We start from the raw sequence: 55,286 nt of genomic DNA on the forward strand, positions 1-55,286 counted from the left end.
ATATCGTTCTACAACCATGATCGTCTCCAGAAACGACTAAACGGCTTGAGCCCTGTCGAATACAGGGCTCAAGCCGCCTAGGCTGGTTTTCATTATTTACCCTGTCTACTTGACGGGGAGCAGTTCAGTTCAGCCAGGTCTCTATTTGTATTGCGTCACATCGCAACGCCAGATTTTATGAGGGGCACCGAGTCCCCAGTAATGGTCGATCGTGAGTAAAGGTGGACCCATCCGTTTTTCCCAGTACGTTTGCGCGGTCGGAAACCCCGCATCGAGATAAAAAATCGGCTGTCCCCTGATCAACAGCTCGTCCATCACGTTTTTAAGCAAGAAATGACCGACCCCTTGCCGCTGCTCGCTCGGCGTCACATAGATGCATCCGACTTCCGGTACGTCCGGCTCGACATCGAGATGTGCCGTGATAATCTCGTTCGGAGGAAGGATAGCCGCTGTTCCAACAATGACGTCGTCTTTTAGCACGACAAACAATTGGACAGTCTCATCATCCAAACTATCTTGAACGGTCGTATTCAAGCGCGCCACTTCCTCGTCCAACAAATCAGCGTCTTCAAACTGTTCCCGGCGGATCAAATCGCTCAGACTCTCCATAAACAAACGCTGGAGCGGTTTGACATCATCTCGTTCAAGCGGACGAAAGTTCAATATTTCCACTTCCCTCTATCCATAATCATACGTTTCTTTCTTTACCCGTGTCTCTGCCTACCGTAACGTTCTGTTGATGCGACCCTTCCACCGCCTCGAGCTGTTCGAGATGGTCATACCCGAGATGCCCGTGCGTCTTCCAGACGAGCACGATTGCCGTCGTGAACAACAAAAGCGTCAAATAAAGAAAACCGATTGAGACCTGCCCCGGCTCGATCAAGGGGACGAGGGCATACGAGACGTTAAACGTCGTATGCAGTAAAAAGGCCGCCCATAAGTTCATCGTCGTGACGTTGTATAACCACGAGATGATCAACGTAAACGATAGAATGGCGACGGCGTAAGTCCAAAACGGGAGGGATGCCTGTCCGGTGCCCGTCATCAAGAAGAGCGGAATATGCCAAACCGCCCACGCCACGCCGACGAACAGGCTCGCTTGGAGCGGCGTCTTGTTGAGTTGCAGCGCGTCGAGCAAATACCCGCGCCAACCATACTCTTGTTGAACCGTTCCCCCGAGAAATAACATGTAGAGGAAGTACGGGATGACGAGCCAAGGTTCGTTCAGCAGTAACGCACCGCTCGCATCGGTCAGCCAGTACGCGAGGACAAATAAGGACGGGATGAGCAACAGCCCGAACGCATAGTACTTACCGGCCATCCGCCACTCGAAGCCTCGCTTCAACAGTGTCTGCACCCCGCTCCACCCGTTTTCTCGAAACGCCATATAACTGCCGGCCACGCTCGGTCCGAACGAACCAATCAAGACGGTCGCTAGAATCGGCAAACTTGTCCACGTATAGAGCCCCCACCAGCTTAACCATGAGAACGCGAACGCGATGACGATAAACGTTATGACTTCTTTTCGTGTCGGAATCATGCGCTCCGCCTCCTTTTATATGTAGTTTACCCACTCTAGAAGCGACTTGCCTACTTCACCGGCAAAATATTTTTAACATATGAAGCAAAATGATAGGTCGGCTACTATTTGCCGAGGTATAATCAGAGTTACAATAAAATCACATTTACTAGCGAGGTACACATGGAACCAGTAGTCGAACACTCGATGAGTCACAATTACTTTCTCGTGATTCTTTCTTATATTATCGCCGCTGTTTCCGCTTATGCTGCCATCGAACTGGCACGCCGCGTGAACGCGACGAATCGCTCCACTCAAAATATGTGGATTTTGGCGGGCGGCGCCACCCTCGGACTCGGGATTTGGTCGATGCATTTCATCGCTATGCTCGCTCACGAGGCGTTGCGCCCCGTCACGTATTCGATCCCGCTCGTTTTACTGTCTGTCATCATTGCGATGGCCGGCTGTATCTTCGGCTTCTTGATCGTCTCGCGCCGGACGACTCATCCCGTATTGATCGGTGCAGGACTGTTGATGGGAACCAGTATCGCCAGCATGCATTACGTCGGCATGGCCGCGATTCAAGGCGTCGCGATTTCGTATGATCCATGGTTGGCCATGTTGTCGATCATTATCGCCATCGCGGCCTCACTTATCGCCTTATGGATCGGCTTCTACTCAAAGTATGCCAAACAAAAAATCGACCTCGAGCTGAAAGTGTTCTTTTCACTGCTCATGGGCGTCGCCATCTTCGGGATGCATTTCGTCGGCATGGCCGCGTCATCGTTCGCGTTCATCGAAGCGAACAGCCCGTTCGCTAATGCCGTCGAACCGTCGCTTCTCGCCTGGCTCGTCACGGCGATCACGGTCATCTTGTTTGCCATCTTCTTCTTGTCGCTCACGCTCGACCGTCACCTCAAAAAACGAGAACTCATCCAAGCGACGATTCTCGATTCGACGACAGATGCGGTCGTCACGACGACGAAAGATGGTATGATCCAGTACGCCAACACCGCGTTTTATCGTTTGTTCGACAAAACGGACGATACTTTTTTCCAAGACTACCACTCGTCCTTGACGATCAATCAACAGTTCTATGACCCAAGACGGGTCGAAATCGACGATAAGACGATTGAAGTGACGAGTTACCCGCTCAAAGGTGAAGCGATGGACCAAGTGCTCTGGTTTTTACGGGACGTCTCGGAGGCGATCGCCTCACAACGTCTCGTCGAACATATGGCGTATCACGATACGCTCACCGATTTGCCGAACCGCCACAAGCTCGAACGCATCCTTGCGGAACATATTCAAATCGAGGACCCGGTCGCTTGTCTTTACATCGACATCGACCGCTGGCGTTTCTTGAGTGATATGCTCGGACATCACGGTACGGACGAATTGACGATGCAAATCGCCGAACGTCTTCGCGTCACGATTCATCCAGATGACATTTTGACACGAGTCGGTGCTTCGGAATTCATTATCTTACTGTTCGATAAGCGCAGCACACTCGCCAAACAAAAAGCGGAGAAGTGTATTAAAGCGATCTCACAACCGTTCAATATCGACGGGACGACCGTCGAACTCACGATGAGCGCCGGCGTTAGCCATTATCCGAAAGACACGACGTCCGCGGACGAACTCGTCCAATACGCGCGACTCACCGTCCACGAATCGAAACGGATCGGGAAAAACCAAATCAAAGAGTTCGAAGACGAATCGAAGCATCAAATTTTACGCACGGTTGAGATCGAGAAAGCGCTCATCCACGCACTGGATCGTCACGAGTTCACGCTCGTCTATCAACCGAAAGTATCGCTCACGAAAAATCGACTCGAAGGCGTCGAGGCGCTCTTGCGTTGGAATCATTTCGAACTCGGCGATGTCACACCGACCGAATTCATCCCAATCGTAGAAAACACCGGACTGATCCACCAGATCGGCAACTGGGTCATGCGCGAGTCGTGTCTCGCTTGGGTACGGTGGAACAAGTCCGGCGTCAAGCCGTTCACGCTCTCAGTCAACGTGTCACCGCTCCAGTTCGCGCGTGAAGACTTCGTCGAGACGCTGCAAACCATCTTACAAGAGACCGGCATGGACCCGATGTTCCTCGAACTCGAAGTGACGGAATCATCGATGCTGTCGTACGAGGCATCGACACGCGATAAGCTCACCCAACTTCATCAGTACGGGATTTTGATCTCGCTCGATGATTTCGGGACTGGTTACTCGTCGTTCCGCCAACTGCGCGAACTTCCGGTCCAAGTGCTCAAGATTGATCGCTCGTTCATCGTCAACTTGTTCACAGACCGCAACCAAGAAGCAATCGTCCGCTCGATGATCCAACTCGGTCATAACCTCAACATGAAAGTGTTGATGGAAGGCGTCGAAACGTCTGACCAACTCGAATGGTTGCTCAATGAGCAGTGCGACTACGTCCAAGGCTTTTACTTCAGCCGTCCGCTTCGCGAGAAAGACGTCGTGAAGCACGTCAAATCGGTCACGACCTATATCGAGTTCGGAAAGACCCGGGCTTAAAAAGACTGCAGTTCGCTGCAGTCTTTTTGTATGCAAAAATCTCCTATGCCAAGGAGACATAGGAGATCAACTTTACGATACGCGTGCTTTTTCTTGCTCGCGGATCAAATGGTACTGCTCGAGAATGAGTTTCGTCAACGTGTCATCTTCATGCAACTGAAGGTACTTTTCCACTGTCGACAAGATACCGTCTTCTGCGATCGATAAATAAAGTTCAGAAGATTCCGAATCCTCAGGGTTGTAATAATTCAAGGCGGCGGCGATCCCGTAGGCAAGTTCGTTCGGCTCGATACCGTTGGCGATGAGTTCTCGTGCCGGTTTGACGAGACGATCACTCGGCCCAAGCTTACGAATTGGCGAACGGGCGACACGCGAGATTTCATCTTTCAGCTTCGGATTCTCGAAACGTTTGATGATTTTTTGAATGTATTGGCTGTGCTCTTTCGCTTCGAAACCGTATTTCTCTAAGAGCAGCCAGCCTGTCTCGTAAAGGGCGCCTTGGACGACTTGACGGACGCGGCGATCTTTTAACGCCTCGTCGATTGTACCTTTCTCAAACAAAGAGCCGATGTATGACGCGACGGCGTGACCAGTGTTGACCGTGAACAGCTTCCGCTCGATATAAGGTCCAATCTCGTCGACCCACGTCACACCATGAAGCGGGGGCCGCTCGGCCAATCCGTGCGTCTCAATGACCCATTCATAGAACGTCTCGACTTCGACGTAGAGCGAATCTTCGTGCTGTTGGAGCGGGACAATCCGGTCGACAGCCGCATTCGGGAACGAGACGTTCGCCGTACCGACACCGCCTGATACTTCAATCGCTTGTTGCAGCGACGCACTGCCCCCGATCATGTTCTCACAAGCAATCACATAGACCGGTGATTCCGTGTCCCGGTCACGCAACCCTTCACTGATAAGTGGAGCGACTTTTGGTAACAGTGTCGGTCCGATCGCTGTCGTGACTAAATCCGCATCGGCGATGAGTGATTTGACGCGTTCCGGATCGGTCAAGCTGTTGACGCCGCGTACCCGGTCGACGAAGACGTTATCGACGCCGTCTTCAGCAAAACCGACCTCGTAATACCGTTTGTCTTCAAGCGCTTGGATGACGGTATCGTTAATATCGACGAACGTGACCTCGTATCCGCTCTGATTTAATAGTAATCCGATAAATCCACGACCGATGTTCCCGGCCCCGAAATGTACAGCTTTCATGACGCCACCTCTTCCATAAATAGCGACAAGATCTCTTCTTTCGTTTTCGCTTGTACTAAACGCTCAACGTTATCCTCATCCGAACAGATGACCGCGATTTGAGATAGGAGTTCTAAATGTTCATCATCCACCCCAGCGATCCCGATGACGAGCTTCGCAGTTTGTCCGCCAAAGTCGACTCCTTCCGGTACTTGTAAAAAAGAGATTCCCGTCTTCTGAACGGCGGATTTCGCTGATTCCGTCCCGTGTGGAATCGCGACTTGATTCCCGATATAGACGTTTGAGAGCGCTTGGCGTTCATGCATCGCTTCTACGTAGGCCGGTGACACACAGCCGGCTGCTTGTAATACCGAGCCTGCCGCATTTATCGCGTCGGCCGTCGTGTTAAACGATTGATTAAGTCGAATCATCTCTGTCTGAATGAATGGCATTTTAGTTCCTCCTATAGCTCAAATCTGTTCTCTATCTACTGTTTTATGAGATTTTGCTGCGTTCTGCTTTGATTTCTTCAATCAATTGATCGTAGTATTCTGCGTTCAAGAAGTTCGTGACCGAACGGTGAATCGCATTCGGCACTTGCGCTTCGGCCCGGTCCGTCAAATCCTGATGGGTGATGACGAATTGAGCATCTTTTGGCAATTGGCTGATTGACGTGTTCGTCACTTTGATTGGCAAGTTCGACTTGTTCACTTTATTGCGAAGAACCGACGCTCCCATCGCACTCGAGCCCATACCGGCGTCACATGCGAAGATGATGTGGTCGATTTTGTCGAGGCTCTCCGTGTTCACGAGAGCAGATGCATAAGTCTGCTTCCCTTTCATCGCGCTGACATTTTGTGTCGCTTCTTCGAGTGACACTTCTTCGGTCGCACTTGATTTCAAGATGACACTTGCCACGGCAAACGTGACGGCTGCTGACAAGAGAATCCCAGCGACAAGTCCGACGTACGAACCGCGTGACGCCATCGCGAGAATCGCGAAGATACTACCTGGCGACGCTGGTGCGACAAGACCGACATCGAACAGGACGAACGTGAACACGCCTGTTGCGCCCCCTGCGATCATCGCAAGGATCAAAATTGGCTTCATCAAGACGTAAGGGAAGTAGATTTCGTGGATCCCACCAAGGAAGTGAATGATGGCCGCCCCTGGCGCTGTCCGTTTGGCTGCACCTTTCGCGAATACCATATAGGCAAGCAACAGACCGAGACCTGGTCCTGGGTTCGCTTCTAGTAAGAAAAGCACCGATTTCCCGGCGTCAGCGACTTGATCGACACCGAGCGGGCTTAAGATCCCGTGATTGATTGCGTTGTTCAAGAACAAAATTTTCGCAGGTTCGATGAACAAGCTAGCGATTGGCAGCAATTTTGCGCCGACGATCCAGTCAACACCTGCAGCCATGACTTTATCGAGCCCGCTCATAATTGGACCGAACACTTCGAAGCCACCGATCATAAGGAGACCACCGATGATCCCGACCGAGAAGTTGTTGACGAGCATTTCAAATCCAGCTTTGACTTTGCCTTCGATGAGGCGATCAAACTGTTTGATAACATAGCCACCGAGTGGGCCCATGATCATCGCCCCGAGGAACATCGGAATGTCCGTCCCGACGATGACTCCCATCGTGGCGAGCACCCCAACGACTCCACCTCGGACGTCGTGAATCAACTTCCCGCCTGTGAACCCGATTAAGAGCGGTAACAGATACGTGATCGTCGGACCGACGAGCTCAGCTAATTTTTCGTTCGGCCACCAGCCCGTTGGAATGAACAGGGCTGTGATAATCCCCCAAGCGATGAAGGCGCCAATGTTCGGCATGACCATCCCGCTCAGGAAACTCCCGAACCGTTGTACTTTGACTCGGACTCCGCCCGAGCCAGCTTGCGTATTCGCCATGGATAAAACCTCCAGTCGTAAATTGTGAATGCGTAATCGTGTTGTGTAGCTAACCGGTTTGTGCTCTACACCTGTATTGTAGACTCGAGGTAAGCGCTTACTCAATTCAATCCAGTTCGTTCTTTGGCAACGTTTCATGCCAAACAAAAAAATGACCGCGAGTGGGTCATTTTTCATATAGCGTGTCTTGAATCAGTTTCTTCATACATTCATGAAGCAAGAGACGCAGTTGTTTCTGTGAACCGGTACTATATAAGTTCATATGGTCTTCGCTCTCAATCAGCGACCCGCTAACGGCACTGAGAAACTGCAGTTCGACGTCGCTCGCTTCTTCCGGCGCCAGCAGGACGAGTAGACGGGACACCGGTTCGGTCGACTGGTCCATCATGAGGAGCGGGATCGACTGCTTCAAATCGAAGGCGAATACGCTCGCACGCTCGATTGACGAATGGCGACCATGGAACAAGGCGAGCTTCGTCCCCGGGATACCAAGCCCCGCGACTTCGTGACGTCGCAGCAATTGCGCGGACAGTTGGATGCCGCTTTGGACGAGATCACGTTCTTCTAACCGCGTGCCGATGTCGAGCAAGATGTCCTCGAGCCGTTCGCTATTGTCGAGCGTGACGAGATCGAATTGTTCATCCATCCGTTCGAACGTCTCGACGAGTTCTCCGAGCTCCGTGAAGTCGAGCATCGTTGAATGATGTTTTTCTTTCGTTTGAAACGACTGTGGGAGTGACAAAAGCAAGTGACGGACGCGCTGGACTTCCTCGTTCGTCAAGAGCGGGTTAACAATAAGTGTGGGCACCGCGAGCGGTGGGAGTGGAATCGTCGACAAGATGACGTCATAATCGTCGAGCCGGTGCTGCTCGAGCCCGAACAACGACGAGTTGACGACGTCTTGCATCTCAGGAAACTCCTGCTTGACCCGATTGACGAGCATCTTCGATGAGCCGAGTCCGGCCGAACAGACGACGAGCGCCCGGTATTCGCGGCGCCGCACCGGTTTGACAAGAGCGGCCGCGAAGTGCATCGCCCAAAACACCGTTTCGTCTTCTGTGAACGTATTCGTCCCAAAGACGATGTCGGCCGCTTGTTGGATAGCAGACCGTAAGTTCGGATAATCGCGGTCGATGTGCGGACGGACCGTATCCGTATCCGGGAGTGCTTGCGTATTCATGCTCGACAAGATGTGGGCAATTAGCCCTTTCTCGAGGGCGGCATCGTCTGCGAACGCGAAACCGTGGATGAGTGAGACGTGATGAATCAGCTTGTGGACTCGAATTTGCATGACCCAGCGCTCTTCCTCATCTTCTTTCATCTGTTCCTTCAACGAGCGCAACCGGTTGGCCTCTTCGGCGAACCAGACCCGTTCCGCCATCGAGAACGGCGTCCCGAGTGCCGTCTCCATGGCGTGGGCGACTTTCAAGTAGTCGTCCGAGCGTCCTTTCGTATACATCTCTAAGAAGAAACCGGCATCCAGCCGGGCTTGCTGTACCCCGTAGGCGAACGTGACACGCATGATGGTGCGGTCGTCCATCCGCTCATACGGATGTTCCTTCAAATAATCATAGCCGTCGCGGAGTGCTTCGAGCATCGCTTCACACGGGACCGTCTTCAAAAATGCCGGAATATAGTCGTCCTCACCACGGACGAACCGATAGAACGCGAGCGTGTCCCAATGAGCGAGGAGCGCATTGATCATCAGCTTCCGCTTTTCCGCTTCAAGCCCGAGCACTTTCGCACCGACGCCTTTCTTGCGTTCGACTTCGAGATGGTACTCGTCAAACCAACGATCGAGTTTTTCTAAGTCTTGCGTCAGCGTGCTTGGTGACACGTGCATCTGTTTCGCGACCGCCTGCAGTTTGAGCATGTCTTTCTCAAACAACAGTCGCCACGCCAGTTCAAAGATTCGGTCCTCGGCTGTTGGGATTGCCTCGGCCGAGAGAATCAAATCTTCCCGTAGTTGTTGTTTTGCATCCGAGCGGCCGATTAGACTGAGTCCGTGACCTCGTTGCCACGCCAGCTCCAACTCGAATTCTTTTAAGACGCCTTCGAGTAATTGACGCTCACGCTGAATCGTCCGCTCAGACAAATGAACCGCTTGCGCGATCTCCGCGAGCGGTGTCGATGTTTCAGTTGCTAATAGATGTAGTAAAATCGAGCGCTCCCGGGCGCTCCACTCATGCTTCATATTCATTCACCCATTCCTCGACGACTTGTCGGTATTCCTCGAGCGACAGCATATGGTTGACCGAACGAACGTATGCCGTCGGATGTGTCATCACTTCTGTACCTTGTTGATAGATGATTAAATCAACCGCCGCAGGCACATCTTCATAAGTTCCATGTGTGACGTGACACGTCATACGCCCCGAAGACGCCTGAGCAAACAACTTTGCTGCCATCGCACTCGTCACGAACCCACATGGACAGGCAATGTATACGTTCATGTCCAACCTTCTTTCGTCGCTTATCTTTATCTAACCATACGATGGAACCGCTTACTTCACCTACTATTTTGCTCTTTGTCAAAATTATCGGCAAGCAGTAAAAAGCATCTCTCCTCAATCGGAAAGATGCTTTATCTAAAGTTAAGCGGTCTTCAGGCGTTTTCGTGTATGAATCGACTTCATGACGGCACGTGCAATCGGTTGGGCGAACAACAGCTCGATCCAAAACGCGATGCCGAAATTACGGAACCACGTCGGGAAAAAGTGTTCGAGCGTACCGAAGTTGATCTCGCCCATACCGATCCATGGTCCGATGATGGTCATGACGAACGAGATCATCGAGACGTTTAGGACGATGTTCAACAAGATGCGTGCGTTGAAGCCGTCCGTCTGACCGGCAAACCGGTTAAACAGTATGCCGGCTAGCGGCTTCACGATGAAACGGATCAACACGATGAGCGCAATCCAAGCGAACGGGATGATTTTGAGCGTATCGACGTAATGAGCGACACTAAAGCCACGCTCCATGCCGACGATGATCGGGGCAATCGTGTTCACAGATAAAATCGAGATAATCAACATGAACAAAACGCCTTCTTTTGGGTTTTGAGGTAACCGGTCTTCCAAGTGCATAATAAAGCCTCCGTACACATATGATTTCAGATGGTAGACGTATCTTGCGACATATATTTTCGGTACGAAACCGATATCTCTACAAACTGATTTTCATAGTGTAGCAAATCGGAGACTAGCTTCGTAAGCATTATTTTTTATTTTTATTCTACCGTCACCGATTTTGCCAAGTTACGCGGTTTGTCGACGTCACAACCTCGGGCGAGCGCGGTGTAATACGCCATCAGTTGGACAGGGAGCACGGTGATGAGTGGCGCGAGAATCGGTTCCACGTGCGGTAAGATGAACTCATCATTCTCGTGCTCGACGCCTTGCATCGAGATGATACACGCATTGGCACCACGGGCGACGACTTCTTTGACGTTGCCGCGGATGTTCAAGTTCGTCTTCGGTTGCGAGATGAGCGCGATGACTGGCGTCCCGTCTTCAATCAAGGCAATCGACCCGTGCTTGAGTTCTCCACCCGGGTAGCCTTCCGCTTGAATGTACGAGATCTCTTTTACTTTGAGTGCACCTTCGATACAGACCGAGGCGTCGAGTCCGCGACCGATAAAGAACGTATTCGGTGTTGTCTTTAAGTAACGTTCCGCCAAGTCTTCGAACAGCTCTTTTTGTGACATGACCGAGTCCATGATCGTCGCGACACGTGCGAGTTCCGGCATCAAGTCGAACGGCAGCTCTTTCCCGTTCGCACGAGCGATGTCATAAGCGAGGATCGCGAGCACCGCGATTTGCGCCGTGTACGCTTTCGTCGACGCGACCGCAATCTCGGGGCCGGCGTGGAGGAGCATCGTCTCGTTTGCTTCACGGGAGAGCGTTGATCCTGGCACGTTCGTCATCGTGAGTGCTTTGTAGCCGCGCTTTTTCACTTCGACGAGGACGGCACGGCTGTCGGCTGTCTCTCCAGACTGTGACAAGAAGACGAACAGCGGACGGTTGCTTAAGAGCGGCATATTGTAGCCAAATTCAGACGAGACGTGCACCTCGGTCGGGATACCGGCAATCCGTTCTAAAATGTCTTTCCCGACGAGTCCGGCGTTGTAGCTCGTGCCACAGGCGACGATGTAGATGCGGTCCGCTTCCGAGACGAGCGAACGGACGCCTTCTGTCAGCTCGATGTCGCCGTTCTCGTTCTGGTAGTGTCGGATGATGTTGCGGATGACGGCCGGTTGCTCGTCCATCTCCTTCAACATGTAGTGCGCGTACGTTCCCTTCTCGATGTCTGACGCATCGATCTCGGCCGTGTACGGCGCACGTTCAAGGATTTCGCCATCGAGCGTCTTGATCGTCGCCGACTCACGCGTCAAGATGACGATCTCGCCGTCATGGAGCTCGAGGTACTGGTCCGTCACTTGGAGCATCGCCATCGCGTCCGACGCGACGACGTTGAACGTGCCATCACCAAGTCCGACGAGGAGCGGCGACTTGTTCTTCCCGATATAGAGGCGCTCACTGTCCTCTGAGTCGATCATCGCGATCGCGTACGAGCCGTGGAGCTCTGAGAGCGTCTTACGGAACGCCGCCTCGACGTCATTTAGCACGACGAAGTTCTTCTCCATCAACTGGACGATGACTTCCGTATCCGTCTCTGACAGGAACGGTGCGTCGATCGTAGCCTTGATCTGCTCGTCGTTCTCGATGACGCCGTTGTGGACGAGCGTAAAGCGGCCCGTCGTGCTTTGGTGTGGGTGGGCGTTCGGTACGCTCGGTACCCCGTGTGTCGCCCAACGCGTGTGACCGATGCCAATGAAGCCTTCCGCTTCGACCGGTACGATGTCACGTAACGCGGCAATCCGTCCGACTTCCTTGAACACATGGACATCGTCACCGACAAGCGCGATTCCCGCTGAATCGTAGCCACGATACTCAAGCTTCTCGAGTCCCTTCAATAAAATCTCTTTCGTTCCGACTCGACCGATCATCCCTACAATTCCACACATACAAAAATCTCATCTGTATTCGATTTCTCGAAAAAGGAAACGGACTTTTTCGAGTGCTGTCAACGCGCTCCCCTTTGGCCGTCCGGTCACCCGAACGTTTTAAAAGAACACTTTTAGTCGTGACAGGCGACTAGAGGGTATCCGCCGAAACCTCGATCACCCTCGTCCTCGTCAACTCCGTAGAGTTCTGGCGCTTTTCCTTCATAGCTGGCCGTTTCTCCAGATACCCTTTCATGCTAGTCGTTCAACATAATCCACGGATAGTATTTTCATCACATCATCGTTCAGTACTTTTTTACCGTTCACGTAAAAGTCACCACTTTCACTAAAAAGCCATTTTTTTGGAGGCTTGTCCGCCTGACACGGTTCGTGCATGATAATAGTATATAGAGATGAAACGGAGGAACGGATATGAGCGGACTCTTTCTCGTCATCGGCATCACCTTATCGATTCTCTCGAAGTGGCTGCAGTTTAACGGACAGGATGCGCGCGGAGATGCGCTTGTATTTCCGGCTGCATTCTTTCTCGGCTTGGCGCTGTTGTTCAGCTTGCCGTTCTTTAAAGAGTGGTGGGAGGAACCATCAAAGCGACCGAAAGCGCTCCGCTTCGCTGGGCTCGCGGCCGGTGGCATTCTATCGTTCCAGTTGTTCGCCTGGCTCGTCTTCGGACAAGCTCAGTGGCTCGGTGCACTGTTCTTAATCCCCTTCCTCGGCTGCCTTTACTTCATCATCCGTACGTTCAAATGAAAACGGGGGAAGCGCTCATCATGCGCCTCACCGTTTTTAGGGAATGTCGAGGTCGAATAGAACCCCATAATGATCACTCGGCAGAATATTAGTTTTGCTAACGGGTGCATTTCCGAACACGTCAACGTTCGTAATAAGCAGTGAGTTCACTTCAGCGTGACGCAATAAAATCCAATCATAGCGCGAGGATTGTTTCGATAAGGAATCCTGTTGCAAATATGGATTATGTGTATAGTCCAATGTCGGTTGCGCTCCTCCTTCATCGTACTTGGCGACATCGACCCACCGGTGTTCGGTCAAATAGTGATGGTTCTCTGACTGCGGGTCATCATTGAAGTCCCCGCATAAAATTTCGTACCGCTCCTCCTCGCCGATCCATTCGTGAACCGCCTTCATTTGTGCTTCCCGTATGTCCGACGACCTCCAATTTAAATGGACGTTCGTCAATCCGAACACGTGGCCTCCTACTTGGAACGTTACCCTCATCGCACAGTAGTTTGCTTCTTCTACCTCGTAGTGCCAAATCGCATCATTCGTATCGAGCGGAACTTTACTTAAAACGGCGAGTCCTTCATCCGGTGAATCGGGATAAGGATGAAACACACAAAACGGATATCCCGTCTGATTCGCGATATATGTTGCGACATCGATTCCTGTTTCGCCGTCTATGTATGTTTTAACTTCCTGAAGCGCGAGCATGTCAGGGGCAACACGTTTTACTTCCTCACAGATGGCCCCGATTCGCTCGTGCCATAACGTTGGATTGTTCCAAATGTTAAAGCTTGCAATCCTCATTCTATGCCTCCATTTCGATGGTTCTGTTTCAACAAAAATTGTGCGCTATCTTGAATCAGTTCAATCGTCCGAGTCAACTCTTCTGTCGTGTTATCAAGATAATAGGGACCAGGTGCGCCCGAGTTCAGAAACTCGTTCCGTAAAATGAGGACACGTTCCCCCATCTGTGAACCCGCCGGCCTGTGCTGATCGCGTTGGAAATGAACGTCTTGCTCTGCCCATAAGATGACGTATCGCACTTCAATCCCTTGTTCAATCCAATGTGACGTATATGTCTGTACATCGTTCCAAAATGCGATCCAATCCACGACGACGTCATAATCCGCCGCAAGAAAGTTATCGCTCAAGGAAACGATGTTTTTCCAAACAAGTTCATTCGCACGCTCAGACTCCCAAGGTTTTTCACGACCCGAGACTGCCATATGACTAATTTCATCGCCTGAAATGTATGCACTTTTCTTCATCTGTCGAGCGAGCTGTTTTGCGGTTGTCGATTTCCCGACGCCGGCAGGTCCCGAGATAATCCATACTTTCTGCTTCATCAAACTGTTCCCCCTAAACATTTAAGAGGAAGCGCTCAAGCGCTCCCCCACTTTCGTTCTTCTCGTAATTCGGCTTCCGTGACGTAGTTGTTGTCGAGAGTGACCATGTGACGTTCGTATAAACGATGTCCCCCCCACGACAAGATTCCACCAACTAAGCAGATTATGAGAAACATCCTATAGGTCACCATTTCCATTGTGAAACCGTATAGGAGAACGATAATCAATGGATAGGACATAATCCCGATATACGTATGGGCGTGCACGAGTCGTTTTGCGTCATCTGACGTCAAATAACGCTTTTTCACATTTTCACGTTCCCAGTCTTTTTTGAGTGCTGGAATACTTGTCAGCACTGCAACAACAACAAGTAGAATCGACGGAATCCACTCATTTTCCGAAGCAAGTTGTAACATGAACGTCAATGTCGCCGTCATAAAGGCGACTCGCCATTTTCCTGAATCGTCAATCGCCATCAGTTCCCGCATTTGAGTGCGCTTATCCATATCGTTCTTCCTTTTCAATTTCCCGCGCTTCTTTAATTGCTTTGATATCTTGATCCGTCAAATAGTTCCCATCATGTTTTTGAATGATACGGTCGAGCCATTTTCCAAAGAACGTCGCTCCCCAGAAAAAGGCTTGTGATAAGAGAAACGCTTGGAACGATTGTGGTTGCTGTGTTTGATTGAACGCGACGATGCCATAAAAACCAAGAGCGACAAGTCCAAATAACGAAGCTGTATACCGTAGCGTCAACAGCTTTCGCGCCTTCTCATTTTTCACGAAGCGGCGCCACATTCGGAAACGCATCACCTCTGTCGTGACGACGAGACTAAATATTGAAAATATGAATATCAGGAAAAACGAATCCGGCATCTCCCAATACGACGCATAAGTCAGCATGCCGATGATTGCTGCGACCACAAAGATCCCAACGCCCCAGCTTGTCCACTTATCCATTCGCAACACCGTATCAATCTGTTGTTTTGTTTGCGGTGAAAGTTCCATTATGATTTCATCCTTTCAATCACTTCATCATAAGTCGGTATCGTCGAATCACAAACCGTGATTTTTTGCTAAATGACGCATTCGAACCATTTTGCCAAATCCTCGACCGCCGGAAAAGTAAGTTGGGAAGCGAAGAACATATAGAACAATTGTGAGCTCGTCGATTCACTCGGCAAAAGTATGGCGAGCACCGGATACAAACCTACCGTCACAATGCTATCAGAGAGCGTCCAATACGAACCATAAAATCAAGAAGCTAACGACAGGACCGAATCTAATAGTCTCAACATCGCATCCGGTCCAATGCTCTACTTTTAAAATCGTATTGATTTGTAATTTTATTTTTGGTGATAGTTCCATGCGTCTTCCTCTTTTTCCAATATATCTAAATATGTTGGCAACTGCGGTTGATGCAGATCGATTCGTTGTTTCCATTTTTTCTCCCGATAAGATCCTGTTAAACTCCAAAGGGCGACTACGCCGCCAGTTAAAATAAAGGCACCCTCGTTTACATACAGCGGAATGAACAGCACAAATAATGAAGCGGCTCTAATCCAGCAGTCAACGAGTCGGTAACGTAACACCTGCACGACAGCTGCATGCTCTGCAAAGGCACGTACTACTTGATATTCCACGTATCCTTTATAGGCCATTCCCATAGATACGACCAACATGACTGGGATGACCCACATCGCCTTTGTCCATAACATAACGATGAACGAGATTAAGAAAATGAATAGGATCGGCCAGCCAAAAAGCCGTTCGAATTGTTTGGCACGTTCTAACGAGATATCAAATTGACGATCCATTTGGAACCCTCCCTTCAATCACTTCCTCATACGTCGGTAGCTCTGGCTCAACTTGTTTGAGTTTTTTGACAAACCACTTCTGCCGAAGCGGACTCAACACTCCCCATATCCCAAAAAAGAGACCGATTAAGAGACCGAGTTCTTCCGCTGTCAGCAGCGTCACCATGAGTACCGTCAACAAAATCGCGTCCACCCATTCAAAAACGTATTGGATCATGAGGATCCGATGAGCCTTAGGCTGCTCCGTCATCCTCCACATGATGCGCATTTCTTTATAGCCTGTCACGATGATTATGAAAGAGAGCGAACCTATGATGGGAATGAGCCACATTTTTTCTAGCAAGAGGGCGACGATGAAAGCTGTGACATACAGAATGAGAACGGGTGCACCATAACGTCGCATCCGTTGAACCCATCTCACGTCACGCTCCATCTTAGATCGCCTCCTTGTTTAAATGTTTATACTCTATATCATGGTGTTTCGTTTGCGTTTCAACGTTCCACGTCCATAGTAAGGCACCTCCGATGAATATCATCACGCATACGTACGCTACGTTTGATGTGAACAAAATTCCATAATTGAATACAAGAAAAAATGCGACACTGTTTATGCCGTCTCGAGCAAGTTGGCGACGATACAATCCCTTCAATTCTGGGTGGAATGTTAGGCGCATGCGATAGCGTTTCATATATAAAATATTGAGTGGAATGAGTGTACACGCGATGTACAGGGCGCCCCACTTGAGTTCATCCGTCCATAAACTGATCGGTAGCATCAGTACAAGAAATGTTCCAAAAAGACCAAAAACCCATTGGTCGAAAAGTCGGGCCCACGCTTTCTCTTGCGTCATTCGTTCACTCATCGTATTTGTCGTCCCTCCTCTGATTGCTCTACCAATGGGACACGTTCATTTAACTGCTTCTGGAATGAGCGGCCGAACACTACCCATAGGAGCAGTACAATGAATACCGTCAAACTGTCATATTTCAAGAGGAGGAGCGCTACAGTTATTGACATGAGAATCGTCGAGTTCACCAAATCATATGTGAGATTCCACTTAAGTGATCGCACTATATCTCGTTCACTTATATGTGCACGACGCATCCGATATTTTTTCACGTCCAACACAAACATGCCGATTCCGATCACGACAAACGGAATGGTCAACCATAAGTAACTTCCGAAGTAGGATATAGCAAGCGCCATTAATGCGAACGCAAGGGAGGTATAGCTTATACGAAGAGGTAAATTCCCCCACGTATCCTCCTCCATATACCAACGTGTCTTATTCACTTAAAGCACACCCTTTCTTTACAATGCTCACCTTACTCATACGTGCTCTTTCACTCAATCGTTTCATATTTTCCAAATATTCTCGCAATGAATCGTTCGACGTTTTTCAACAATTGGCGAATGATTTACGACCGCTGCAAATAATTTCTGCTATACTGATAGCGTATTCATTCCTATAAATTAATGTGAAAGGTGCAAACAGTCATGGCCCCAAAGTATAAACAAGTCGCTGAACAGATTGAGACGGATATCGTCAATCACGTCTATCAACATACGAACAAGCTCCTCACGGAAGACGAGTATGCGACGAAATACGGTGTCAGCCGCAACACGGTCCGGAAAGCGATCGAGATTCTCGTCAATAAAGGCTACGCCTATCAAGTCCAAGGGAGCGGCGTCTTCGTACGTGACCATTACAACAGCGATTATGTGAACCTCGAAAAACTCCAAGGTCTCACGAGCGACTTCAGTGGACGAAAAGTCGAGACACGTGTCCTCGCCTTTGAGGAGACGACGGCGAACGAAGAAGTGGCGGAACGGATGAAGTGTCCGATCGGGACGCCTGTCTATTACGTCAAGCGGCTACGTCTCGTCGACGACCACCCGTTCTCGGTCGAAGATTCGTACTTCCGGAAAAATCTCGTCGTCTATCTCGACCGAAACATCACCGAGAAGTCGATCTATAACTACTTCCGTAACGACCAAAAGCTCGCCATCGGTTTTGCCGACCGCGTCATTTACGCCGATTTCTTGAACGCCGATGATGCCGTTTTACTCGGGTTGAATGAGAACGATCCGGCCCTTCTCGTCGACAACACCGTCTATTTAACGAACGGTCAAATCTTTGACGTATCACGCTCGACACATCATTTCCGCCATGTTAAGATGCTGAAAGTCTCTAACATCAAGTCTTAAACGCACTCGAGAGGTTGATCTCGCGTGCGTTTTTTTCGTTCACATTTTATCCAAAAAGAAAGGGTTTACATGTAAGCGGTGTCGTGCTAGTATCAAACTATAGAATTTGTACCTATGAATCTTAGTTATCCATACAAAAAGGAGAGATAATATGGTTTCTGAAACAATCGAAATTACACCCGAAGACATCTTCGGTCTAATCGCCCTCTCGGGTGACGCGAAAGCAAGTTACCACCACGCAATGCTCCTCATGCAAGAAGGCAAGCCAGAGGAAGCGGCTGAAGCGGTTAAAGCCGGCGACGCGACATTGAAAGAAGCACACGCTATCCAAACAAAATTCGTCACGCTCGAAGCACAAGGGAAAACGGCGACAGTCGGCGTCCTCATGGTGCACGCGCAAGACCACTTGATGAACACGATCCTCGTAAAAGAGATGCTCGGCTACATGATGAACATGCAAAACGAAATCAACCAATTGAAAGGAATGGATCAAAAATGATGAAAATCGGACTCTTCTGCGCAGCAGGTATGTCAACAAGTATGTTAGTAGAAAAAATGAAAGCGGTTGCCGCTGAACGTGGCCTCGAGGCAGAAATCGCAGCCTACCCAGAATCAGAAATGGAAACGTACGTGAACGACCTCGACGTCGCTCTTCTCGGACCACAAGTGAAGTACTTGCTTTCAAAAGGCAAACAGATCTGTGAGCCAAAAGGCGTTCCAATCGACGTCATCAACACAGTCGACTACGGCATGATGAACGGAACGAAAGTATTAGACCACGCACTTAAGCTTGTAAATAAATAAACTGAGGTGACCACTTTGAAAATGCCAAAAGATTTCTTGTTCGGCGCTGCTTCGGCTTCTTACCAAGTCGAAGGCGCATGGAACGAGGACGGGAAAGGACTCTCAAACTGGGACGTCTTCTCGAAAATTCCTGGAAAAACATTTGAAGATACGAACGGCGACGTCGCAGTCGACCATTACCATCGTTATAAAGAAGACATCGCGCTCATGGCCGAAATGGGACTCGAATCATATCGCTTCTCAATCTCATGGCCGCGTATCTTCCCGAACGGCACAGGGGAAGTAAACGAAAAAGGACTTGAGTTTTACAACAACTTGATCGACGAGTGCTTGAAGCACAACATCGTCCCGTTCGTGACACTCTACCACTGGGACCTCCCGCAAGCGCTTGAAGAAACAGGCGGCTGGAAAAATCCAGCTACGGTTGACGCGTTCGTACGTTTCGCCGATACTTGTTTCCAATCGTTCGGTGACCGCGTCCGTCACTGGATCACGTTCAATGAAGCGGTCATCTTCTGCTCGCTCGGCTACTTGACTGGGGCACACCCACCAGGTATCGAAGGCGATGTCAAAGGTTACTTCCAAACGACACACCACGTTTTCGTCGCACACGCCCGTGCCGTCGAGTTGTTCAAACAAAACGGTTACGAAGGTGAAATCGGCATCACGCACGTATTCAACCCGGCCTTCAGCATCGATGAAGCCGAGGAGAACAAATTTGCGGAAATGCACGCGAACGCTTATGCGACGCACTGGTTCTATGACCCGATCTTGAAAGGCGAATATCCAGAATACGTCGTGAAAGGACTTGAAGAGCAAGGTCTTCTCCCTGAAATGACAGCTGAAGAGCTCGAGCTTCTCAAGCGTACAGCTCCGATGAACGACTTCATCGGTCTCAACTACTACAGCCCGCAACGCGTCATGAAAAATGACTCAGCGCTCGTTATGGCCGGTGGTCGTGAGAACTCGACAGGCCGCCCAGGTAACCCATCGTTCGACGGCGTCTACAAGACAGTCATGATGGATGACAAGGTATATACGAAATGGGCATGGGAAATCTCACCGGAAGCGTTCCTTGACGGCATGCACATGTTGAAGGAGCGTTACGGCAACGTGAAAATCTATATCACCGAGAACGGTCTCGGCGACGTCGATCTAATCGTTGACGGCGAAATCCTCGACGACCCACGTATCGAATACATCGAAGGCCACTTGCGCGCTGTGAAACACGCCGTTGAACAAGGCATCAACGTCGCAGGTTACTATGCTTGGTCGGCAATCGACCTTCTCAGCTGGCTCAACGGATATAAGAAGCAGTATGGCTTCATTTACGTTGACCACGCGAACGGACTCGCACGCAAGAAGAAAAAATCGTTCCACTGGTACAAAGACATCATCGCCACGCGCGCTGAAAACCTATAAGGAGGTTCCCCATGAGCCGCTTAGAAAGAGTATTTGAAAAGTTCACACCAGGTTTCGTTCGATTTGCGAACGCAAAGCCCGTCCTTGCAATTAAGGACGGGTTCATCCTGACAATGCCGATGACGATCATCGGTTCACTGTTCCTACTGATCTTGGCGTTACCGATTCCAGGTTGGGCCGAGTTCATGTCAGGATTGTTCGGAGCCGATTGGACGCTCCCACTCACGCAAGTCGTCGGTGCGACGTTTGACATCCTCGCTTTGATCGGGGTATTCGGAATCGCTTACTCGTACGTCAAAAACGAAAAAATCGAAGGCGTACCAGCTGGTATCCTCGGAATCATCTCGTTCTTGATCATCACACAAGCATCTGTCCTCTCTGAATCAGGAGAAGCAGTCAACGGAGTCATCCCGAAAGTATGGACAGGTGGACAAGGTGTCCTCGCTGCCATCGTCGTCGGTTTAGTCGTCGGATTCATTTATTCGCAATTCATCAAACGCGGGATCAGCATTAAAATGCCTGACGGTGTCCCACCTGGTGTTTCGAACTCATTCTCGGCACTCGTTCCTGGTCTTGCTATCATCGCACTTGCTGCTGCGACGTTCGCTGTCTTCCAAGCGGTTGCAGAGCGTACATTCACAGAAGTCGTCTATGATGTGCTTCAAGCTCCACTTCAAAACCTGACAGACACGCTCGCAGGGGCAGTCATCATCATGGTTCTCATGTCAGTCATGTGGTGGTGTGGAATTCACGGTGCCGCAATCATCATGGGTATCATGGGGCCACTCCTTACAGCAAACGCGCTTCAAAACCAAGCACTCATCGATGCGGGTGAAACACTCGTTGCCGGTGAGAACGCTAAAATCGTTACAATCCAGTTCCTCGACGTCTTCACGAAGCTCGGTGGTTCAGGAATCACGATCGGATTCATCATCGCCACACTTATCGTCGCCCGTTCGGCTCACTTGAAACAGCTCGGTAAGCTCTCGCTTGCACCAAGTTTGTTCAACATTAACGAGCCGGTCATCTTCGGGATGCCGATCGTGTTCAACCCGATCATGTTCGTACCGTTCGTCATCGTACCTGCAATCGCATCGTTCATGGTGTACTTCTCAATTCTTTGGGGCTGGGTCGATCCGTTCAACGCACTTCAAGTGCCGTGGACAACACCACCGATCATCTCTGGTTTCTTAATCGGCGGATGGCGTGCAGCGCTCTTGCAGATCGTCACGATCGCAATGGCCGTAGCTGTCTACCTCCCGTTCGTCCGCATGCAAGATCGCGTCTCGTACGGGGAAGAAGTGAAAGCACAAGAAGAAGCAGACAAAGCATCAGCCTAAGCAAAAAACGACAGCCCTTCTCAGCGGTGAGAAGGGCTGTTATATTTAGGAAAATGTCTATGAACGTTGAGCGTCCTTGCAACGTCTCGAACTCAAAATCAAGCTCCTCCGTTTCGTCAATGGTCATCTACGAATCGAATACCAATTTAGTAATTTCATTCTACACCAGGCTATCGCTATTAGCGTTTTGTATTCACTTCGGAGTGTTCTACTTAATTTATAGTTCATTAAAACAAAATCAGAATAGGTTATAAATCTCAATATAAGCCCATATTCTATTCTTATTGAAAGTCATTCGCAGTAAATATTCTTTTAACAAATTTGATTAATCCCATTTTTGGTGTTCAGATTGAGATTTTTTATAAGTATATAGCAACTGAGCCAAAAACATAATTAATAATAAAAGCGGTACTAATATTTTTTCAAGAGGCGAGGTTACTGTCAAAAAAATGAACAAAGTAAGAAAGATAAGAATAGGTAACCCTGCATACAATGTTCTCTTAAATTTTTGTGTATAAGTGAGTTTGTGGTACATTTTCACTTAAATCCCTCCTTTATTCCATTTAATATTTATTATATACTTAATTTAACACTAAAAGGGGGTAACGTAAACTTATGAAAAAGTTTTATAAGCAATTTACACTTGTAATGAGTACTCTATTACTTTTGTTTGGTTCTTTTTCACTTTCAGTTAATGCCGCTGAACATTCTGGGGCTACAAAACAGCATTTAAACTTGAATGACATCAAGAATCATGAACAAATTTTTGAGTTGATTCATCAAGATCCCAATGACATTATCTCTTCTTATTGGTTAGATGAAAGTGTCAAATCTGGTGTAATTAACATATTCAATTCATCAGAAAATAAATATTATAACTTGTACGTTGAAAAAGATCACATCACTTACTACAGTATTCAATATTATGTGAGTCATGATTCAAAAGATGCGAAATTCGAACTATATTCTATCGACTCATTTAATAATTCTCACCATGAATTCACTTCGCAAGTTGCAAACGAGACTGGCAAGGTCTCACATCAAATAAATGCAAAAAGTAATAGTAATACAGCTTACAAATGGGCCTGTATTTTCTCTAGCTATGTTGCTTGTGCAGCAGCGGCCGGTACAATAGGATTCGGAGTGGCTGGTCCATTTGGAGCAGGCGCAGCTGCTCTTGCCTGCAGATACGTTTTCCAAACGCTTGTCGAAAAATATGGTAGTAAAAAAGCAGCTTGTAAAATTTTTAGCTAACTTCCGTTGTAGGGAGGTAATCTTACTTTCCTACATCTTTTTTCCTTATTCTCCTTCTTTTTAACTCATGAGTATAAATTAAATACTTAATTTCTTTTCTACATAATACGTAAATTGAGAAACATAATTTCTTGCTTTAATAAGTCCGCTTTATATACTTAAACCAAGTATCGACCTGTAACAAAAACGACAGCCCTTCTCATCACAGAGAAGGGCTGTTATATTTAGGGAAAAAAGTAAAGGGGTTGAAAAAGTGGAAGTGTACTATCCTGCCCTATTTGCTGTTCTCGCTGGCGTGTCCGGATTAGTCGGGTTAGCACTACAGTCTGTCTATCCCATCTTGTTAGTACCTGTCTGTTTACTCGTCGCGGGATACTTTACAGTCTCTAAAAAGAAGCAAGCGGAAACACGCAATTATACGCCGAGCTTCATGATCTTATCGAGCGCCGCACTCGCATTCGGTCTCGGCTTTAAATCCATCGTCCCATACGCCATGCTCATCGGAATTGCGTTGCATATGGTCTGTATCGTATGCGCGTTCATTGCACTTGGCCGATATCAGTCGCAATCATGAAATCATTCTTACAGTCAGGAGGGATCGTCGGAGGACTTCTTGTCCTCCTCGTCCTTCCTTTGCTTTTACTTGATATCGGACTCATCTGGCTGCTCGAAAGGAGCTTGTCCGCACCGCTCTCCCTTTTGATCGCATTATGTTGCTTTTATAGCATATCTTTTGGCTTCGGACTCCTCATCGACGGTTTCGGCGCTGTCCTCGCGTCACTTCGTTACACTCGAGCATTGCCGTTCCTACGCGCCGTCGGTCATCTTGCGACAAGTGCCGGTAGTTTATATAGCGTGACCTGGTTATTCCCGAATGTCGCGTTGTCACCACTGACGATGAGCGTGATTGTTTTCGTGCATTGGCTTGGGGCACATCTTTGGCTTCGGAACGATTCACCGGGCAAAGCGGGAACTGCACCGAACGATTCCCTCGATCATCAAATTGTTCAGATGTTACGGACCGCGACCGTACCCGACTGTGTCGAGACCATCCAACAACAGTATCCAAACGTATCGAAACTCGAGATTTTGCGTCGGGTTCGTCGTATTAGCCGCTAAATCGAGCCATTTGTTGTTTACAAACTTTTTTAATCGTTTAAATTTTATTTTAACGATTAAAAAACGAACGCATAAAAATATCCATCTGTCGTCTAGACAGATGGATTTTACTTGATTGGCCCCCGTACTGGAAAATCAGTTGCGATGTCCCGTAATCCTTTTAAGAAGTTGTCCACATTCGTTATGGACGTCTCAAATTCAAAATCAATCTCCTCTGCCTCGTCCTCGAGCGGATGTTCCAAGATACCTCGTACGCTCACTTCATCCCCATCCGCGTCAAGTCTCGTCAACGTCACGCTGATGAACGGTTCTGTCGGCGCGAACACGACTTCCTGCACGTCGCCCGCTACAAACGACTCGAACACAGATATGTAGTGCGCCACGAGCAAACTGTCGAGCATAATGTCGTCGAATGTGATGCGATGGTCAGGCGTATGGAGCCCGACCCAATTCCGATGCCACGACGCGTCATGCATGTTGTCGGCGTCTGAATAGGCGTACGCGTAACTCTCGATTGTCACATCCATCGTCTCGTCACGCGACATCAATTTCGCAATCGGCATCGTTATCCGTCCTTTCGCAGTGAATAGCCGTCAATCTCCTGTAGACGCATCCGTTTCTGATCGACGGCCGCATGCACGATGACCGTCACCCCCGGATTGAGCTCCATCATCTTCTTGATTTTCGTCAAGTCGTCGCCTTTAATCTCGACCGGTAAGACGAACTCGCCTTCCTTCAAGTGAATGAACTTGATTTTCCCTTTATCGTCGTAACCTGTCACTTCGTATGTCGCATACTCGCGTTTCATCTGAACCGCCCCTTTCATTCGTTGTCCTCTTCTATACGTTCCCCGCTTGAATCGGTTCCACACAAAAAATCCATCCCTGTAGCGGCAGGGATGGATTCGTCTTACGCCTCGATGCTATCTGCGTGTTTGGCTTTATGGTCCGCGATGACGCCTGCGTACCATTTCGCGCTGTCTTTCCAGACGCGCTCTTGTGTGTCGAAGTCGATGTAGAGAATGCCGAAGCGTTTCTCGTAACCGAAGCTCCATTCGAAGTTGTCCATGAGCGACCAGAGGTAATATCCGGCGATGTTCATGCCTTCGTCGTTCAAGTCAGATACGGCTGTGAGGTGCTTTTTGACGTAGTCGATGCGTTTATCGTCATGGACTTCGCCGTTCTCAAGCACGTCGTCATACGCTGCGCCGTTTTCTGTGATGATGATTGGAAGATCTGTGTACTCGTTACGTAAGCGACGGATCAGGTCTTTGAATTCGTTCGGGGCGATATCCCAGCCCATGCCCGTCTTGTCGTAATCGGAGTAAGCGGCGACTGTCATGAAGTCGTTCGCTGCGCTGAACTCGACGAGTCCGCGGCTGTAGAAGTTGATGCCAAAGAAATCGCACTCTGTCGAGATTGTCTCCATGTCACCTGGTTTGATGAAGTCGTATGTGTGCACGTATTTCGAGAACAAGTTCATCATGTCGACCGGATACTGGCCTTTGAAGACCGGATCGAGGAACCAACGATTCGAGTACCCGTCCGAGTTGTTCTGAGCGAGTTTGTCGTTCGCCGAGTCCGTCTTCGCGTAGACCGGTGATAAGTTGAGCGTGATTCCGATCGGTGTCGTCGACTTCATGTCGTTCTTGAGCAATTCAACTGCTTTACCGTGTGACAGCAACATGTGGTGCACGGCACGGACCGCTTCGTTCATGTCACGATGTCCCGGTGCGTGAACACCGACATGGTAGCCGAGGAAGCCGGCACACCATGGTTCGTTGTGCGTGATCCATGAGTCGACGATACCGTCGAGCTCATCGAAACACACTTTCGCGTACTCGAGGAACCAGTCGACCGAGTCGCGGTTCACCCAGCCCCCTGCTTCATGGGCCCACATCGGGAGGTCCCAATGGTAGAGCGTGACGGCCGGCTTGATGCCTTCTTCACGGAGACGCGTCGCGAGCGTCTTGTAGAATTCCATACCGGCCGAATTGAACTCACCTTTGGCCGGGAAGATGCGTGGCCAGGCGATCGAGAAGCGATATGTGTCAACGCCGAGCTTTTTAATGTGCTGAATGTCTTCTTCATAACGGTGGTAATGGTCGCAAGCGACGTCACCGTTATGCTTTTCGAACACACGTCCGTCGATGTCACAGAACATGTCCCAGATCGACGGCGTACGCCCGCCTTCGTTGTGGGCGCCTTCGATTTGATAAGACGAAGTTGCCGTTCCGAAGACGAAGTCTTTGTTAAACTGCATAGTCAATTCCTCTTTTCTGTCTAGTTATTCTTTGACCGCACCAGCCGAGATACTGCTGACGATGTATTTCGACAAGAACAAGAAGGCGATCATGATCGGCACGACTGAAATCGCGATACCGAGGTAAAGGGCACCGAGGTTTTCGGCGACTTGCGAACCTTTCAAGAAGCCCATGAGTACCGGCAACGTGTACTTCTCTGGTGAGAACAAGAGCACGAGCGGCATCAAGTAGTTGTTCCACGAGCCGATGAACGTGAAGATCGACATCGTCGCAACAGCTGGCATCATCATCGGAAGCGCGATCGTATGGAAGATGCGAAGCTCGCTCGCTCCATCGATCCGCGCTGCTTCGATCATACTGACGTGCAGCGTCGCTTGCGTGTACTGGCGGATGAAGAAGACGACGAACGGACTCGCGATCGACGGGATGATGAGCGGGATGAACGAATCGAGAATCCCGAGCGTCTTAGAGATCTCGTAGAAACCGATAAGTCCGAGTTGTCCCGGGACCATCATCATGACGAGCATGAAGATGAACATCACGTTTTTCCCTTTGAAGTCGTAGAACGAAAATCCGAACGCAGTCATGGCCGAGAAGTAACCCGAGAGCAACGTCACGAGCACCGCAACGATCAAACTGTTTTTAAATCCGGTCCAAATGTTGATGTAGTCACTCAAAATTGCATAGTTATCGAGCAGTGATGTCCCTGGGATAAGAGAGAAACCGGTCATGATTTCTCCGTTCGTCCGTGTCGCGTTGACGAGCATCATCAGGAACGGGATGAAACAGATAATCGTCAAGATGATCAAGCCCGTATAAATCAATCCGCGGCTAAATATTTTCTTCTTTTGTTTATTCTTTGGCGGTTCCACGCGGAGCGGTTTCTCCTCGCGTTGTGGCTGTACTTCGCTGTCGGCGAGCATACGCCGTGATTCTGCATTCTGTTCCATTGCTTATGCTCCCTTCTGCGCAGCGCGCTCTTTACGGAACATGCCTTTGAAGACGATCGCCGAGAAGACGAGCGTGATCAAGAACAAGCCGTAAGCAACCGCTGATGCATAGCCGTAGTTGTTATACTTGAATGCTTGATTGTACAAGTAAAGAACCATCGTGTTCAGTGCTCCGTCTGGCGCACCAACTCCATCCGTTATCAAGAGCGGAAGGTCGAACAGTTGAAGACCACCGATGAGCGATGTGATCATGATATACAAGAGAATCGGCTTAAGTAATGGCACCGTGACGTTCGTGAACATCTGCCAACGGTTCGCGCCATCGATATGGGCAGCTTCGAAGAAATCTTGCGAGATCCCCGATACACCGGCCATGACGATGATGAACGAGTGACCGAACCACATCCATGTCAAAATGAGTGAGACGGACAGTTGTGCCGTCACCGGTTGCGATAACCAATTGATCGGGTCTGAAATAATGCCGAGTTTCAAGAGCATCATGTTGAGTGATCCGTGCTGCCAGTCGAGCAAAATTCCAAACAAGAGTGCGACCGAACTGATCGTGATCAAGTTAGGAAGATAGAAGAATGAACGGAAGAACGCGAGGCCCTTCAATTTCAAACGAAGATCTGAGAACAAGAGCGCGAGAGCCAGTGCGAGACCGATTTGCAAGACAAAGTTTATTCCCCAAATCTTAATCGTATTGACGAACGCCTCGATGAAGTATGTGTCTGTCAACAAACGCGCGTAGTTCGCGAAACCGACGACCTCTTCACCCGGGCTGCCGGTATAGTTGGTGAAACTGTAGTACAGGGTCAAGAAGACCGGGTAGATACTGAATGTCAAAAAGACGACCCAAAATGGGGCAATAAACGCATAGCCGTAACGGTCAAGTTTTTTCACGTCGTGTTACTCCTTCCATAGCAACCCTTCAGGGGGGAATCCCCCCCGCGGGTTAGCTTGCTTCAGTCAACTGTAATGTCTGGGTAAGCGTTCTTCGCTTGTTTTTTGAACTCTGCGATTGCTTCGTCTTTCGACTTTTTGCCTTCAACGTATTGGAGGACAGACGCGCCGTAGAGTGTGTCGAGCTGTTGGTCGTATTTCGTTACGATTCCTGGTGTGATTTCATCAGCTTGGTCGAGGAAGAACTCATAGTTGTTCTGTCCGCCGAGGAAGTCGTCGCTGAAATCATCTTTGATCTTATCTGTGACCGGTTTGTAAGCGAGTACGTCACCAGTCTCTTCAGCCCAACCTGTCAAGAACTCTTCGTCTTGCGTCATGAGTTTAACGAAGTCGTATGCTGCTTCTTTGTTTTTCGACCCTTCGTAAACTCCGAGCCATGTGCCGCCCCAGAAGTACGGGCTTGGACCGTTTGTGACTCCCCAGTCACCGGCTGAATCTTTCGCGCTGTCTTTCAAGACACTGTGGAGACCCCATGTCGGGAGGACGTATGAGAAGACTTGTGTTTCGACTTCTTTGCCGCCTTCTTTAACTTTGATTGGTTTAGACATACCTTCGAACCAAGATGGTGACCATTCTGGAGCGAGTGCCGTGTATTGTTTCTCACGAAGCTCTTTCGCGTAGTCCATGTAGTCGATCTTATCTTGTGTCAAGACAAGTTCGTTCTTGTCGTTTACCCATGCTTCAGGGTTTGCGCCTTGTGAGAACCAACGGATCGCGCCTTCATCTGGGAACATACGATAGCCTTTTTGCTTCATCTTCTCAGCAACTTCGAAGACGCCGTCCATCGAGCTCATCATGTTTCCGATTTCAGTCGGATCATCCGTGCCGAGCACTTCTTTCGCTAGGCTACGTTTGTAGTAGACACCACCTGGAGTCGTTTGCCATGAAAGGGCGCGCACGTTGCCTTCTTTATCTTTCCCAAGGTCAAAGACGTATGGGATGTAGTCGTCCGCGATTTCATTTACATTGTATGGCTCGTCTGAAAGGTTTTCCCAGTATCCTGCGTCAACCCATTGCTTAAGGAACGCGATTTCCCCAGTGAATACGTCTGGTGCCCCAACGCCACTTTCAAGTGCTGGCTTGAGTTTTGTCGGATAGTCCGCGATTGGAACAATTGTCAATTCGACTTTGACGCCGTTGCGCTCTTCGTACGTTTTGATCGGTTCTTTGAGCTCATCCGTGAACGACCAAACTTTTAAGACATCGTCTTTAGAACCTGACCCAGAACCTGAAGTTTCTTCGTCGTTTGAGCATGCGCCCAAGACGCCGACTGATAGTGCTCCGATTGAAAGTAAGCTGACTAATTTTTTACGCATGTGTGAACCCATCCTTTTAATGTTTTTTAGAAAGCGTTTGCAAGAAGAGGGAATAAATTGTCGAAAGCGCTTTCGAAAATGTCGAAATAAAATATCGAAAGCGATTTCGATTTTTTAGGAATGACTTTCGAAATCGCGCTCTTCCCTCTATCCGATTAAAGGGGAGAGAGCGACTTCGAAATATCATCGGGACTACTTTAGTTTTTGACCGGTGCGCATGACAAGCGTTCGATCAATTTGACCGGAATAACTCGACGTTCTGTGAGTCGTTCTTTAGCGGTCATTTGTTCAATCAACAACTCGGCTGCTGCTTCGCCGATCTCGTCCGTATCTTGACGAATCGTCGTCAGCTTCGGCGTGATGTACTTGATCATGTCGATGTCATCGTAACCGATGATCGAGATGTCTTCCGGCACCCGGAGACCGTGCTCATGGACGGCTTCAATCGCACCAATCGCCATCTGGTCACCCGCGACGAATACTGCGGTCGGAGGGGTTTCGAGCTTTAGAAGCTTCTCCATCGCTTGTTTACCTTCTTCGACTGAAAAGAATCCGGCGTTGATCAGATAACCTGGCTCAATTGGAAGATCGAGTGCCTGCATGGCGAGCTCGTACCCTTTGATTCGGGCCGCACCGGCGTCAATCGTTCTGTCACCGGCGATATGTGCGATCTTGCGATGACCGAGTTCGTACAAGTGGTTCACGGCTAAACGTGCACCCTCGATATTGTCCGAATAGACGACGCTACAATCCGCGCTGTCCATATCGACGACGACGATCGGGATGTCGCTTTGCATGAGTTCTTGGACTTGCTCATCCATCCGGTCCGAACAGATGACGACGATGCCGTCAACGGCGCGGTGTTTGAAGTGTTCGAGATAACTCATGTCACGGTTGCGGAGGTTTCTTGAGGCAAAGATCAAATCATAGCCTTGTTCCTCTGTCGCGTGACGAAAACTTTCAATGATTCCGTTAAAGAATGGATGTTTCATCCCGACTTCGTTCGCTTCCGAGAACATGACTCCGATCGCCCACGATTTCTTCGTCGATAACGACTGGGCGTGTGCGTTCGGCAGATAATCCATCTCGGCGGCTGCTTTTAAAATCTTGGCTCTCGTCTTGTCGCTCACGTCCTTGTAGTTGTTCAACGCTTTAGAGACGGTCGTGATCGAAAAGCCGGTTTTCTTTGCTAAATCATAGATCGTACCCATGTCAGTCTCCTCTTCCCGAAAGCGCTTTCGGTAATTTGATTGTAGCGCATGAATTTGTAGGAATCAATTCTTTTTCGTGGAATATTTTGAGATTTATTATTGTGACGTCTTTCTTCTATATAACAGTAACAGGAAAGTTTTTGTCGTCAATGTGTCCGTGTGTACAACCATACAAGATTCGTAAATTTTTGAACCTCGGTCTCGCCAGTGACACCTTTGAACAAGCGTTGAAACGGCTTGAGCAATTGCTCGATGACAATTTTCCGAAGCCGCTCTTGATGCAATTCATACGTGATCGCCTCAAATAAATCCCTTTGTTCTTCCGTCATTACCACATGCTTTTGGATCCGCTCTGCCATCTCGACCAACTCTTCTTTCGTGACCAAGTTTTTATCCGTCGTCCCCCGCATTTGATCGACCGTGACCGGGTTCAAGATATGTTCGCCCGTCTCGACCATCCGTGCCGCCATCAGCTCGACGTACGCATACAGGTTGCGGACGAGCCGTTGGATCGAGTAGGCCGTGTTGGTGATGCGAAGTGTGAACAACACGTGTTGCAACATCCCGTTGAATAGAATCGTCAATTCGATCGAATACGGACGAATCGGTTCGCCGATAATTTCCGTCAGGCGCATGGCGAGCCACTCGATCTCATAGACGCGATGCTGCAAGACGAGTTTCTTCAGTTCGGGTTCGTTCGCCGACATGATCGACTCAAACAAGGCGTACAGATTACGTTCCTCATTTAACTGAATGAGAATCGAGATCTGCTCGATAAAGACATCTTTATCGCGCTTGTCCCGTCCCATCTGCATCTCGATGCGACGCTGGCCGGCATCATAGCGCAAATTCTCAAGGATGTTGGCGACACAGTCCGTCTTCGAGGCGAAGTAGTTGTAGAAAGTCCCTTTCGAGATGTTAGCCCGCTCGCTGATTTCTTGGACCGACGTCTGCTGTACCCCATTCTCGATGAACAACGTCATAGCAACATCGGCGACTTTTCGTTTTTTATCTTTCATATACCGATTACTCCGTTCTGTTTGGTTTGTATCCTAAGTATAGCATTTTGAACTCACGGTACAAAATTGTTGATTTTTTTACACGATGGGTATAAAATCATTTCATCGACACTTACTAGTATATAACTATTTAGAAAATAAAGGAGCAGTCCAGATGAAACCAGAATTCCAAAAGAAACCGCCGTATCTCATGCTCGCGGTCTTGTTCGTCGGGGCATTCATCGCCTTCTTGAACAACTCATTACTTAACGTCGCTCTCCCATCGATCATGGTCGATTTGAACATCGCTGACTATTCGACCGTCCAATGGCTCGCGACTGGCTTTATGCTCGTGACAGGTGTCCTCGTCCCAGCATCGGCCTACTTGATTACCCGCTTCTCAAACCGGGCGCTCTTCATTACGTCGATGGCGATTTTCGCCCTCGGGACGGCGATTGCCGCCTTCTCTCCAACGTTCGGCTGGTTGCTCTCAGGGCGGATGATCCAAGCGGTCGGTGCCTCAACGATGGGACCGCTCTTGATGAACGTCATGCTCGTCAGCTTCCCGCGTGAGAAACGCGGAACGGCAATGGGTATCTTCGGTCTCGTCATGATCACGGCACCAGCGATCGGACCGACATTGTCGGGCTATATCGTCGAGTACTACGACTGGCGCGTCTTGTTTGAGATGATTCTCCCGCTGGCGATCATTGGACTCGCACTTGCCGTTTGGAAAGCCGAGAACGTCATGGTCCAAAACAAAGACCAATCGCTCGACTACTTGTCGCTCGTCTTATCGACGCTCGGCTTCGGCGGAATTTTATACGGCGTCAGTTCGGCCAGCTCGGACGGTTGGGACAACCCAATCGTCTTGACGACGATGATCGTCGGTCTCGTCGCACTTATCGCGTTCGTCGTCCGCCAGCTCAACATGGAAAAACCGCTCCTCGACTTACGGGCGTATAAATATCCGATGTTCGCACTCGCGTCGATCATCGCGATGGTCAACGCGGTCGCCATGTTTTCCGGGATGATCTTGACGCCGGCTTACGTTCAAAGCGTCCGCGGCATCTCGCCGCTCGATTCAGGACTGATGCTGTTGCCAGGTGCCATCATCATGGGGATCATGTCACCGATCACGGGGAAACTGTTCGATAAGTTCGGACCGAAGTTACTCTCCATCACGGGTCTCACCATCACGGCGATCTCGACGTATATGCTCGCGAACGTTCAACTCGACTCGACGTATACGTACATCGTGACGACGTACACGCTCCGTATGTTCGGGATGTCGATGGTCATGATGCCCATCATGACTAACGGTCTCAACCAGTTGCCGACACACCTTAACCCGCACGGCACGGCCATCAACAACACGGCACAACAAGTATCCGGTGCGATCGGGACGGCAGTGCTTGTCACCATCATGAACTCGGTGACACGGACTGAAGCCGAGTCACTTATGACCGGCGTCGATCCGTCGACACTCACTGAAAGCGCAATGGGTGCGATGACGCAGCAAGCGCTACTGTCAGGGATTCAAGTATCGTTTTATGTTGCGCTCGCGATGAACTTACTTGCGCTTGTATTAGCATTTTTCGTGAAACGGGTCGATGTTCGAAAACTCGATTTCAAGGAAGAAGAGCAAGAGCTCAAAAAAGCGAATTAAGTTATACGAAAAGCCGCCCTGTTCTCACAGGACGGCTTTCTTTGCGTGCTATTTCACTCGCTTCACCGTCACATACTCTTTCAACAAAAAGTTGATGCGATCGACTTCATACGGCTCAACTTCTTTTCCTAACTCAATCATTTCTTCATGTTGCGGATGGTTCGGATCATTTAAAATCTCTTGCAGGTGTATGTTTCCAGCCATGCCACCGATATCCTCGAACGGCGTCTCGCCCTCCCACTCCGTCACCATCGGATGCGGGTGCGGATAATCGGCGATGACTTTCTCCAGAATCAGTTCATGTTGCCAATCGTCCCCATAGTCGTACGTGTAGTAGAGTGTTTGATCGGACTCGATGATACTCGGGAGCTTCACGTTTTTCATGTCCCGGACCGTTACTTGCTTGAACCGTTCCAATAAATTTGTTTCAAATTCGCTCAGCTTTGACTGAGCCTTTAAATACGCGAGACGATCTTTGTGTTCATACACTTCTTCAGGATTTAACACGAAGCGGAACGTCGGGTTACGTAAATCGTCCTCGAATTTTGCCAAATGTGAATCTTCCCACCACATGACGAGTTGAATCGCGTCATGAAGCCGTTTGAAATTCGTCTCCGCCGGGATGATGAACCGGCGCCATACAGGGGTCGGACTCCCCAGCAATTTAATCTGGAATTGATATGCTGTAAACATGTGGTACCGCCTCTCTAAATCGATTGTTCTCGAACATCTGCCCGTCTCGGTTGCTCCGGGTCAAGTAACCGAATTTGTTGCTCATAATACCACTGCACCATATATTGAGCTGCAACTGCAACTATAAAAAATAAGCCGAGGAGCGGGCGACCTAATAGAACCATGACAAATAAAATCAAACTTGGTAACATCATGAACAAAAATGTCCACATATACTGACGACTAATCAATCGCTTGACGTTCGCCTCAGGCGCCATACTCCGCGCGAACTGACTCTCCTTATAATGGAGCCATCCCGTCACAACGATAGACAAGATAACCCCAATTCCGAGCCCGATATAAAACTGTCCGATTTGATATGCGAGTATAAACGTCAAAACGAGTAATAGAGCGAGACTAATTTGAGAACGATTTCGTTTCTGTTGATGCCGTTTTAGCGCTATGGCACGTTCTTGTTTATCCATTCCCCTCACCTCAATTCTAATCTACGACGCAAATTTGGATTATGTTCCCTTTTTAGCTAAAATTAATGATTGTGCCTCTGAATAATATGGTATTATCTGTATAGTTTATTCAATCGAATCGGAGGATGTCTTGATGAAAAAAGTGCTCGCTTTTGGCTTAGCTATGATCTTGATTTTAACTTCGTGCTTCACCTTCGAAACATCGGCCGAAGCCGCGCCAAAGAAAGAGAATCGTGCTATTATGGGAGCATCGACTTTAACTCCTAAACAGATGGCAGACTACGTGAAAGCGAAAAATCCGAGAACCGTCCGCCTTCATGGCGTGACAGTCGAAGAGCTCGCCAAACTGTTCGTCATCATCGGCGCAAAAGAAGGCGTCCGCGGGGACGTCGCCTTTGCCCAAGCATTGAAAGAGACAGGTTACTTCCGCTACGGCGGGGATGTCCTTCCGAAGCAGCACAATTACTCAGGGATCGGTACAGTCGGCAAAGGGGTCAAAGGCCATTTCTTCCGCTCCCCGCACCAAGGCGTGACGGCACAGATTCAACATTTGAAAGCATATGCTTCTAAAGAAGCGTTAAACTCGACCCGCGTCGACCCGCGCTTCCATTATGTGAAACGAGGCTCTGCGACGACTTGGCCGGCCTTGCATCGCAAATGGGCGATGCAACCGTCGGGAAATTATGGGACGGACATCCTCTCGATCTATCGGGAGATGGGACGGACCCAAATCCGGGTCGCCAAAAAATGAACGAACGATCATGACTTATAGGGGTGAACGATAGTGACTTGCAATCAAGTACGGTTATTCAGCGGACTCACGCTTCTCGTAACGGGCGTCGTCTTGCTACTTAAACGCTAACAAGCATTCAGAGCATCTGCTCGGATGCTTTTTTTGTTCATCGAGTAAAATGAAGAGACGAGATCGCATGCCGGCTCGACCGTCGATAAGGAGGAACATCACATGTCAACTTGGGATCAACGTTTTGATACGGATGAGTATGTCTATGGAGAAGAACCAAATGAGTTCGTGAAGCAACAAGTGCACTTGTTCAAAAAAGGAATGACCGTTCTCGCAATCGCCGAGGGAGAAGGCAGAAACGCCGTTTGGCTCGCGGAGCAAGGACTCCACGTAGAAATGTGGGACTATTCGCAAGTCGGGTTAGACAAAGCCACACGTTTGGCCGAACGTCGCGGCGTGACGCTGCAGACCCGCCTCGTCGATTTGGCTGAAGCGAACTGGCCTGAACAGGCTTACGACGCCGTTTTATGTATATACGGTCATTTCCCGAAAGAAGTGAAAACGGCCGTCTTTAACGGGATCGAGCGAGCATTGAAGCCAGGAGGCTACTTCGTGACAGAAGTGTATAGTGAAGAGCAACTCGCTTATGGGACAGGCGGACCAAAAGAAAAGACGCTCTTATACACAGCGCATGATTTCTCTACCTTCACCGGCTCACTCAACACGTGCCGCTTGTTTGAAGGTGTTGTGGAACGACACGAAGGAATACTTCATCAAGGGACATCCGCGATCATCCAATACATCGGTCAAAAACGCACAAACATCGAATCAAGCGAAAGCTGATTCGATGTTTGTGTCTATCGACAACTGTTTACATACGAAGCGCAAAGCGCGCCCGAAAACAAATACACTCTGCTTCCGGTGAATACACCGTAAGCGTCCCCTCATGAAGCAACATGATTTGACGTGCGATCGATAACCCGAGCCCATCTCCTGGTGTCTCACCTCGTGATGCATCGACACGGTATGTCCGGTCGAACAATTGATCCATCGCATCGATCGTCTGTTGTGACGTCCCGTTACAGAGTCGCCACTCAACCACTGACCCCTGTTGGATCAGTGTCAGTTCAATCGGACTTTCATCCATCGCATATTTTAACGCATTCGACATCAAATTCTGAAAGACACGGATGAGTTGCTCTTGGTCAGCTTCCACGTAGACGTCCGATTGGATGTTCACGGTTAAACGGTATCCCTTTTCAGCAAACAACGGTTGTAATTCGTGCACCAATTGGCTCGTCAACAAGCTGATATTCAAGCGATGTTTCGATAACGTCACTTGTGCGGAATACAACCGATTCACATCCATCAGTTGATCGAGAAGATGTTCGAGCTGTGCCGTTTTTTCATGTAATACGTTGAAGTGACTTTGCTCTTGATCTGTCCATTCCCGTTCTGTTTGTAGCAATTGGACATAACCGCGAACGCTCGTCAACGGGGTACGTAAATCATGGGACAAGTTAGAGAACAGTTGATTTCGTTCTTCCTCATGCGACCGTTCTTTCTCGAACAATTGATGCAACTGCCTCGACATTTGGTTAACGCTCTCTGCAAGCGTAGCGAGTTCATCTCGCCCCGTCACTTCAACGGTTCGTCCAAGATCTCCGTTTGCGATTTGTTCAATCTCGTTTGATAAATCCGTGATTTTTTGCAGCGTCTTTCGCGTCATCAATGAAAAGCCAATCACAAAAATGATAATTGTAATAAATGTCACGCTTAAGAAAGCAAGGTTATAAATCAACGGATCAGGCGTGGTCTCGTTCTGAATATAATACAAGCTAATTAAATAGCCCATAATTAGAAACGCAATCGTGGCGATGAGGGCGTTGATTAGGATAATCCCGATTAATTTAACGAGTAACCGGTCCCATTGTCGCTTTTTCATAGGCGGTACCCCACGCCCCATACCGTTTTAATGTACGAAGGTTTCCGCGGCGTCTCTTCAATCTTCTCGCGAATTTTCGTGATATGGACCATGACCGTATTGTCGACCTCAAACGCGTCTTCTCCCCAAACCGCCTCATAAATCTGTTCGACCGTCAGCACTTGGTTCGGATGGCGCATGAAGTAGGCGAGGATATCAAACTCTTTCGGTGTCAGCCGAATCGAGGTGTCCCCTTTCGTGCATTGTCTTGTTTGAATATCGAGTGTGACGTCATCAAAAATGAGCACGCCGGACTGGGCCGACTGGTCAGCACCGTAGTCCCGGTAGCGTCGAAGTAGCGACTTCACGCGAAGTGTCACCTCAAGCGGATTGAATGGCTTCTTCATGTAATCGTCCGCACCAATCGAGATGCCTTGCATCAGATCCAAATCGCTCGTCTTTGCCGTCAGCATGAGGATTGGCATGAACTGCGTCTTGCGAATTTCAATACAGGCCTCGATGCCGTCCATGACGGGCATCATCCAATCAAGGATGAGTAAGTCGATGGCTTCGTGTGCGACGACGTCAAGCACTTCTTGACCCGTCTTTGCAAATCGCAAGGCGTATCCTTCATTTTTTAAATAAATGGCGAGCAACTCGCGGATCGCCTCATCGTCATCGGCAATCAGAATTGTCGGTTGTGGACGCATTCTCTTCCCCCTCACTTCGTGCACTACGTGTTGACAGACGAACTTTGAATTCATCTTGTTCAACTAGCGTAGCATCTTTTACATTTCCCATACACTTTCGCCTGTGAAACGGCAAAAACATGCAGATCCCGTTTTAGTTATATACCTATATGAAGTGTACCGAGCGCATCACAACGCATTCTGTTGAACTTCTTAACATTTCTTAAGACTCTGCTAAACACTTCTTACGCTTATCGCTCCATACTAGACGTTAGAAGGAGTGACTCGATTGGAAACAATACTTACACAATACGTGGTGCTCGCAATCGGTATCATGTTTACCCCGTTGTCCGATGACGTCTTGATGGTCACCCATTTGACGATTACAGCCGTGACGACAGTTCCCGAATGGCTCGTGTTCGTATCCACTTGGATGGTCTTCACGTTTGCCTTTAGTTGGTTTTATTTGATTGGCCGCGGATTGAATCGATTCATCCCAACTTCAAAACGTGATTCACGTTATTTAAAACGAGCCGAGGCGCTGTATGCACGATACGGGGCACGCGTCATTCTTGTCTCCTACTTTATTCCCGGTTTGCGCCACCCGATTCACTATGTCGCCGGATTCACCTCGTTGTCGTTTCGAACGTATACGTTCTATAACGTCTTATCCGCGCTTGGTTATACCGGTGCGTGGTTCACCGTGATTCAGTTAGCTGAACGCGTCCCGATTTTTAATCAAACGAAAGATTGGATTCTTTCCCTTTAACGGCCGCTACTCACTTCATACATTCAGATTCCAAACGTATCCAAACGGGTATGTATACGGAGAAGAATCGAATGCCAACGGTTTATATGTTGAATGTGCAGAATTGCATCTTCCCCTCCTCGTCAAGGCAGGGAATCTGTCGACCGACGGCAAAGTACTTAAAAGCTGAATGTATGCAAAATAGATGTTGGAAGGAAGGCGACACGGTATATGAACAACGTGAACAAGTCTGTGATTGTGATCGGGGGAGGACTTGGCGGCTTGTCAGCGGCCATTTCTCTCGCTCAACAAGGGTATGAGGTTTCCTTATATGAAAAGAACGGCCATATCGGCGGGAAAGTGAATCGACTCGAGCAAAACGGGTTCGGCTTCGACCTCGGTCCGTCGATTTTAACGATGCCGCAAATCTTTGAAAAGTTATTCACGGGTAGCGGCAAGCGGATGGCGGACTACGTGCCAATCAAACGTCTCGATCTCGAGTGGCGCTCGTTCTTCCCGGATGGCACGGTATTAGATTTATATCACGACCTCGACGTGATGGAGCGCGCCAATCCGACGCTGTCACATAAAGACATGGAAGAGTATCGGGCACTATTGGACTATGCCGAGCGCATCTACCATACGACTGAGAAGAGTTACTTGAAGGAAGGGTTTGAATCACCGCTAGAAGCGGTGGCGAAGACCGGCCTGTTTTCGACGTTGTTCGGATTTGACTTGACGTCGACGATGTACGATGGGATCTCGAAACGAATCAACAACCCGCATTTACGGACGATGCTCTCCTACTATGTCAAATACGTCGGTTCGTCGCCTTACAGCGCCCCGGCCGTGCTCAACATGATGATTTATATGCAGTACGCTCAAGGTTGCTGGTACGTCGAAGGCGGTACGCACAAATTGGCCGAAGGATTGACGAAACTCGCCGAGGAGATCGGCGTCCAAATCCATACGGGGCAAGGTGTCGTCCGTGCCCATACGATCAACGAGAAGATCACCGCCATCGAGCTCGAGGACGGCCGACTCCGGTCAGCCGATTACTTCGTCTCCAACATGGAAGTCATCCCGTTCTATCAAAAGATGGTCGATGCGGATGAAGACTATGTCGACAAGCTCGTGAAAAAATATGAACCGGCGAGTTCTGGCTTCGTGATTCATCTCGGCGTCAAAAAAGAGTATCCGGCCTTAGGACACCACAACTTCTTCTTCTCCGAGAACTTGCACGAACAGATGGATAAGATCTTCGAGAAACACGAGCTACCGGACGACCCGACCATCTATTTGGTGAACGTCAATAAGACCGACCCGACACAGGCGCCGGCAGGACATGAGAACATTAAAATTCTGCCGCACATCCCGTACATCCAAGACGAACCGTTCACACCAGAAGAGTATGCGGCGTTTGAAGAACGCGTCCTCGATAAGCTCGAACGCATGGGCTTGGACGGGTTACGAGACAACACGGTGACGCGCGACGTCTGGACGCCTCATGACATCGAACGCACGTATGGATCGGACCGGGGCGCGATTTACGGCACCGTCGCGGATAAAAAACGGAACGGCGGCTTCAAGCATAAGAAGCAAAGCGAGCTGTACAACAATCTGTATTTCGTCGGCGGCACCGTGAACCCTGGCGGTGGCATGCCGATGGTGACATTGAGCGGTCAACAAGTGAGCGACAAGATCGCGAAGCGTGACGGCGTTAAAAACTGATCATAAAAAGGATTCGAGCCCACGCTCGAATCCTTTTTTAGTGCCCGCGATACTTCCCGAGCGCCCGCATATTCAATAAATAAAGCACACCTGCGTAAACGATTAAACCGAGCACATAACCCCAGATCCCGGTGAAACCGCTCCCGTACACCATCACTTCCTTGATTGCCGTCGCCCCATAGAAGATCGGCATGGCGTAGCTCAAATTGCCGAGCCCATACGGAATCAAGTCGAGCGGGATCAATCCTGAGAAGAACACTTGCGGGATGATCGTGAACGGGATCATTTGGACGACTTGGAGCTCCGAGCGGGCGAACACCGAAATCGTCGCCCCGAACAAAACGGCCGTCCCGGCCATTAAAATCATCACAAGAAATACCCAACCGATGTTCCCGAGCGACGTCAGCCCGAGCACGTAAATCGTATAGAGCACGATGAGGACAGACTGCACGACCGCGAAGACGCCATAGCCGAGCGTATACCCTAAAATGACTTGTCCGCGTTTGATCGGGGTCATGAGCAGCCGTTCGAGCGTACCCCCGCTCCGCTCTTTGACGAGCGCCATCGCCGACAGGATGAAGACGAAGAAGAACGAGAACAGCGACAAGAACACGTAGCCGAACGAATCAAACGTCGACTGTCCTTCTTCTCCGTATACGTAATTCATCTCGATATCGGCCGTCGGATTGAGCGCCGACAACGCCGCTTGGATCTCACGCACCGCTTTCGACGATTTCGTCGACGGTTCGCGCAACGTGATCATGGTACCCGCCTGTCCCGCTTCGAAGACGGCATCGACGTCTTTATTGTCTTCCAAATAAGCAACCGGCTCCTCGACCGTATCGAGTCGCACGTCGAGCGTCTCGGCTTCAAACGCGTCGATAAGTTGCTGCTGGGCGGCCTCATCAAGCACGACGACCGGCACGTAATCCGAGTCGCCGAGCAAGAAGTAGACGAGTGTGAGGATGAGGAGCGGGGCGATCAAAATCAAGGCGACGCTCCGCTTGTCGTTCAACGTCTGAAAGATGACCCGTTTCGCCAAGTTACGCATCGTGCTTCGCCTCCTCTCGTCCGGCAATGAGGAACAGTTCCTCGACGCGTCCGTTCTCGGTCTGTTCGAGCAAGTGCGTCACCGTGTCATAGGCGATCAAGCGCCCGTTGTAGATGAGCGCGGCCCGGTCACACTCGAGCACCTCGTCCATGACGTGGGTCGAGACGATGATCGTCGTCCCACCGGCTCGAATCGTTTGAAACTGATCCCAAATCTGGCGGCGCAAAATCGGGTCGATCCCGACCGTCGGCTCGTCTAAAAACAAGACGTCCGGTTGATGGAGGATGGCGATGGCGAGCGACAGCCGCTTCTTCATCCCGCCCGAATAGTTGCGGACGAGCTTTTTTCGGTCGGCCGTCAAATCGACGAGGGCGAGCACGTCATCAATCCGTTGTTTGAGCCCTGCCTTGCCGAGCTTATAGATCGAGCCGAAAAACTCGAGGTTCGCCTCACCCGACAAATCGTCGTACAGCCCATCGTTTTGCGGCATGAATCCGATCTTATGAAGCATGTTCATGTTCGGCATCACCGTCTCGCCGATCCGAATCGATCCTTTGTCTGCCGCCAATGCGCCGATCATCAAACGGATGAGCGTCGTCTTCCCCGACCCTGAAGGACCGAGCAGACAACAGATATCGCCCGAATTGATCGTGAAGCCGATATGATCGATGGCCAGTTGGTCACCGAACGATTTACTGACGTCGTTCAGTTGAATATTCATATTGGACTCCCTCCCGATGTCTGCCTCGTGTACACTGGACTAAAAGACACCGTGTTGGTTTATACGTTCAGTATAGTCCGCGCTCGAACGGTCAACAATCATCAATCTCGGTCACAGTGTTGGTTTTCCAACAGACGGCGACAATGTGTTGGATAAAGGAGAAAAAATATGGAACAGACAGACTTACGGGTCGTCCGGACGAAGCAGTTGATCAAACAGGCGTTGCTCGAATTGATCGAAGAACAAGGATTTGAAGCGGTCACGGTGAAGGCGCTCACGGAACGCGCCGGCATCAACCGGGGTACGTTCTATAGCCACTATGTGGATAAGTACGATCTCATGGAAAAATCGATTGAAACGATCTTTCATGAGGCCGAAACAAAACTCATCAAAAATTTGCCGAACGTCTTTGGCAATCAACAAGGCTCCGCTCCCCATCAGTTGCTCGTCCCGTTCATCCGGTTCATCGAGCAAAATAAGATTTTGATGAAACCGCTTCTCGGTCCGAACGGCGACCCGCAGTTCCAGGCGAGACTCCGCGCCTACATGTACACGGCTCTGTTTCACCGTTCCCCGACCGTATTGTTCGACGAGACGCAGTCGCTCGTCCCGCCCGATTATTTAGTCTCCTATATCTCGTCGGCACATATGGGCGTCATTTATGAATGGCTCTATAATGACCGAACTGAAACGGTAGAAGATATCGCACGCATCATTTATACGATCACGTTTGAAGGACCGCTCGTCGCGGGCGGGTTGAAGCCGGACAGACAAAAAGACAGGTAGCAGCTACCTGTCTTTTTGATCGGGAAGCGTCACACGCACCGTCGTCCCTGACTTCAATTCGCTCGTGACGTCTACATGACCACCGTGCAACGTGACGATTTTTTGAACGATCGCCATACCGAGTCCTGACCCGCCTTGATGTCTCGAAGGGTCGGCCTGATAGAATCGCTCGTACATACGGCTCACTTGTTCCGGGGTCATGCCCTCCCCGTCATCCGTGATCTCGCAAACAATCGATTCCGCCGTTTGCATGAGCTTGATGCGGATCGTGCCGCCGTCATAAGAGTGGGTCATCGCATTTTGGATCAGGTTGATCCACACTTGGTGCAGCAGTCCGGCATCGCCGACCATCTCGACTTCATCAAGCTCAGCGATCAGGTTCAACCGTTTGCGACTCGACTCTCGTTCAAACGACAAGATACTTTCCCGCATCTGTTCACTGAGCGAGAAGCGGCTGACGTCTAATCCGACGACCGAGTGATCCAACTTGGCAAGGCGCAGCAAATCACGTGACAACCGCGACAGCCGCTTGCCTTCCTGTTCGATCATCGTCGCATAGTTGACTCGTTTTTCCGTCGGTACGTCAGCCCGTTTCAATAGCGTCGCGTAGCCGAGGATCGAGGCGACCGGCGTCTTGAATTCATGCGCCATGATCGCCGTCAATTCCTCGTTTTTAGACTCGTTCGTCGCCAACGTCTCGGTCATCTGGTTGAACTGACTCGCCAACTTGCCGATCTCATCGTCCCCGCCGTCATGTACCCGTACCGTCAAATCACCAGAAGCGACTTTACTTGCCGCCTCGGTCACTCGGTCGATCCGTCTCGTCATGAGCCGGACCGCGAACAAGACAAGCACGCTCGAGACGAGCGCCGTGAGCAACAACGTCTGGAACGACAAATCACGGAAAATCGTGACCGGGTTCTCGTCCGCGTTCGGGGACAACGTCACGACAGTCCGATCGATTAAAAGCGTGACGGCAGGCAATCGCTCGTCGCTTACGGTCAGCACGTCGCCTCGTTCAAGACGCGCGCGCTCCGCGACCGACCAACTTGCGGCCGCGTAGCGGTCCGTCTCGACAATAAGCGTCCGCTCGGAAAACAAGTCGATGACCTCATCGGCTCCTAATTCATAACGCTCAGAAGCCGTCAGCATGCTCTCGGCCCGTTCAACGAGCATCGTCTCGACTTGCGACGTCAACGCGTTCATTTGGAACGTCAAGAAAAGCGTCAGCGTCAGTAAGATCGGGATGAGCAACAGCCCGAAGAAGATGGTCAGGAAACGTCCGTAAATCGAGCTGAAGAAGGACTTCATGACTTCAACTCCAAGCGGTACCCAAGTCCCCAGACGGTACTGATTTGAAATGCGTCGACATGCTTCAAGCGGCTCCGGAGACGGTTAACATGGACATCGATTGTACGGACGTCACTTTCCGTTTCATAGCCCCATATGCGATCGAGCAACTGTTGTCGCGTGAACACTTGATTGAGATGCGTCGCCAAATGATACAACAACTCAAACTCTTTCTTCGGCACCTCGATTGTCTCGACCGGGGTGATCACCGTCAGTGATGTTTCGTCTAACACGCAATCGTGCAGTTGAATCTGGTGGTCTCGATATATATTGGCTCGTCGTAGCATCGCCTCGATGCGGAGCTCGAGTTCTTCTAGATCGACCGGCTTGACGAGATAGTCGTCGGCCCCGGCCCGGAATCCTTTCTTCTTATCAGGCAACGTCTCGAGCGCGGTCAACATTAAGATTGGGAGCGTGTAACCTGCGCCCCGCAGTTGCTCGGTCAACGCTCGACCATCGAGACGCGGCATCATAATGTCGGTCACGATGACGTCGATCGGTTGCTGATCGAGCAGATGTAGCGCCTCCTCTCCGTCAACGGCCCACAGCACGCGGTAGCCCGCTGTCGTCAAATATTCAAACAGAAGACCTCCGAGTGCCGGATCATCTTCGACAAGCAATAGCGTGACCATACGAGATTCCTTCTTTCTTTATGCGTTTCGTAACGCTTCAATCGGCTGCAAGGCGGACGCCTTACGGGCCGGGATATATCCAAAGATGACACCGATCACGACTGAAAACCCTAGTGCCAAGCCGACGGTCGAACTAGCCAACGTGAACGGTACACCCATGACGACGGTCAAACCGAAGGCAAGGAGTGCGCCGACCACTACACCGACCACCCCACCAAGGACGGACAAGAGCACCGATTCAAACAAGAACTGTTGGCGAATTTTCGCCGGTGTCGCGCCTAATGCTTTTCGTAAGCCGATCTCACTCGTCCGCTCCGTCACCGAGACGAGCATCATGTTCATGATGCCGATACCGCCAACGAGCAGCGAGATGGACGCGATGCCGATGAGCAGCATGCTGAGCAAGGAGTTGATTTGGTCGATTGACGCGAGGGCGTCTTCAAAGCTCGTGACGGTAAACGCGTCCCGACCGTTAAATGCGGTCGTCAACTGCTGCGTCAATTCTTCACTTACTGTCTCAGATTGTCCTGATTCCGTGTACAGGTCAAACGTCGAAATCGTATTCACATGAAACTGGTGAAGCGCGGTCGTCACCGGAATGACGATCGTCTCGTCCGTCGACATCGAAAACTCTGAAGACGGGGCGAGCGTGCCGACGACGATGTAACGGATCCCGCCGATCGTGATCGTCTCACCGATTGGCGACGTGGTCGGGAACGATTCCTTCACGATCGTATCACCGATTACGGCGACGCGTGTCCGCTCCGAGACGTCCACTGGCGTGATGCCACGCCCGGAAGCGAGTGTCGAATCTGAGAAGAACGCGTCACTCTTCCCAAGGACGCTCTGTTCGGTCGTTTGACCGCCCAAATAGACGTCCGCTTGATGACTTGTCGTAGGCGATAACGACTCGACGCCGTCAATCGCTTCGAGACGTTCCACTTCGGTGACGCTGATGCCATTCTTCGTCGCATCTTCGATTTGGACACTCATCCGGTCCGCCCCGAACGTCGCGACTTCTTCATTGATTGAGGACGTGACACCCGAGATGACCGTCATGAGTGTGATGATGGACGCCGTCCCGATGACAATTCCAAGAATCGTCAAGAAAGAGCGCATCTTATGACTGATCACCGTCAGCCAGGCCATACGTATATTTTCTCGAATCATCGTCGTTCCTCCTTCTCGATACGGCCATCCCGAACGTAGACGATGCGCGTCGCTTCTTTGGCGATGTCGAGGTCATGGGTGATCATGATGATCGTCTTCCCTTCCGCATGCAATTCATGAAACAAGTTCAGAATTTGACGTCCGTTCGTCTGATCGAGCGCCCCGGTCGGCTCATCGGCGAGCAGTAGAGACGGATTTGTCACGAGCGCCCGCGCGATGGCGACACGTTGTTGTTGCCCACCCGACAGTTGATTCGGGTAATGGTTCTGTTTATCGCCGAGCCCGACACGCGTCAACATCTGGTGCGTCCGGTCTTTTCGTTCCGACTTCGACAGCCGTTGATAGATGAGCGGTAACTCGACGTTTTCGCTTGCCGTCAATCGCGGCAGTAAGTTGAACTGTTGAAAGATGAACCCGATCTGCTGATTGCGGAACGCCGACAATTCGGTCTCGGATAATCCGGTCACGTCACGGTCGCCAAAGCTGTAGCGACCGCTCGTGTATCCGTCCAGACAACCGAGAATGTTCATGAGCGTTGATTTCCCCGAACCAGACGGCCCGAGGATGGCGACGAACTCGCCGTCGTGAACCGTCAAATCGATACCGTTCAACACGATCTGTTCGTTTTCACCCGACCCGTACGCTTTCGTCAAATCGGTGACTTCAATGAGTGCGCTCATTGTCCGCCTCCGATCTGTGGTGGCATGATACCCCCAGCTGTCGCCTCATCCATTAAGAGGACGCTATCTTCGTCTAATCCGTCTTTAATCTCAACGCGGCTGCCGTCGCTGATGCCGAGCTCGACTTGCCGTTTCACCGGACCATCCGTGCCCTCGACGTACACGTAGGCGTCGCCTTCTTCAAACGTGATGCTGTCGAGTGATAGCGTCTCTGCTTCTTCGACACGTTCGACGACAATCGAGCCTTCGAGCGTCATCCCGTTTCGTAATCCGTCCGTTTCAGGCAACGTGACGTTCATCGCATAACGTGCTGACGAGCCCGGAGTCGTCAATGCTTCCGCTTCATCCGCAATCGATTCGACCGTTCCTTCGAGTTCAGTGTCCAATGCGTTCGTATAGATCGTCAGCGCATCACCTTCCTCGACTTTCCCTAAATCCCGCTCGTCGATCAACAGTCGTCCGGTCGCATCTTCTCCGACAGTCGTCACCTGACCGGCAAACGTGTAGACGTTCTCAATCGTCTCCGTCGCCACTTGCTCTGACTTATATTCGACCGATTGCGGCATCAAGAAAATGCCAGCTCCTAACGCGATGGCCAGGGCACCGCCACCTAATCCCCACTTCAGTTTTTTGTTCATCTGTCAATTCCTCCTTTTGGTTGTACCTCAAGGATAAACAGAAGTTATAAACAAAGTGTGAACGGATAAATTTACAAATAATTGAAACTATCATGCTAGTAAATGCGTATATCGAATTAATCCACATCAACCTCGGAGGTATATATGCATCAAATCACGAGTTATTTCTTTCTGTACGCAAAAATCGTCCTTACGGATAAAGTGCCATTTCTTTTAACGATGGGACTCCCGCTCGGTGTCGCCCTCCTGTACAGTCCACCAAATATCGGTACGATGACGTCTGCCGAATACGCCACGTATTTGTCGTACTTTTGGGTGTACATCATCTTGGCGACTTATTTGAACGGGATTGCGCTCGAACTCGCACGAATGCGCGAATACGGTCTCATGAAGACGTACGTCATGATCTCCGGCAACAAATACACATACATGTTGGCCATCTTATTGGCCCAGCTCTTGTTTGCCGCAATCAGTCTCCTACTCTTCACAGTTGTCGTCACGCTCGTCCACGGTCATTTCACTTTCGGTTTGCTCGCGAGCCCAATCCTGCTGTTGCTCGGCAGCTTTCCGTTCGCGCTCGGAAGTGTCGTCTTGACGCTTCTGCCGGTGAAAGTATCGAGCTTGATGAAATTTGCGAACATTCTCACCTATCCGCTGTTCCTTTTAGCCGTCAAACAGCCAGATGTCTGGTTCGGTTATGCCAATCCGTTTTATGCCCTACTTCAACTGTCGCTCGCCGTCGTTCATGGTGTCACGCAAGTCGACGTCTCATTTAACCTGATTACGACAATTCTCTCTCTTGTCGGTTACGTCATCGTCGGCCTGTTCGCGATGAATCGCTTCAACCTCGTCTCATCCGTCACACGCTAGGAGGAAATGATGAACATTCAAAACTTGACCTACTTTTATCCGAAAGCAACACGTCCCGTGCTCGACGACGTCTCATTCACGCTTCATCCGAATAAACTGAACGTCTTGATTGGCCTGAACGGGGCCGGGAAGACGACGTTGTTTGACTGTATGACAAGGACGCTCCCAGTCGACCGGGCCTCGCTACAGCTCGTACCATCGTCTGACATGCTGTATTTAACGCAACAGATTTTGTATCACAACGAATTAACGGGAAAAGATCTCACGTACTTCATAGGACGACTTACAAAGCGGCCTGACTTCAAGCGACTAGCGACTTATGTCAACGGACTCACGACCGCCCGGGAACAAGAGCTGTTCGAGCATCTGTGGAAGATGAAGCTCGGCAAAATGTCGGTCGGAGAACGCAAATGGCTATTCGTGACATTGCTCTCCTCGGTCAAACGATCGCTCTACTTGTTCGACGAACCGACGAGCGGCGTCGATCCGGCGTCACGCATCAACATCATGCGCCATTTACAGCAACTCGTAAAAGACGGTCGTACGTGCCTCATCTCGACGCATCAACTGCATGACTTATCCCAGCTGGAGTCCCATGTCATCTTCCTCCATGAAGGTCGTGTCCTGTATGAAGGAGATTTCCAAGACTGGTTGCGCGCGTCCGGGACGACCGACCCCGACGAGGCGTTCGTAAAGATGGTCGAAGGCATTCAAGATGATGTGGCGGTGACAACGTGAATGACTCGTTTTGGGAAAGACACCGCTTCAAGTTCTATAAAATCGGCATGCTCGCTTAATGGAGTCGACTTCTAACTTATTAAAATTCCCTTTGGAGAAGCAGATGAATTCACCAATCTGTATTCATCCATAGGATTTTTATCGTAACGAGATATGACTCAATTGTCTGTGATGCAACTTATGTGGATATTTCTGTAAAGTGTTCATCTTGTGTTGATGACCAGGGAGGTAGTTGCTACACTGATTTCAAATATATGGATTGGTATAGAGGAAGGCGGTTCGTGCATGAAAATCAAGCTCGATATTAGTACCGAGCGCTATGACGAGATTAAGTCTATGCTCGAGGAAAGAGGAATTGAAATAGATGATACAGCCGACCTAGTACTGAGTACATCCACTCCTTTTGTTCAGCATTTGACCGTGAAAGAAAAGGACACGAATGAACGGATTGTATTGCCAGTCGCGGATATTATTTGTATCGAATCGTTTGGCCGTACTGTGGAAATTCAAACGCAAGAATCAGTTTATCTCGCCACTGATCGATTATACCGGCTCGTTAGTTTGCTTGATCCGACGTCTTTTTTACGGATAAGTAACTCTGTTGTGATTGCAACAAATCAAATCAAATCAAATCAAACAAATCAAACCCACTCTTTCTTCAAAATTTATCCTTACCCTAACGAACGGAAAACGCGTTGATGTGACAAGGAGCTATTACTATATCTTTAAAGATCATTTTCATATCTGAAGGAGACGAATCCATGAGTATCCCCATTTACATCATCGCAACATGTATAGTTCTATTCATCTTTATTGTGACTGTCACGCTTTATTTTCAGGCTTACAAGCGACATATCAATCAAGCGCTACACGGAAACTCAAGAACACATTCCCCGATGGTCCCACCTTACAAAATCACTGTCATCCTGTCGATCGTTCTTTTATTAATTAGTGTATTGATTAGTTATTTTGCGGGATACACCAATGCGTACAAAGCATATGAGGAAGATACGTGGATCCTCGCTCCGTCTGATATTCAGACATTTCACGCCGAAATTCAAGGAATCGAAGAAAATCGGATAACGATTAAAGGTAATTCATTTAACGATGAAACGAATCAAACGCTTATGGAATATGAAATTTTTGATGAACAAGTATCCATTTACAAGCAAGATCAAATCATTTCTCTATCAGACTTATCAAAGGGTGATTTGATTTTAATCACCTTGTTAACTAACCGTTCGGGTACAGATGTGTTTAAAATCCAATTATTAGAGGATAAGTAAAATCATTGTTACCAATGGAATACGAAAAAGATGAATCCTGTACAGTACAGGATTCATCTACTTGAAGTAGCATAAATTTTTTAAATGTCCTTACATAGGGTACATATTAATCGTCTTTTGGCTTTACCATGATTTTGAAGAAATTAGACGTCACAAAATTGCTGTATAACATCTGATCCGTTCAAAATAAATTAAAACAGAGTTTTAGAAGCGGTGCTCGAAGCTTGCGTGGGTACGAGACACTTCAAGTTTTATACTTACTCTTGCACCTCATGACCTTATAACTGCTACCATACGCCCGAGAAAAAACATTAGTCCCCCATGTCTGTCATCATTTAAGAAGCGCTTCATATTTGTAGCCCTCTAAAATGTCATGGTCTTCTTTGAACGTCCATTCTGGAATCGAAAGATGTGGATGTGACGCCAAATAGTGATTGAGCATATCCCTCCCGAGCATGTAGTTGCTCCATCGCGGAATTTCTTTTTGATTGTTTCCGACTACGAAATCGCTAAATGTTGTTTCGTAGTGATTCACTAGACTGGCTATATGTCTCGCGGTCGCATCATCCATCGGTACGTTCCACGGAGGCGATACGTCTTTGACAATGCGATCGGCAAATGCATCCGCCTTCCCTTCCACGATGACCGACTTCAGGACCGAACTAATATTAAAGCCCGGTTGGTCATAAAGGATCAGATGATGGTACTCATGAGCCGTCGAATAAGCCAGGATTTCTTTGTCGAAGTCTGCATCGAGATACAACACGAAGACGTCTTTATAAGCTGCGCCGCCTACGCCGGCCATCGATTCACTCACAGAGGAGAATTCAGGGTTGAACGGTGCAAGGAACACCGTACTTTTCTTTTTCGGGAGTACTTGACTTGAGTCCGAGTAAGTCGTTCTAATGATTTCTGTAATTTCATCATGTCGCTGAATCAATATCTCAATTTGCTTCAACAGTTGTTGCTCGTAAGAAGTTGAGGTCAGCAAGAAGTTTCCTTTCAAATCGGCTGTAGAAAACTTCTCGTCTTCTCCGATTTCTTCTATGTAATCCAGAACAAATTTCTTAAATAATCGCTTGTTTTCTTCCATATCTTCGGTCTCAAGCGATGCGTTCAAATATTGTTGATATTGTGTATAGAGTGGCACAATCTTCAATTCGTTCGCTTCGTTGATTTCTACAGTTTCGATTGGGACGTCCACTTCTTTTCGCTTCGACTCTACCGCTTGCTCTTCATCAGTACATGCTACTAACAGAAATAGGGGGATGCAGCATAGAAAAACGACTAATCTTTTCAGTTGAACGACCTCCATTCTATGCTGTGATGATTCAGATTCGAATCTTAATTTGTGAAATTACACCATACGATAAATTGAATACCTCACGTTAGCCAAAAAAGCTCAAGCGACGAGATAAACTGTACCGTTATGACTTTTTAATTATATTCAGCTCTGCTCGTTCATTTTTCCAATTATGAACTTTAGCACGAAAATGACTCCACCTAACACGACAGCAAAGGTACCAAGTGACCAGAGCATGTCAAACACTCGCATATCCATCCTATTCATCCTCTCCATTTAAAGGTTATTTAGATTCAAAATCTCGTTCACATCGTAGGTGTACATCGAATCGACTTCAAACACGTCGGTCCCTTCCATTCCTCGAGTGAAAAGTATTTCATCGTCTTCTCCGACCCAAACGTTCACCATCGCTTCCATCGTCGATTCAGACAGATTGTTCACGGTGATGACGTAGTCTGGTATGCCCATGACTTCCGCTTCAGACAGGGCACTCGTTTCAATCAGTTCCAGGAATCGTGCAATCTCCGCTTCGTCTGTGAACGGTTCACCCGAAAAGACGGACATACTCTCACCTACATACGTCTCAACGATGAGTTCATGATTATCTTCGCTACGTGTATTTAAAAATAAAAGTCCGACAATTAAAAAGAAGACTAGTCTTCGTCTCATCCATCCGCACGTCCCTTTGGTTTACTTGAACCGATTTTTAGACGCATCCCGATGCGCCGTCCGAAGCTCATGGTTCGTCACATGTTCTGGATCAATCAGCTCGAGCTTCCGGTTCACCCAGACCGACAAGAAAATGAATGGGATGAAGAGTGCGAGCAACATGATTGCGAAGACGACAAGCGAGCCTTCAATCGACCAAGCGATGGCGATGAAGATACCAAGCAAGATCACATTGGCGAGCACGATGCCGAACTCGATACGGACGAACTTTTGATAGCGCGCCTCGTCGTTAAACGTGAGCAGTAAGTTCATCCGGTGCCAAGCCCGATATAAACTTGGTAGCTGGGTCGCCATGATGATCACGGCGAACGTCGCCACTTTGATTTCTTGCGTGAAGATGAAGTAAAAGGCGATTCCTAAAATCGCGAACGTGAGCAAAAGCGCCGTCCGGTTCACGTTTCGGTCGTTCTCGACCATTTGTTTCAATCGTTCCTGCTTTTCAATCATAATTTTTCCCCCATTACGATGTCTTTCGTGTGCGGCGCTCGATTTGCGCTTTACTGAGTTCGGTCCCTGTCACATGCTCTGGGTCAATCGTTTTCAACTCACGGTCGATCCGGAAACCGAGCGTCATGAACGTGATGAGTCCGACAACGATGACGATGATAAATGTAAGCAATGTGATCCATCCGAGCATTGAACTCGTGATCAACATCAGGAGAAACACGAGATTCCCGACGGCCAAACCAAACTCGGACCGTACTTTCTGTTGATAACGGGCATCGTCGTTGAACGTGAGCAACAACTTCATGCGGTGCCAGCCTTTATAGAGCATCGGGAATTGTCCGACCAAGATGATTGGCAACAAGAGCAAAACCTCTGTCGTCATAAAATAAATGATGAACAGTGCGATGAACCCCATCGTCGGGTAAAGCGTCTGCTTTTGTCGCTTCTGGTCGTTCTCAAGCATCTGTTCAAGTCTTACGTCATGGTCAACCATCAAATCCTCCTAATAAAATATCATTTCCTTCTTTTACGAATCGATAGTGCAAAAGGTTTCATTCGACTTTAATATCGTTATCAAGAATGTACATCGTTTCGTCGTAGCGTTGTTTACTATAGTCGTCGTCTTGCCTGTGGAGCGTCTCAAAAAATGCTTCGAACAGTTGTTGATTTAAAGGCTTCCGTCGAATGATGACTTCTTGAATGACGCTTGTCGCCGTATCTCGTAACAGCTCGTGATCCATCCATGTCAACAGTTCACGAACGAGCTCATCCACTCCGAGCGAGTCCAATCCATTGAACCAAATTACCGCACCGTGCAATTTTTCTTTCGGTTCCTCGCTGTAAAGCAGACGTCGTGCATCGTCTAAGAGTGACTGCCTCTGCTTCACTTCAGCGACCGGTTCTGGAATCATTTCTGCATACACTCCCATGTCGACCGTCGTGAGCGCTTCGCTAAATTGACTGAACGAGTCGAACAAGACATCAATCTCTTCCGTATCCGTATCGATATAGGCAATCTTTGGCGTTGCTCCTTCACGGTAATCGAACACGAGGAAGAAATGTCCATCGCCTGCGAAGGCGATTATCTGGTCATCCTCGACACCCCATTCCGTCAACAAGGCTCTCGATTCGATTAACCCTTTGTGACGCCCAACCCCAGAAATTGAATCGACGAGGGCGATGTCATCTTGTCCATTCCATACAATCGGCAAATCGCGCTGTTCGACATATCCCCCGTTTTGGATACGAATCGCCTGGAGATAATCGTCCGGCAGTTTCACCCCGAGGCGCCCTTCCACTTCAATCAATACGTCGTCCGTTAATACGGGCAACCGGTTCGGGTCGTCCGGTATATCGTTCCAAATGATCATTGTTCTCCTGCTTTCTTCATTCGTCTGTATTGGCGAATGTCTTGATTCGTCACATGCTCTGGGTCAATCTTTTTGAGTCGCTCATTCACCCACCATTCAAAATATAGGAATGGTAAAACGATTAGCGTACCAAGCAATGAATACGTTACGTTTTGAAAGTTTTGAATGACTGTGCCCCAAACAAATATAGCGAGCCCGATTACCGTCATGAAGATGAATAAAAAGTTGATTCGAACATATCGGCGATACAGCTTATCCGAACTAAAGCGGAGCAATAGCTTCATCCGCAACCAGCCCCATAAGACCAGTGCTGCGTAAATGATTACAAAGGCCGCGAACACTTGAACGTTCGTCAACGTATACCGACTATGAAGATAGAATGAGCTTAAGATGATGACGGCGACTAGCAGACCAAACAAACGAATCGATACTTGTTCAAACCGCATCAATTGAAGCAAGCGATTTGTATGCGCAACCATCACTTCTCGTCCCATTTCCGTTTCATCTGCTCCCGCTTCGTCAACCCGAACAGACTGTCGACGACGTGCTCGTCATCGATGCGTAGCAATCGTTTGTCGATCAACGTCGCAGCCAATAAATGGACGACCAATATGCTGACAGCCACGCTGCTGAGCGTCGATAGTTCAAAGAAGTTTAATTCATGTCCTATCATTAAACCGAACATGCCCCATAACATTGCAATGTCCCCAATCCCTTTTACTCGAATCAATCCTTGATACGCACGATTGTCATTGAACGACAGCTGCGTGCGCGTCTTTCTCCAGGACATATAGCTAAACGGCACCGCAATAGTCGTGACAAACAGAAACATCGCACTATGAGTTAGCGAAAAATTCCCATAAAACCATAGTCCTGCGGCTAAACCAATCAGACCGATTCGAAGC

The 55,286-nt window shown here is 49.3% G+C and carries 63 protein-coding genes (1 of these 63 running past the window's edge); 21 read left to right on the forward strand and 42 right to left on the reverse strand.

Translation table 11 applies throughout. The features are described from left to right. Positions 1 to 81: IS3 family transposase (locus tag EVJ24_RS15600; RefSeq protein ID WP_131440828.1), on the forward strand; the 81-nt coding region annotated here is incomplete at its 5' end. A 60-nt stretch (positions 82 to 141) separates the two neighbouring features. On the opposite strand, the gene EVJ24_RS12065 is transcribed toward EVJ24_RS15600, so the two are convergent. Both EVJ24_RS12065 and EVJ24_RS12070 read right to left on the reverse strand, forming a co-directional pair. Then, positions 142 to 672 (reverse strand): GNAT family N-acetyltransferase, encoded by a 531-nt coding sequence (locus tag EVJ24_RS12065; RefSeq protein ID WP_236637650.1) that lies wholly within the window; start codon positions 670 to 672, stop codon positions 142 to 144. A gap of 16 nt (positions 673 to 688) precedes the next feature. Beyond that, complete coding sequence (locus tag EVJ24_RS12070) at positions 689 to 1,540, reverse strand: CPBP family intramembrane glutamic endopeptidase (protein WP_131441480.1); 852 nt, start codon at positions 1,538 to 1,540, stop codon at positions 689 to 691. Between the two features lie 162 nt (positions 1,541 to 1,702). Here EVJ24_RS12070 and EVJ24_RS12075 point away from each other — a divergent pair, with 162 nt between their 5' ends. After that, positions 1,703 to 4,057, forward strand: coding sequence for a bifunctional diguanylate cyclase/phosphodiesterase (locus tag EVJ24_RS12075; protein WP_236637651.1), 2,355 nt, complete (start codon positions 1,703 to 1,705; stop codon positions 4,055 to 4,057). Positions 4,058 to 4,129: 72 nt separating this feature from the next. On the opposite strand, the gene EVJ24_RS12080 is transcribed toward EVJ24_RS12075, so the two are convergent. The 7 genes from EVJ24_RS12080 to glmS form a co-directional block, all read right to left on the reverse strand. Beyond that, the gene (locus EVJ24_RS12080; RefSeq protein ID WP_131441481.1) at positions 4,130 to 5,275 is read right to left on the reverse strand and encodes a mannitol-1-phosphate 5-dehydrogenase; all 1,146 of its coding nucleotides are present in this window, start codon (positions 5,273 to 5,275) and stop codon (positions 4,130 to 4,132) included. Continuing rightward, positions 5,272 to 5,706 (reverse strand): PTS sugar transporter subunit IIA, encoded by a 435-nt coding sequence (locus EVJ24_RS12085; protein WP_071398919.1) that lies wholly within the window; start codon positions 5,704 to 5,706, stop codon positions 5,272 to 5,274. Before EVJ24_RS12085 ends, EVJ24_RS12080 begins: the two co-directional genes overlap by 4 nt. Positions 5,707 to 5,749: 43 nt before the next feature. After that, positions 5,750 to 7,174 carry a PTS mannitol transporter subunit IICB gene (locus EVJ24_RS12090; protein ID WP_131441482.1) on the reverse strand — a complete coding sequence of 475 codons (1,425 nt, stop codon included), beginning with the start codon at positions 7,172 to 7,174 and terminating at the stop codon, positions 5,750 to 5,752. A 166-nt stretch (positions 7,175 to 7,340) separates the two neighbouring features. After that, positions 7,341 to 9,368, reverse strand: a complete 2,028-nt coding sequence (locus EVJ24_RS12095) for a BglG family transcription antiterminator (RefSeq protein WP_158625526.1) — start codon at positions 9,366 to 9,368, stop codon at positions 7,341 to 7,343. Further along, positions 9,358 to 9,627 (reverse strand): hypothetical protein, encoded by a 270-nt coding sequence (locus EVJ24_RS12100; protein ID WP_071398922.1) that lies wholly within the window; start codon positions 9,625 to 9,627, stop codon positions 9,358 to 9,360. The genes EVJ24_RS12095 and EVJ24_RS12100 overlap by 11 nt, the downstream gene beginning before the upstream one ends. Before the next feature lie 141 nt (positions 9,628 to 9,768). After that, the gene (locus EVJ24_RS12105; protein ID WP_071398923.1) at positions 9,769 to 10,260 is read right to left on the reverse strand and encodes a hypothetical protein; all 492 of its coding nucleotides are present in this window, start codon (positions 10,258 to 10,260) and stop codon (positions 9,769 to 9,771) included. 143 nt (positions 10,261 to 10,403) lie between these two features. Then, positions 10,404 to 12,200, reverse strand: coding sequence for a glutamine--fructose-6-phosphate transaminase (isomerizing) (gene glmS, locus EVJ24_RS12110; RefSeq protein WP_071398924.1), 1,797 nt, complete (start codon positions 12,198 to 12,200; stop codon positions 10,404 to 10,406). Positions 12,201 to 12,611: 411 nt separating this feature from the next. On the opposite strand from glmS, the gene EVJ24_RS12115 reads away from it, so the two are divergent. Next, positions 12,612 to 12,947 (forward strand): hypothetical protein, encoded by a 336-nt coding sequence (locus EVJ24_RS12115; protein ID WP_131441484.1) that lies wholly within the window; start codon positions 12,612 to 12,614, stop codon positions 12,945 to 12,947. Between the two features lie 36 nt (positions 12,948 to 12,983). Here EVJ24_RS12115 and EVJ24_RS12120 read toward each other — a convergent pair whose 3' ends face one another. The 7 genes from EVJ24_RS12120 to EVJ24_RS15315 all read right to left on the reverse strand — a co-directional run bounded on the left by EVJ24_RS12120 (position 12,984) and on the right by EVJ24_RS15315 (position 16,964). Next, positions 12,984 to 13,742 carry an endonuclease/exonuclease/phosphatase family protein gene (locus EVJ24_RS12120; protein ID WP_131441485.1) on the reverse strand — a complete coding sequence of 253 codons (759 nt, stop codon included), beginning with the start codon at positions 13,740 to 13,742 and terminating at the stop codon, positions 12,984 to 12,986. After that, a complete protein-coding gene (locus tag EVJ24_RS12125) occupies positions 13,739 to 14,284 on the reverse strand; it encodes an AAA family ATPase (RefSeq protein WP_161568753.1) in 546 nt (181 codons plus the stop codon). The genes EVJ24_RS12120 and EVJ24_RS12125 overlap by 4 nt, the downstream gene beginning before the upstream one ends. Positions 14,285 to 14,319: 35 nt before the next feature. Beyond that, positions 14,320 to 14,790 carry a hypothetical protein gene (locus EVJ24_RS12130; RefSeq protein ID WP_131441487.1) on the reverse strand — a complete coding sequence of 157 codons (471 nt, stop codon included), beginning with the start codon at positions 14,788 to 14,790 and terminating at the stop codon, positions 14,320 to 14,322. Further along, positions 14,783 to 15,292, reverse strand: coding sequence for a hypothetical protein (locus EVJ24_RS12135; protein WP_131441488.1), 510 nt, complete (start codon positions 15,290 to 15,292; stop codon positions 14,783 to 14,785). Before EVJ24_RS12135 ends, EVJ24_RS12130 begins: the two co-directional genes overlap by 8 nt. A gap of 338 nt (positions 15,293 to 15,630) precedes the next feature. Continuing rightward, a complete protein-coding gene (locus tag EVJ24_RS12140) occupies positions 15,631 to 16,101 on the reverse strand; it encodes a hypothetical protein (protein ID WP_131441489.1) in 471 nt (156 codons plus the stop codon). After that, positions 16,085 to 16,534 carry a hypothetical protein gene (locus EVJ24_RS12145; protein WP_131441490.1) on the reverse strand — a complete coding sequence of 150 codons (450 nt, stop codon included), beginning with the start codon at positions 16,532 to 16,534 and terminating at the stop codon, positions 16,085 to 16,087. Before EVJ24_RS12145 ends, EVJ24_RS12140 begins: the two co-directional genes overlap by 17 nt. Position 16,535: 1 nt before the next feature. Further along, positions 16,536 to 16,964 carry a hypothetical protein gene (locus EVJ24_RS15315; RefSeq protein ID WP_145984894.1) on the reverse strand — a complete coding sequence of 143 codons (429 nt, stop codon included), beginning with the start codon at positions 16,962 to 16,964 and terminating at the stop codon, positions 16,536 to 16,538. Positions 16,965 to 17,599: 635 nt separating this feature from the next. Here EVJ24_RS15315 and EVJ24_RS12150 point away from each other — a divergent pair. The 8 genes from EVJ24_RS12150 (at position 17,600) to EVJ24_RS12185 (ending at position 24,249) form a co-directional block, all read left to right on the forward strand. After that, complete coding sequence (locus EVJ24_RS12150) at positions 17,600 to 18,310, forward strand: GntR family transcriptional regulator (protein WP_131441491.1); 711 nt, start codon at positions 17,600 to 17,602, stop codon at positions 18,308 to 18,310. A gap of 151 nt (positions 18,311 to 18,461) precedes the next feature. Further along, complete coding sequence (locus EVJ24_RS12155) at positions 18,462 to 18,809, forward strand: PTS lactose/cellobiose transporter subunit IIA (RefSeq protein ID WP_016510548.1); 348 nt, start codon at positions 18,462 to 18,464, stop codon at positions 18,807 to 18,809. After that, on the forward strand, positions 18,806 to 19,114 hold the full coding sequence (locus EVJ24_RS12160; RefSeq protein WP_070329088.1) for a PTS sugar transporter subunit IIB: 309 nt from the start codon (positions 18,806 to 18,808) through the stop codon (positions 19,112 to 19,114). Before EVJ24_RS12155 ends, EVJ24_RS12160 begins: the two co-directional genes overlap by 4 nt. 15 nt (positions 19,115 to 19,129) lie before the next feature. After that, the gene (locus EVJ24_RS12165; protein WP_131441557.1) at positions 19,130 to 20,536 is read left to right on the forward strand and encodes a GH1 family beta-glucosidase; all 1,407 of its coding nucleotides are present in this window, start codon (positions 19,130 to 19,132) and stop codon (positions 20,534 to 20,536) included. 11 nt (positions 20,537 to 20,547) lie between these two features. Then, positions 20,548 to 21,876: a PTS sugar transporter subunit IIC gene (locus EVJ24_RS12170; protein ID WP_131441492.1), complete on the forward strand. Its 1,329-nt coding sequence runs from the start codon at positions 20,548 to 20,550 to the stop codon at positions 21,874 to 21,876. Positions 21,877 to 22,491: 615 nt separating this feature from the next. After that, on the forward strand, positions 22,492 to 23,130 hold the full coding sequence (locus EVJ24_RS12175) for a hypothetical protein (RefSeq protein WP_131441493.1): 639 nt from the start codon (positions 22,492 to 22,494) through the stop codon (positions 23,128 to 23,130). A 253-nt stretch (positions 23,131 to 23,383) separates the two neighbouring features. Continuing rightward, positions 23,384 to 23,704, forward strand: coding sequence for a hypothetical protein (locus EVJ24_RS12180; protein WP_071398938.1), 321 nt, complete (start codon positions 23,384 to 23,386; stop codon positions 23,702 to 23,704). Next, positions 23,701 to 24,249: a hypothetical protein gene (locus EVJ24_RS12185; RefSeq protein ID WP_131441494.1), complete on the forward strand. Its 549-nt coding sequence runs from the start codon at positions 23,701 to 23,703 to the stop codon at positions 24,247 to 24,249. The genes EVJ24_RS12180 and EVJ24_RS12185 overlap by 4 nt, the downstream gene beginning before the upstream one ends. Positions 24,250 to 24,356: 107 nt before the next feature. Here the strand turns inward: EVJ24_RS12185 and EVJ24_RS12190 are convergent, their stop codons facing one another. The 8 genes from EVJ24_RS12190 to EVJ24_RS12225 form a co-directional block, all read right to left on the reverse strand. Continuing rightward, on the reverse strand, positions 24,357 to 24,812 hold the full coding sequence (locus EVJ24_RS12190) for a WapI family immunity protein (RefSeq protein ID WP_131441495.1): 456 nt from the start codon (positions 24,810 to 24,812) through the stop codon (positions 24,357 to 24,359). Between the two features lie 2 nt (positions 24,813 to 24,814). Next, positions 24,815 to 25,075 (reverse strand): hypothetical protein, encoded by a 261-nt coding sequence (locus tag EVJ24_RS12195; RefSeq protein WP_071398941.1) that lies wholly within the window; start codon positions 25,073 to 25,075, stop codon positions 24,815 to 24,817. A gap of 83 nt (positions 25,076 to 25,158) precedes the next feature. Continuing rightward, positions 25,159 to 26,511 carry a GH1 family beta-glucosidase gene (locus tag EVJ24_RS12200; protein WP_131441497.1) on the reverse strand — a complete coding sequence of 451 codons (1,353 nt, stop codon included), beginning with the start codon at positions 26,509 to 26,511 and terminating at the stop codon, positions 25,159 to 25,161. A 24-nt stretch (positions 26,512 to 26,535) separates the two neighbouring features. Beyond that, positions 26,536 to 27,462 (reverse strand): carbohydrate ABC transporter permease, encoded by a 927-nt coding sequence (locus EVJ24_RS12205; protein ID WP_201740378.1) that lies wholly within the window; start codon positions 27,460 to 27,462, stop codon positions 26,536 to 26,538. 3 nt (positions 27,463 to 27,465) lie between these two features. Beyond that, positions 27,466 to 28,365 carry a carbohydrate ABC transporter permease gene (locus EVJ24_RS12210; RefSeq protein ID WP_131441498.1) on the reverse strand — a complete coding sequence of 300 codons (900 nt, stop codon included), beginning with the start codon at positions 28,363 to 28,365 and terminating at the stop codon, positions 27,466 to 27,468. Positions 28,366 to 28,427: 62 nt separating this feature from the next. Further along, positions 28,428 to 29,741, reverse strand: a complete 1,314-nt coding sequence (locus EVJ24_RS12215; protein WP_236637652.1) for an ABC transporter substrate-binding protein — start codon at positions 29,739 to 29,741, stop codon at positions 28,428 to 28,430. 197 nt (positions 29,742 to 29,938) lie between these two features. After that, entirely contained in the window at positions 29,939 to 30,952 is a 1,014-nt protein-coding gene (locus EVJ24_RS12220; protein WP_071398945.1) for a LacI family DNA-binding transcriptional regulator, read from the reverse strand. Between the two features lie 146 nt (positions 30,953 to 31,098). After that, positions 31,099 to 31,971 (reverse strand): TetR/AcrR family transcriptional regulator, encoded by an 873-nt coding sequence (locus tag EVJ24_RS12225; protein ID WP_131441500.1) that lies wholly within the window; start codon positions 31,969 to 31,971, stop codon positions 31,099 to 31,101. Between the two features lie 154 nt (positions 31,972 to 32,125). On the opposite strand from EVJ24_RS12225, the gene EVJ24_RS12230 reads away from it, so the two are divergent. After that, entirely contained in the window at positions 32,126 to 33,619 is a 1,494-nt protein-coding gene (locus EVJ24_RS12230; RefSeq protein WP_131441501.1) for a DHA2 family efflux MFS transporter permease subunit, read from the forward strand. A gap of 48 nt (positions 33,620 to 33,667) precedes the next feature. Here the strand turns inward: EVJ24_RS12230 and EVJ24_RS12235 are convergent, their stop codons facing one another. Together EVJ24_RS12235 and EVJ24_RS12240 are read right to left on the reverse strand one after the other, a co-directional pair. Next, positions 33,668 to 34,312 (reverse strand): plasmid pRiA4b ORF-3 family protein, encoded by a 645-nt coding sequence (locus EVJ24_RS12235; RefSeq protein WP_071398954.1) that lies wholly within the window; start codon positions 34,310 to 34,312, stop codon positions 33,668 to 33,670. Positions 34,313 to 34,326: 14 nt separating this feature from the next. Next, entirely contained in the window at positions 34,327 to 34,776 is a 450-nt protein-coding gene (locus EVJ24_RS12240; RefSeq protein ID WP_131441502.1) for a hypothetical protein, read from the reverse strand. A 133-nt stretch (positions 34,777 to 34,909) separates the two neighbouring features. Here EVJ24_RS12240 and EVJ24_RS12245 point away from each other — a divergent pair, with 133 nt between their 5' ends. After that, positions 34,910 to 35,527 carry a glucosaminidase domain-containing protein gene (locus tag EVJ24_RS12245; RefSeq protein ID WP_131441503.1) on the forward strand — a complete coding sequence of 206 codons (618 nt, stop codon included), beginning with the start codon at positions 34,910 to 34,912 and terminating at the stop codon, positions 35,525 to 35,527. Positions 35,528 to 35,740: 213 nt separating this feature from the next. Then, positions 35,741 to 36,361 carry an SAM-dependent methyltransferase gene (locus tag EVJ24_RS12250; RefSeq protein WP_131441504.1) on the forward strand — a complete coding sequence of 207 codons (621 nt, stop codon included), beginning with the start codon at positions 35,741 to 35,743 and terminating at the stop codon, positions 36,359 to 36,361. Positions 36,362 to 36,389: 28 nt separating this feature from the next. Here EVJ24_RS12250 and EVJ24_RS12255 read toward each other — a convergent pair whose 3' ends face one another. Continuing rightward, positions 36,390 to 37,463: a HAMP domain-containing sensor histidine kinase gene (locus tag EVJ24_RS12255; RefSeq protein ID WP_161568754.1), complete on the reverse strand. Its 1,074-nt coding sequence runs from the start codon at positions 37,461 to 37,463 to the stop codon at positions 36,390 to 36,392. Beyond that, a complete protein-coding gene (locus tag EVJ24_RS12260) occupies positions 37,460 to 38,152 on the reverse strand; it encodes a response regulator transcription factor (protein ID WP_071398959.1) in 693 nt (230 codons plus the stop codon). The genes EVJ24_RS12255 and EVJ24_RS12260 overlap by 4 nt, the downstream gene beginning before the upstream one ends. A 268-nt stretch (positions 38,153 to 38,420) precedes the next feature. Here EVJ24_RS12260 and EVJ24_RS12265 point away from each other — a divergent pair, with 268 nt between their 5' ends. Next, positions 38,421 to 38,900, forward strand: a complete 480-nt coding sequence (locus EVJ24_RS12265; protein WP_071398960.1) for a DedA family protein — start codon at positions 38,421 to 38,423, stop codon at positions 38,898 to 38,900. Between the two features lie 210 nt (positions 38,901 to 39,110). Further along, positions 39,111 to 40,610, forward strand: a complete 1,500-nt coding sequence (locus EVJ24_RS12270) for a phytoene desaturase family protein (protein ID WP_071398961.1) — start codon at positions 39,111 to 39,113, stop codon at positions 40,608 to 40,610. A gap of 37 nt (positions 40,611 to 40,647) precedes the next feature. On the opposite strand, the gene EVJ24_RS12275 is transcribed toward EVJ24_RS12270, so the two are convergent. Both EVJ24_RS12275 and EVJ24_RS12280 read right to left on the reverse strand, forming a co-directional pair. Further along, the gene (locus EVJ24_RS12275) at positions 40,648 to 41,661 is read right to left on the reverse strand and encodes an ABC transporter permease (protein ID WP_131441506.1); all 1,014 of its coding nucleotides are present in this window, start codon (positions 41,659 to 41,661) and stop codon (positions 40,648 to 40,650) included. Beyond that, positions 41,654 to 42,382 carry an ABC transporter ATP-binding protein gene (locus tag EVJ24_RS12280; RefSeq protein ID WP_071398963.1) on the reverse strand — a complete coding sequence of 243 codons (729 nt, stop codon included), beginning with the start codon at positions 42,380 to 42,382 and terminating at the stop codon, positions 41,654 to 41,656. The genes EVJ24_RS12275 and EVJ24_RS12280 overlap by 8 nt, the downstream gene beginning before the upstream one ends. 168 nt (positions 42,383 to 42,550) lie before the next feature. Here EVJ24_RS12280 and EVJ24_RS12285 point away from each other — a divergent pair, with 168 nt between their 5' ends. Further along, complete coding sequence (locus EVJ24_RS12285; protein WP_035386467.1) at positions 42,551 to 43,168, forward strand: TetR/AcrR family transcriptional regulator; 618 nt, start codon at positions 42,551 to 42,553, stop codon at positions 43,166 to 43,168. A 3-nt stretch (positions 43,169 to 43,171) separates the two neighbouring features. On the opposite strand, the gene EVJ24_RS12290 is transcribed toward EVJ24_RS12285, so the two are convergent. From EVJ24_RS12290 to EVJ24_RS12310, 5 genes are read right to left on the reverse strand one after another with little or no spacing between them, the layout of a single operon-like run. Continuing rightward, entirely contained in the window at positions 43,172 to 44,479 is a 1,308-nt protein-coding gene (locus EVJ24_RS12290; protein ID WP_070329062.1) for a HAMP domain-containing sensor histidine kinase, read from the reverse strand. Then, positions 44,476 to 45,150: a response regulator transcription factor gene (locus EVJ24_RS12295; protein WP_131441507.1), complete on the reverse strand. Its 675-nt coding sequence runs from the start codon at positions 45,148 to 45,150 to the stop codon at positions 44,476 to 44,478. Before EVJ24_RS12295 ends, EVJ24_RS12290 begins: the two co-directional genes overlap by 4 nt. 18 nt (positions 45,151 to 45,168) lie before the next feature. Beyond that, the gene (locus tag EVJ24_RS12300) at positions 45,169 to 46,320 is read right to left on the reverse strand and encodes an ABC transporter permease (RefSeq protein WP_236637653.1); all 1,152 of its coding nucleotides are present in this window, start codon (positions 46,318 to 46,320) and stop codon (positions 45,169 to 45,171) included. After that, entirely contained in the window at positions 46,317 to 47,000 is a 684-nt protein-coding gene (locus EVJ24_RS12305; RefSeq protein ID WP_070329059.1) for an ABC transporter ATP-binding protein, read from the reverse strand. The genes EVJ24_RS12300 and EVJ24_RS12305 overlap by 4 nt, the downstream gene beginning before the upstream one ends. After that, positions 46,997 to 47,638 (reverse strand): efflux RND transporter periplasmic adaptor subunit, encoded by a 642-nt coding sequence (locus tag EVJ24_RS12310; RefSeq protein ID WP_131441508.1) that lies wholly within the window; start codon positions 47,636 to 47,638, stop codon positions 46,997 to 46,999. Before EVJ24_RS12310 ends, EVJ24_RS12305 begins: the two co-directional genes overlap by 4 nt. Positions 47,639 to 47,782: 144 nt before the next feature. Here EVJ24_RS12310 and EVJ24_RS12315 point away from each other — a divergent pair, with 144 nt between their 5' ends. From EVJ24_RS12315 to EVJ24_RS12330, 4 genes are all read left to right on the forward strand, one after another. Further along, positions 47,783 to 48,508 carry a hypothetical protein gene (locus tag EVJ24_RS12315; protein ID WP_131441509.1) on the forward strand — a complete coding sequence of 242 codons (726 nt, stop codon included), beginning with the start codon at positions 47,783 to 47,785 and terminating at the stop codon, positions 48,506 to 48,508. Positions 48,509 to 48,517: 9 nt separating this feature from the next. After that, complete coding sequence (locus EVJ24_RS12320; protein WP_131441510.1) at positions 48,518 to 49,246, forward strand: ATP-binding cassette domain-containing protein; 729 nt, start codon at positions 48,518 to 48,520, stop codon at positions 49,244 to 49,246. A 285-nt stretch (positions 49,247 to 49,531) separates the two neighbouring features. Continuing rightward, a complete protein-coding gene (locus tag EVJ24_RS12325; protein ID WP_236637654.1) occupies positions 49,532 to 49,945 on the forward strand; it encodes a LytTR family DNA-binding domain-containing protein in 414 nt (137 codons plus the stop codon). A 62-nt stretch (positions 49,946 to 50,007) separates the two neighbouring features. Continuing rightward, positions 50,008 to 50,532 (forward strand): hypothetical protein, encoded by a 525-nt coding sequence (locus tag EVJ24_RS12330; protein WP_233589696.1) that lies wholly within the window; start codon positions 50,008 to 50,010, stop codon positions 50,530 to 50,532. 331 nt (positions 50,533 to 50,863) lie between these two features. On the opposite strand, the gene EVJ24_RS12335 is transcribed toward EVJ24_RS12330, so the two are convergent. The 7 genes from EVJ24_RS12335 to EVJ24_RS12365 all read right to left on the reverse strand — a co-directional run. Continuing rightward, positions 50,864 to 51,736, reverse strand: a complete 873-nt coding sequence (locus tag EVJ24_RS12335; protein ID WP_233589697.1) for a DUF2268 domain-containing protein — start codon at positions 51,734 to 51,736, stop codon at positions 50,864 to 50,866. Positions 51,737 to 52,111: 375 nt separating this feature from the next. Beyond that, on the reverse strand, positions 52,112 to 52,504 hold the full coding sequence (locus EVJ24_RS12340) for a hypothetical protein (RefSeq protein ID WP_071398972.1): 393 nt from the start codon (positions 52,502 to 52,504) through the stop codon (positions 52,112 to 52,114). A 21-nt stretch (positions 52,505 to 52,525) separates the two neighbouring features. Further along, positions 52,526 to 53,011 (reverse strand): hypothetical protein, encoded by a 486-nt coding sequence (locus tag EVJ24_RS12345; protein WP_071398973.1) that lies wholly within the window; start codon positions 53,009 to 53,011, stop codon positions 52,526 to 52,528. 13 nt (positions 53,012 to 53,024) lie between these two features. Continuing rightward, positions 53,025 to 53,504, reverse strand: a complete 480-nt coding sequence (locus EVJ24_RS12350; protein WP_071398974.1) for a hypothetical protein — start codon at positions 53,502 to 53,504, stop codon at positions 53,025 to 53,027. 58 nt (positions 53,505 to 53,562) lie between these two features. Next, positions 53,563 to 54,381, reverse strand: a complete 819-nt coding sequence (locus EVJ24_RS12355) for an SMI1/KNR4 family protein (RefSeq protein ID WP_071398975.1) — start codon at positions 54,379 to 54,381, stop codon at positions 53,563 to 53,565. Next, positions 54,378 to 54,875, reverse strand: coding sequence for a hypothetical protein (locus EVJ24_RS12360; protein WP_145984895.1), 498 nt, complete (start codon positions 54,873 to 54,875; stop codon positions 54,378 to 54,380). Before EVJ24_RS12360 ends, EVJ24_RS12355 begins: the two co-directional genes overlap by 4 nt. Next, on the reverse strand, positions 54,860 to 55,286 hold the 3' portion of the coding sequence (locus tag EVJ24_RS12365; RefSeq protein WP_071398977.1) for a hypothetical protein. It continues 71 nt past the right edge of the window; 427 of the gene's 498 nt are visible here — the last part of the coding sequence; the start codon falls outside the window, past its right edge; the stop codon is at positions 54,860 to 54,862. Before EVJ24_RS12365 ends, EVJ24_RS12360 begins: the two co-directional genes overlap by 16 nt.

Source organism: Exiguobacterium sp. SH1S21, assembly GCF_004337175.1.
Classification (GTDB): Bacteria; Bacillota; Bacilli; order Exiguobacteriales; family Exiguobacteriaceae; genus Exiguobacterium; species Exiguobacterium aurantiacum_A.

Bases quoted from the DNA above. Each gene is read 5' to 3' on its own strand.
- EVJ24_RS12070 (WP_131441480.1), bottom strand. From the start codon at position 1,540: ATGATTCCGACACGAAAAGAAGTCATAACGTTTATCGTCATCGCGTTC.
- EVJ24_RS12075 (WP_236637651.1), top strand. From the start codon at position 1,703: ATGGAACCAGTAGTCGAACACTCGATGAGTCACAATTACTTTCTCGTG.
- EVJ24_RS12080 (WP_131441481.1), bottom strand. From the start codon at position 5,275: ATGAAAGCTGTACATTTCGGGGCCGGGAACATCGGTCGTGGATTTATC.
- EVJ24_RS12085 (WP_071398919.1), bottom strand. From the start codon at position 5,706: ATGCCATTCATTCAGACAGAGATGATTCGACTTAATCAATCGTTTAAC.
- EVJ24_RS12090 (WP_131441482.1), bottom strand. From the start codon at position 7,174: ATGGCGAATACGCAAGCTGGCTCGGGCGGAGTCCGAGTCAAAGTACAA.
- EVJ24_RS12095 (WP_158625526.1), bottom strand. From the start codon at position 9,368: ATGAAGCATGAGTGGAGCGCCCGGGAGCGCTCGATTTTACTACATCTA.
- EVJ24_RS12100 (WP_071398922.1), bottom strand. From the start codon at position 9,627: ATGAACGTATACATTGCCTGTCCATGTGGGTTCGTGACGAGTGCGATG.
- EVJ24_RS12105 (WP_071398923.1), bottom strand. From the start codon at position 10,260: ATGCACTTGGAAGACCGGTTACCTCAAAACCCAAAAGAAGGCGTTTTG.
- glmS (WP_071398924.1), bottom strand. From the start codon at position 12,200: ATGTGTGGAATTGTAGGGATGATCGGTCGAGTCGGAACGAAAGAGATT.
- EVJ24_RS12115 (WP_131441484.1), top strand. From the start codon at position 12,612: ATGAGCGGACTCTTTCTCGTCATCGGCATCACCTTATCGATTCTCTCG.
- EVJ24_RS12120 (WP_131441485.1), bottom strand. From the start codon at position 13,742: ATGAGGATTGCAAGCTTTAACATTTGGAACAATCCAACGTTATGGCAC.
- EVJ24_RS12125 (WP_161568753.1), bottom strand. From the start codon at position 14,284: ATGAAGCAGAAAGTATGGATTATCTCGGGACCTGCCGGCGTCGGGAAA.
- EVJ24_RS12130 (WP_131441487.1), bottom strand. From the start codon at position 14,790: ATGGATAAGCGCACTCAAATGCGGGAACTGATGGCGATTGACGATTCA.
- EVJ24_RS12135 (WP_131441488.1), bottom strand. From the start codon at position 15,292: ATGGAACTTTCACCGCAAACAAAACAACAGATTGATACGGTGTTGCGA.
- EVJ24_RS12140 (WP_131441489.1), bottom strand. From the start codon at position 16,101: ATGGATCGTCAATTTGATATCTCGTTAGAACGTGCCAAACAATTCGAA.
- EVJ24_RS12145 (WP_131441490.1), bottom strand. From the start codon at position 16,534: ATGGAGCGTGACGTGAGATGGGTTCAACGGATGCGACGTTATGGTGCA.
- EVJ24_RS15315 (WP_145984894.1), bottom strand. From the start codon at position 16,964: ATGAGTGAACGAATGACGCAAGAGAAAGCGTGGGCCCGACTTTTCGAC.
- EVJ24_RS12150 (WP_131441491.1), top strand. From the start codon at position 17,600: ATGGCCCCAAAGTATAAACAAGTCGCTGAACAGATTGAGACGGATATC.
- EVJ24_RS12155 (WP_016510548.1), top strand. From the start codon at position 18,462: ATGGTTTCTGAAACAATCGAAATTACACCCGAAGACATCTTCGGTCTA.
- EVJ24_RS12160 (WP_070329088.1), top strand. From the start codon at position 18,806: ATGATGAAAATCGGACTCTTCTGCGCAGCAGGTATGTCAACAAGTATG.
- EVJ24_RS12170 (WP_131441492.1), top strand. From the start codon at position 20,548: ATGAGCCGCTTAGAAAGAGTATTTGAAAAGTTCACACCAGGTTTCGTT.
- EVJ24_RS12175 (WP_131441493.1), top strand. From the start codon at position 22,492: ATGAAAAAGTTTTATAAGCAATTTACACTTGTAATGAGTACTCTATTA.
- EVJ24_RS12185 (WP_131441494.1), top strand. From the start codon at position 23,701: ATGAAATCATTCTTACAGTCAGGAGGGATCGTCGGAGGACTTCTTGTC.
- EVJ24_RS12190 (WP_131441495.1), bottom strand. From the start codon at position 24,812: ATGCCGATTGCGAAATTGATGTCGCGTGACGAGACGATGGATGTGACA.
- EVJ24_RS12195 (WP_071398941.1), bottom strand. From the start codon at position 25,075: ATGAAAGGGGCGGTTCAGATGAAACGCGAGTATGCGACATACGAAGTG.
- EVJ24_RS12200 (WP_131441497.1), bottom strand. From the start codon at position 26,511: ATGCAGTTTAACAAAGACTTCGTCTTCGGAACGGCAACTTCGTCTTAT.
- EVJ24_RS12205 (WP_201740378.1), bottom strand. From the start codon at position 27,462: ATGGAACAGAATGCAGAATCACGGCGTATGCTCGCCGACAGCGAAGTA.
- EVJ24_RS12215 (WP_236637652.1), bottom strand. From the start codon at position 29,741: ATGCGTAAAAAATTAGTCAGCTTACTTTCAATCGGAGCACTATCAGTC.
- EVJ24_RS12220 (WP_071398945.1), bottom strand. From the start codon at position 30,952: ATGGGTACGATCTATGATTTAGCAAAGAAAACCGGCTTTTCGATCACG.
- EVJ24_RS12225 (WP_131441500.1), bottom strand. From the start codon at position 31,971: ATGAAAGATAAAAAACGAAAAGTCGCCGATGTTGCTATGACGTTGTTC.
- EVJ24_RS12230 (WP_131441501.1), top strand. From the start codon at position 32,126: ATGAAACCAGAATTCCAAAAGAAACCGCCGTATCTCATGCTCGCGGTC.
- EVJ24_RS12235 (WP_071398954.1), bottom strand. From the start codon at position 34,312: ATGTTTACAGCATATCAATTCCAGATTAAATTGCTGGGGAGTCCGACC.
- EVJ24_RS12240 (WP_131441502.1), bottom strand. From the start codon at position 34,776: ATGGATAAACAAGAACGTGCCATAGCGCTAAAACGGCATCAACAGAAA.
- EVJ24_RS12245 (WP_131441503.1), top strand. From the start codon at position 34,910: ATGAAAAAAGTGCTCGCTTTTGGCTTAGCTATGATCTTGATTTTAACT.
- EVJ24_RS12250 (WP_131441504.1), top strand. From the start codon at position 35,741: ATGTCAACTTGGGATCAACGTTTTGATACGGATGAGTATGTCTATGGA.
- EVJ24_RS12255 (WP_161568754.1), bottom strand. From the start codon at position 37,463: ATGAAAAAGCGACAATGGGACCGGTTACTCGTTAAATTAATCGGGATT.
- EVJ24_RS12260 (WP_071398959.1), bottom strand. From the start codon at position 38,152: ATGCGTCCACAACCGACAATTCTGATTGCCGATGACGATGAGGCGATC.
- EVJ24_RS12270 (WP_071398961.1), top strand. From the start codon at position 39,111: ATGAACAACGTGAACAAGTCTGTGATTGTGATCGGGGGAGGACTTGGC.
- EVJ24_RS12275 (WP_131441506.1), bottom strand. From the start codon at position 41,661: ATGCGTAACTTGGCGAAACGGGTCATCTTTCAGACGTTGAACGACAAG.
- EVJ24_RS12280 (WP_071398963.1), bottom strand. From the start codon at position 42,382: ATGAATATTCAACTGAACGACGTCAGTAAATCGTTCGGTGACCAACTG.
- EVJ24_RS12285 (WP_035386467.1), top strand. From the start codon at position 42,551: ATGGAACAGACAGACTTACGGGTCGTCCGGACGAAGCAGTTGATCAAA.
- EVJ24_RS12290 (WP_070329062.1), bottom strand. From the start codon at position 44,479: ATGAAGTCCTTCTTCAGCTCGATTTACGGACGTTTCCTGACCATCTTC.
- EVJ24_RS12295 (WP_131441507.1), bottom strand. From the start codon at position 45,150: ATGGTCACGCTATTGCTTGTCGAAGATGATCCGGCACTCGGAGGTCTT.
- EVJ24_RS12300 (WP_236637653.1), bottom strand. From the start codon at position 46,320: ATGATTCGAGAAAATATACGTATGGCCTGGCTGACGGTGATCAGTCAT.
- EVJ24_RS12305 (WP_070329059.1), bottom strand. From the start codon at position 47,000: ATGAGCGCACTCATTGAAGTCACCGATTTGACGAAAGCGTACGGGTCG.
- EVJ24_RS12310 (WP_131441508.1), bottom strand. From the start codon at position 47,638: ATGAACAAAAAACTGAAGTGGGGATTAGGTGGCGGTGCCCTGGCCATC.
- EVJ24_RS12315 (WP_131441509.1), top strand. From the start codon at position 47,783: ATGCATCAAATCACGAGTTATTTCTTTCTGTACGCAAAAATCGTCCTT.
- EVJ24_RS12320 (WP_131441510.1), top strand. From the start codon at position 48,518: ATGAACATTCAAAACTTGACCTACTTTTATCCGAAAGCAACACGTCCC.
- EVJ24_RS12325 (WP_236637654.1), top strand. From the start codon at position 49,532: ATGAAAATCAAGCTCGATATTAGTACCGAGCGCTATGACGAGATTAAG.
- EVJ24_RS12330 (WP_233589696.1), top strand. From the start codon at position 50,008: ATGAGTATCCCCATTTACATCATCGCAACATGTATAGTTCTATTCATC.
- EVJ24_RS12340 (WP_071398972.1), bottom strand. From the start codon at position 52,504: ATGAGACGAAGACTAGTCTTCTTTTTAATTGTCGGACTTTTATTTTTA.
- EVJ24_RS12345 (WP_071398973.1), bottom strand. From the start codon at position 53,011: ATGATTGAAAAGCAGGAACGATTGAAACAAATGGTCGAGAACGACCGA.
- EVJ24_RS12350 (WP_071398974.1), bottom strand. From the start codon at position 53,504: ATGGTTGACCATGACGTAAGACTTGAACAGATGCTTGAGAACGACCAG.
- EVJ24_RS12355 (WP_071398975.1), bottom strand. From the start codon at position 54,381: ATGATCATTTGGAACGATATACCGGACGACCCGAACCGGTTGCCCGTA.
- EVJ24_RS12360 (WP_145984895.1), bottom strand. From the start codon at position 54,875: ATGGGACGAGAAGTGATGGTTGCGCATACAAATCGCTTGCTTCAATTG.